Origin of the sequence: Massilia jejuensis (assembly GCF_042656795.1) — a bacterium.
Taxonomy (GTDB): domain Bacteria; phylum Pseudomonadota; class Gammaproteobacteria; order Burkholderiales; family Burkholderiaceae_D; genus Telluria; species Telluria jejuensis.
Genome location: NZ_JBHSMS010000079.1, coordinates 55,860 through 112,510 on the forward strand (window position 1 = coordinate 55,860; position 56,651 = coordinate 112,510).

The window sequence follows — 56,651 nt, forward strand, 5'->3', positions numbered from 1 at the left end:
AGCTGATCGAATTCTTCGCCACATTCCAAGCCTGTACGGTCGTGATGGAAGCCTGCGCCGGCGCCCATCACATGGCGCGCCTACTGGCTGGCTACGGCCATGAAGTCAAGCTAATCTCCCCCGCAATTCGTCCGTCCCTTCGTCAAGAGCAACAAGAACGACTTCATCGACGCCGAAGCCATCTGCGAGGCGGCATGCCGTCCGTCGATGCGTTTCGCCCGGCACGCACTCACATGATGTGCTGGCCGATCCACCACGCGATCGCCGCCATGAGGGCCGAGGCCGGAATCGTGAAGACCCAGGCCCAGACGATGCTGCCCGCTACCCCCCAGCGCACGGCCGAGGCCTTCTGCGACGCGCCCACGCCCACGATGGCGCCGGTGATGGTGTGCGTGGTCGAGACCGGGATGCCGAAGAAGCTGGCCAGCAGGAGCGTGAAGGCGCCGCCGGTTTCCGCGCAAAAGCCGCCCACGGGCTTGAGCTTGGTAATCTTCTGGCCCATCGTCTTGACGATGCGCCAGCCGCCGAACAGCGTGCCGAAGGCGATCGCCGCGTAGCAGGAAATGATGACCCAGGCCGGTGGCAGGGGATCGGCCGGATTGGTGTGACCGGCGGCGATCAGGAGCATCCAGATGATGCCCATCGTCTTTTGCGCGTCGTTGCCCCCATGGCCCAGCGAATAGCCGGCCGCCGACACCAGTTGCAGGCGCCGGAACCAGACATCGACCTTGCGCGGCGTCGATTTCACGAAGATCCAGGCCACCAGCAGCATGATCGTCGAACCGAGGATGAAGCCGAGCGTCGGCGCCAGGACGATGAAGATGACGGTCTTGATCAGGCCGGCGGAGATGAGCGCGCCGGTGCCCGCCTTGGCCACGGCTGCACCGACCAGGCCGCCGATCAGCGCATGCGAGGACGACGATGGGATACCGTAATACCAGGTGATGACGTTCCAGGTAATGGCGCCGACCAGGGCGCCGAAGATCACGTAATGGTCGACCACGGCCGGGTCGATGGTGCCCTTGCCGATCGTCTGCGCCACCTTCATGCTGACGACGAAAATGGCGATGAAGTTGAAGAAGGCCGCCATCGCGACCGCGCTATGCGGTTTCAGCACGCCCGTCGACACCACGGTGGCGATCGAATTGGCCGAGTCGTGGAAGCCGTTCATGAAGTCGAAGACGAGGGCGAGCAGCACCAACGCACCCAGCACGTAGATGCTGATGTTGAGAGTTTCCATGATTATTCTTGTTCTGCGCGCGCGTTAGGCGTTTTCGACGATGATGCCTTCGATGATGTTGGCGACATCCTCGCAGCGGTCGGTGACGGTCTCGAGGATTTCGTAGATCGCCTTCATCTTGATCAGGTTGCGTACGTCCGGCTCGTCGCGGAACAGCTTGCTCATGGCGGCGCGCATCACGTGGTCGGCGTCGGACTCGAGGCGGTCGATTTCTTCGCAGATGGCGACGATCTTCTCGGCATTGCCCATGTCGTGCAGCAGGCCGACGGCGGCCTGGACGCGCTCGCAGCAGGCCAGGCACAGCTCGGCCAGGCGTTTCGCTTCCGGCGTGACGGCATGCAGGTCGTACAGGGAAATGGTCTGGGCGGCGTCTTCCATCATGTCGAGGATGTCGTCCATGCGCGTGATGAGCTTATGGATGTCGTCGCGGTCGATCGGGGTGATGAACGTCTTGTGCAGCAGGTCGACGCAGGCATAGGTGATCTTGTCCGCCTGCTTTTCGATGGTCTCGACGGCATGGGTCCGGGTTTCCAGGTCGTCGAAGTTGGTCATCAGGCCAACCATCTCTTGCGCCCCCTTCACGCACAGCGCGGCGTGCTGGTTGAACAAATCAAAAAACTTGCCCTCGGTGGGCATCAGGCGTCCAAACATGAAAAGGTTCTCCGTTTTAAAACTCTTGGGACTGCGAGGGTCCGCCGCGGGCCTGCATGCGATGCAGGTGCCGGCGGCGCAATATCGGCTTAATCGCCTTGGTAGACGGCGAGGTTACCGCTGTAGTTGCCGAACTTGGTGTATTGGCCGATCCAGGTCAGGCGGATCGCGCCGATCGGACCGTTACGCTGTTTGCCAATGATGATTTCGGCGGTCCCCTTGTCGGGCGAGTCGGGGTTGTAGACCTCGTCGCGGTACAGGAAGATGATCACGTCCGCATCCTGCTCGATTGCGCCCGATTCGCGCAGGTCGGACATCACGGGACGCTTGTTCGGGCGCTGCTCCAGCGAGCGGTTCAGCTGCGAGAGCGCGATGACCGGGCAATGCAATTCCTTGGCCAGGCCCTTGAGCGAGCGCGAGATCTCGGAGATCTCGGCGGCGCGGTTGTCGCCCGGCTGGCTGCCCTGCATCAGCTGCAGGTAGTCGACGATAATAAGGCCGAGCTTGCCACATTGCCGGGCCAGGCGCCGCGCGCGCGCGCGCATCTCGATCGGGTTCAGCGCCGGCGTTTCGTCGATGTAGAGCTGGGCGTCGTTCATCTTCTGGATGGCGTGCGTCAGGCGCGGCCAATCCTCGTCGTTCAGGCGGCCGGTACGCAGGCGGTGCTGGTCGAGCTGGCCGACCGAACCGAGCATACGCATGGCCAGCTGGGTGCCGCCCATCTCCATCGAGAACACGGCCACCGGCAAGCCCGCCTCGATGGCGACGTTCTCGCCGATGTTGACCGAGAACGCGGTCTTGCCCATCGACGGACGGCCGGCGACGATGACGAGGTCGCCCGGCTGCAGGCCCGAGGTCATGCGGTCGAGGTCGATGAAGCCGGTCGGCACGCCCGTGATTTCGCCCTGGTTTTCGCGCGAATAGAGTTCGTCGATGCGCTCGACCACTTGCGTGAGCAGGGGCTGGATCGGATTCCAGCCTTGGGCGCCGCGGGCGCCGGACTCGGCAATGGCAAAGATCTTGGATTCGGCTTCGTCAAGCATTTGCTTGACTTCCTTGCCTTGCGGATTGAACGCATTGCCGGAAATTTCGTCGGCGACGGTAATCAGTTTGCGCAGGATGCCGCGGTCGCGCACGATCTCGGCATAGCGGCGGATGTTGGCGGCCGACGGCGTGTTCTGCGCCATGGCGTTCAGGTATTGCAGGCCGCCCACGTCCTCGGCCTTGCCGAGCGAGACCATGGCCTCGTAAACGGTGATCACGTCGGCCGGCTTGCCGCCGTTAATCAAGCGCACCATCTGTTCGAAGATGATGCGGTGGTCGTAGCGGTAAAAATCGTCCGCGTGCATGAAGTCGGCGATGCGGTCCCAGGCCGCATTGTCGCGCAGCAGGCCGCCGATGACGGACTGCTCTGCTTCGATGGAATGCGGGGGAATGCGCAGCGATTCGATCTGCGGATCTGCGGGGGTATTCATGGCGGGCATTATAACCCTTCGTGTCGAGCGGCTGAAACAATTGGAGAGTTTCTGGCCGTAAAAAAAGCCGGGCAAACCCGGCTTTTTCTGTAGTGCAACAAGCGTGACGACCGCTAGGATTTAGGCAGCTTCGCCAACGACGGCAACGGTGATTTCCACGACGACGTCGGTGTGCAGCGCGACGGCGACCGGGTGTTCGCCGGTGGTCTTGAGCGGACCGGTCGGCAGGCGCACCTGCGCTTTTTCGACTGCGAAACCTTGCTTGGTCAGGGCTTCGGCGATGTCGAAGTTACCGACCGAACCGAACAGACGACCGTCGACGCCGGCTTTCTGGGCGATGGTGATGGTCATGCCGTTCAGCTTTTCGCCCTGGGCTTGCGAGGCGCCCAGTTTTTCAGCGGCTGCTTTTTCCAGCTCGGCGCGCTTGACTTCGAACTCGGCGACCGCCGACGAAGTAGCACGACGGGCCATCTTTTGCGGGATCAGGAAGTTACGCGCGTAACCGTCCTTGACCTTGACCACGTCGCCCAGGTTGCCGACGTTAACAACTTTTTCCAAAAGGATAACTTGCATATTTTTCTCCAGGATGTTCTGAACTGTACGACGCGATCAAGCGTTGTGCAGGTCGGTGTACGGCAGCAGCGCGAGGTAGCGTGCGCGCTTGATCGCGGTGTCGACCTGGCGCTGGTAGTGCGCCTTGGTGCCGGTCAGACGTGCCGGCATGATCTTGCCGTTTTCCTGGACGAAGTCCTTCAGGGTGTCGACGTCTTTGTAATCGACCTGTTCCACGTTCGCGGCGGTGAAGCGGCAGAACTTCTTGCGCTTGAACAGCGGGTTTTGCTGTTTGCGCTTCTCTTTAAGCTTGGCTTTGTTTTTGTCGAACTTTTTACCGAATGCCATTTGAGGCTCCTGTATCTAAAAGGTGGCCGCTAACAATTTAAGCGGCGGCACTAAAATCAATGATGTGAAACACCAGGGCTTTACTGTTGCGACTCTTCCTGGCCAAAAATCCCGTGAACTGGTGCGCGGCGCCGAGCTCGGCACTGGCGAAGCGGCCCGAAATCTCGCCCGCGGCAAACGCGGCAATTTCGAACTCGACCAGCCGGTCCACCCCTGCCTCGACCTGTTGCGAACTGTGCATCAGGATTGCCGACACGACCGGCACCCCGGCGGGGGTATAGCGCAGTACGTCGCGTTCAGCGATGGTAGCGACGACTTGAAGCTGGTTCACTGCCCGTTCACGATTCCTGGCAAGAAAAAATCAGGCAGCAGCGGCGGCCGGAGCAGGAGCGGCGGCCTGGGCCGGGGCTTCCGCACGGTGGCTCTTGGCTGCGTCTTCGCGCTGGACCGACTTCATCATTGGCGATGGGGTCGTTTCAGCTTTCTTCATCTTCACGGTCAGGTGACGCAGCACGGCATCATTGAACTTGAATGCGGTTTCCAGCTCGACCAGGGTCTCGTTGTCGCACTCGATGTTCAGGCAGATGTAGTGTGCCTTCGGCAGCTTCTGGATCTGGTAAGCCATCTGGCGACGGCCCCAGTCTTCGACGCGATGGATGTTACCGCCGCGGCTCGTCACCGTGGTCTTGTAACGCTCGATCATCGCCGGGACTTGCTCGCTTTGGTCCGGGTGGACGATAAAAACGATTTCATAATGACGCATGCAACACTCCTTGAGGACGTTTAAACAAATGCCCACCTCGGCGTCAAGACGAGTGTGGGAAGGGAAAGCCGGCAATTATAGCGTGCTACGGCAGCCGGCGCAATGCATGGAGGCCGGGCGTCGGGCGTCGCCCGGCCGCGACACCTTGCTAACCAGAAATCGATAAAAAGTGTGGATTTTCCTTGCATTCGCCGAAATACTGTACAAAAATACAGTCTGAATCATCAACCATGCCAGACCCATGCTCAAGCTCACCGCAAGGCAAGAACAGATCCTCAACCTGATCAAGGAAGCGATCGACAATACCGGCTTCCCGCCGACCCGCGCCGAAATCGCCAGGGAACTGGGCTTCAAGTCGGCCAATGCAGCCGAGGAGCACCTGCAGGCGCTGGCGCGCAAGGGCGCGATCGAGATCGTCTCCGGCACCTCGCGCGGCATCCGCCTGATCGGCGCCTCCCTGCCGGCGCCGGCGCCCAGCATCCCGGCGGCGCTGCTCATGTCGCTGCCGCTGGTCGGCCGCGTCGCCGCGGGCTCGCCGATCCTGGCCCAGGAACACGTCGAGGCCACCTACAACGTCGACCCGGCCATGTTCGGCGCCCGTCCCGATTTCCTGCTGAAGGTACGCGGCTGGTCGATGCGCGACGCCGGCATCATGGATGGCGATTTTCTTGCGGTCAAGAAGGTCGACAGCGCCAAGAATGGCCAGATCGTGGTGGCCCGCATCGGCGAAGACGTGACCGTCAAGCGCTACCGCAAGACCGGAGAGCTCATCGAACTGCTGCCGGAAAACCCGGACTTCACCGTCATCCGCGTGGAACCGGGCGACGAGTTCGCGCTCGAAGGCTTGGCCGTGGGCCTGATGCGCAGCTGGCACTGAGACGCTGTCTTGGCAGGAAGGGGCATGTTGCTGACCATGCATGGCCAGCCATGCAAGGCCGGGCCACGCTGCTCCCTCGTCGAGCGCGTCGGCAACGGCGCATTCCTTGACCGGACAGCTCCTGCTCCGACAAATCCCCAGCCGTAAAAAAGGCCGCGCTCGCGGCCTTTTTTACGTCCCGGCCCGCTCAGTTGCGCGGCGGCGCGTAATTGGATTTGCGCGCTTCGATGTCGCGCGCGCGCTCTTCCGAGGGCGCCTTCCCGACGATGGCATTGTGCTCCTTCACGTAGGCTTCGGTGGCGCTGCGCCAGGCCGCCAGGTCGGCCAGCACCAGTTTCGAGCTCACCCGCGCTTCCTCGGCCAGGTTTTCCTGCACCTGGGCCAGGCGCGTGGCGGCGCGCGTGGTTTCGGCCTGGTTCATCAGCTTGGCGATGTCGGCGGGAATGCGCTTGACCAGGGGCGAGGCGGCATTCAGGTTCGTCACGTAGTCGTTGTAGCAGTTCTGCCAGCCGGTGACGCTGGCCGAGACGCGTTCGATGTCCGCGGCTTGCTTGGAGATGGTGGGAATGCGCGGCACCGCGCAGTTGAACTTGCCGCTTTTCAGGTCTTCGCCCTGGTATTGCTCGACCCAGTGCAGGATCTCGGCGCGGCGCGCGCTGCGCTGCTTGATCAGTTCGAGCGAGGCGACGGCGACCGCATTGCCCTTGGCCGCCGCCTTGCGGAACCAGGCCTCGGCCCGGGCTTCGTCGACGGCCCCGGCTTCGCCGTACAGGTACATCTCGCCCAGGCGCTGCTGCGCCTCGACATTGCCGGCATTGCCGAGCTTGGTGTATAGCTGGAGCGCTTCGGGATAGGATTTTTTCGCGAACAGCGCATGTGCGGCGGACAGCGGATCGGCGTGGGCTGCGCTCGCCGACAGCAGGCTCGCGACGAGAAGAAGACGCTTCATGGAAGGGCCAGGGGCGGGGGAAATAGGCATCATACCGCGAAGCCCCCGCTGCCTCAACCGCCTTGCCGGGGCGGTCAGTCCCCCAGCGCGGCGCGGAAATCTTCCAGCAAGTCGTCGCTGTCCTCGATGCCGACCGAGACCCGGATCAGCGACTCGGCGATGCCCATGCTGGCGCGGCGCTCGGCGCCCATCTCGAAGAAAATCGTATGGGCAACCGGAATGACCAGCGTGCGCGTGTCGCCCAGGTTACTCGCAGGAATCGCCAGTTGCAGGCGGTTCAGGTAATCGAAGGGGTCGATGTCCGCGCGCAGCTCGAAGCTCAGCAGCGAGCCGGCGGAGCGGAACAGTTCGCAGGTCAACCGGTGCTGCGGATGCGAGGCCAGGCCCGGATAGTGCACCGCGCAGACGCGTTCGTCGGCCTCGAGCATCCGCGCCAGTGCCAGCGCATTCGCGCTGGTGCGCTCCATGCGCAATGCCAGCGTCTCGGCGCCGACCGCGATGTGATGCGCCGCTTCCGGCCCGAGGGAGGCACCGAAGTCGCGCAGCGCCTTGGCGCGCAACTGGGCCATGCCCTGGGCGGCGGCCGGCTGCTTGCGGAAGTTGTCGGCGATGTGAGGGTAGGCGCTCCAGTCGAACAGGCCCGTATCGGTCAGCGCGCCGCCGAGGGCGATGCCGTGGCCGGCGATCGACTTGGTCAGCGAATTGACGACCAGGCCGGCGCCGACCGCCTTCGGACGGAACAGGTAGGGCGTGGTCATCGTGTTGTCGACCACGTACAGGATGCCGCGCTCGCGGCACAGCTGTCCGATGCGCGCCAGGTCGGCGACCTGGGTGCGCGGATTGGCGATCGTCTCGACAAAGACGAGGCGCGTGTTCGGGCGCAGGGCGGCCGCCACGTTGGCGGCATCGGTGGCATCGACGAAGTCGACGTCGACGCCCTGCCCCGCCACCGTTTGCCACAGGCTGTTGGTGTTCCCGAAGAGGAAACTCGACGACACGACATGGTCGCCCTCGCGCAGCAGCGCCTGGAACAGCGCGCCGATGGCGGCCATGCCGGTACCGAAGCACAGGCTGGCGACGCCGTCTTCCATCTTCGTGATCTTGTCTTCCAGCGCGGCCACCGTCGGATTGCCCTGGCGGCCGTAGCGGAAGCCCGGCTCCTTGCCCTGGAACACCGAGGCCAGCTGGCGCGCGTCGTCGTAGCCGAAGGCGACCGAGGTGTGGACAGGCTTGTGCAGCGAGCCCTGCTCGATCGCCTTGCGGCGATCGTTGTGCAGGATGGTGGTGGTGAAACCGTAGTGTTTTTGTTCGCTCATGGTGGCGGCGGGCTGGTTCGGCGGATTATGCGCGGCACATGATGCGCGGCGGCTCATTCGGCGGCGACGGGAGGGTTCAGGTTCAGCTGGGTCCTTACCTCGTCTTCGAGCTTGGGCTTGCCGCCATTATGGCGCGCCGACTCCAGCTGGTCGAGGTAGGCCGGGGTCACGTCGCCCGTCACATAGATGCCGTCGAAGCAGGACGCCTCGAAGTTCGTCAGCGCCGGGTTCACGTCCGAGATCGAGCGCTTGAGCGCGTCGATGTCCTGGTAGACCAGGCGGTCGGCGGTGATCTCGGCGCAGACTTCCTCGACCGTGCGCCCGTAGGCGATCAGCTCGTCGCGGGTCGGCATGTCGATGCCGTACACGTTCGGGAACAGCACCGGTGGCGCGGCCGAGGCGAAGAACACCTTGCGCGCGCCGGCCTCGCGCGCCATCTGCACGATCTCGCGGCTGGTCGTGCCGCGCACGATCGAATCGTCGACCAGCAGCACGTTCTTGCCCTTGAATTCGGAACCGATGGCGTTGAGTTTCTGGCGCACCGATTTCTTGCGCATTCCCTGTCCGGGCATGATGAAGGTGCGGCCGATGTAGCGGTTCTTGATGAAACCTTCGCGGTATTCGATGCCCAGTTTCAGCGCCAGCTGGATCGCCGCCGGGCGCGACGAATCCGGAATCGGCATCACCACGTCGATCTCGTCGACCGGGATCTCCTTGCGGATCTTGTCGGCCAGGTATTCGCCCATCTTCAGGCGCGTGGCGTAGACCGAGGCGCCGTCGATCACCGAGTCGGGACGCGCCAGGTAGACGTATTCGAAGGCGCAAGGATTGAGCGACGGGTTCTCGGCGCACTGGCGCGCGTGCAGCACGCTGTTCGTATCGATGAAGATGGCTTCGCCCGGCGCGATGTCGCGCACGAAGCGGAAACCGATGCCCTCGAGGGCGACCGATTCGCTCGCGACCATGTATTCGATGCCGCCCTCGCCTTCGCTCATGCCCAGGCACAGCGGACGGATGCCGTAGGGATCGCGGAAGGCCAGCAGGCCGTGGCCGGCGATCTGGGCGACGACGGCGTAGGCGCCGCGCACGCGGCGGTGCACCTGGCCGACCGCCTTGAAGACGGCATCGGCGCCCAGCGAATAGCCGTCGGCCGCTTCCTGGATCTCGTGCGCCAGCACATTGAGCAGCACCTCCGAGTCGGAACCGGTGTTGATGTGGCGGCGGTCGTTGTGGAACAGCGCTTCCTTCAGCTCGGCCTGATTGGTCAGGTTGCCGTTGTGCGCCAGCGTGATGCCGAATGGCGCGTTCACGTAGAAGGGCTGCGCCTCTTCCTCGCTGGACGAACCGGCGGTCGGGTAGCGGCAATGGCCGATCCCGGTATTGCCCTGGAGGGAACGCATGTTACGGGTGCGAAACACGTCGCGAACCAGGCCATTGGCCTTGTACATCGAGAACATGCTGCTGTGATTGGTTGCAATACCCGCAGCGTCCTGACCGCGGTGCTGTAACAGCAACAATGCGTCATACAACAACTGGTTGACGGGGGTTTGCGAGACGACGCCGACGATGCCACACATGGTGCGCTCCTAAAAACTGAATGCTGTTGCGGAAGATTTCAAAACGAAGATGTCAAAACGAATGCTTAAAATGTCAGGTGCTGCGCCAGCGCAGCAGGGAGAAAGGGCTTGACGGTGCGCGCTCCGGCCTCGGCCAGCGGGGACAGCAGCGCGTCTTTCCAGAATGCTTGCTGGGGAATGGCGGTCATGGAACACAATATGACGGCGGCCAGCACGATTACAATCCCGCGCGCCAGCCCGAACAGGCCGCCCAGGCCGCGGTCCGCCAGCGACAGGCCGGACGCTTCGATCAAGGCGCCGATGGCCAGCGACAACAGGCCCATCAGGATGCGCACGCCGAGGAACAGCGCGATGAAGGCCACGATCAGGCGCGCCGTGTCGCCGGGAATCATAGCCGGTAACAGGGGCGCTAGGCGCGCGCCATAGGCGTTGGCCACGACGAAGGCCACGATCCAGCCCGTCAGGGACAGGATTTCCTTCATTAAACCACGCATGGTGCTGATCACCACCGACGCCACCAGCACGAACAAGACGAGATAATCGAAAATCGTCACGGCAAGCGAACGCGGCCCACGCGCATCAGACCGGCACCAGGAAACCGGCCAGGCCCAGGCTGCCGAGCTTGGCCTTGGTCTTGTCGGCTTCCTCGCGGCTGCCGAATGGACCGACTTGCACCTTGATCAGGGCGCCGGACTTCTTCGTGAAGGAATTGATGCCGCCGGCGCGCAGGCGTGCCTGCAGTTCGTCGACCTTGTCCTGGGTCGCCAGCGCGGCGACCTGGACCACGAAACGCTGGTTCCCGGCGGCCCTGTCTTCGGCGCGCGGATGCGTCTCGGCCGACTTGGCGGCGGGTTTACCCTCGAGCAGCGCGAGCGCACGGGCCGCTTCGCTGTCCTTGGCACGTGCCGGGGCCGGCTTTTCCTCGGGCTTTTTCGCGGCCGGCTTGTCGGCAGCCTTGCGCTCGGTGTCCTTCGGCTCCGGCTTGCGTTCGGCGACCTTGGGTTCGGGCCTGGCGGCCTTGGGCTCGGGCTCGGGCCTGGACTCGGGCTTGGAAAGCGGCACGCGCGCGGCCGGCTCTTCGTCGAGCATTTTCAGCGGAGGCGCTTCGGCCGCTGGCGGCGCCGGCGTCGCCACGGACGGCGGCGCGATGATTTCCTCGTCCGCGTCGACGCTGTCGACGGCCGGCACCGGGCTGGCCGGCATCGGCAGCGCGGGCGCTTTTTCTTTCGCGGGAATCTGGATGGCGATGTCGCCGGCCAGCGGACGCGGTTCGGAATCGAGCAGCATCGGCAGGCCGACCGCGGCGGCCAGCGCCAGCGCGACCGCGCCTACCAGGCGGCGCCGTGCGCGCTTCTTTTCCGGCAGCATGGGGTCGCCGCCGCTGCGGCTGCGGCGCGAACCGCCCTGCCCGCTTTCGTTCGCCTGGTTCGCGTGACTGGCGCGCTTGGCGCGGGCCTGCCGGCCGAAGTCGTCATCGTCGCGGGAAAAACGGCCACTGTCCTGGGCGCTACCGTCTTGCTTGTTTTTACTAAGGAACGAGAACAAGCCCATGCGTCTGAATGTCAGTGAAGAGAGTTTTTACGGGCCGCCATCACGCCGGCGACGGTGTAGAACGAGCCAAAGACCACAATTCTATCATTCTCCTCGGCACGGCTCACCGCATTTGCGAAAGCGGCGGCCGGATCGGGGAAAGCGCTGACCGAAAAATCGGCCTCTTTCGCCCCTGCGGGCCGCAATGCGGCCACCCGTGCGGCCAGGGCGTCGCCCTTGGCCGAACGCGGCGACGGCAGGTCGGCCACGCACCAATGGTCGACCAGGCCGGCCATCGGCGCCAGCACGCCGGCGATGTCCTTGTCGTCCATGATGCCGAACACGGCATAGGTATAGCGGTGGAAGCCCATGTTGCCGAGGTTCTGGGCCAGCGTGCTCGAGGCATGCGGATTGTGGGCCACGTCGAGCACCGTGGTCGGACGCCCGGCCAGCACCTGGAAGCGGCCCGGCAGTTCGACCAGCGCCAGCCCGGTGCGCACTTCCTGCGCGCCGCAAGGCAATTGCATGCGCAGCGCCTCGAGGGCGGCCAGCGCGGCCGAGGCGTTGAGCAGCTGGTTGGCGCCGCGCAGGGCCGGATAGGCCAGCGAATTGCGGCGCTGGGTGCGCCCCCCGAAGCTCCACTGCTGCTGGTCGCCCTGGTAGTTGAAATCGCGCCCGATCAGCCACAGATCGGCGCCGATGTCGCCTGCATGCCGGATCAGCGATTGCGGCGCCAGCGGGTCGCTGCAGATCGCGGTCTTGCCGGGGCGGAAAATGCCGGCCTTTTCGAAGCCGATTTCCTCGCGCGTCTCGCCCAGCCAGGCCGCATGGTCGATGTCGATGCTGGTGACGATGGCCACGTCGGCGTCGATCACGTTCACCGCGTCCAGGCGCCCGCCCAGGCCCACTTCCAGGATCGCCACATCGACGCCGGCGGTCGAGATCAGGTGCATGATCGCCAGGGTCGTGAATTCGAAATAGGTCAGCGCCGTATCGCCGCGCCGGGACTCGACGAAGCCGAAGCTGTCGACCAGCATGGCGTCGCTCGCCATCCCGCCATTGATGCGGGCGCGTTCATTGAAGTCGAGGAAGTGCGGCTTGATGTAGAGGCCGACGCGGTAGCCGGCGTGCAGCAGGACCGATTCGAGCATGGCGCAGGTCGAGCCCTTGCCGTTGGTGCCGGCGACCATGATGACGGGACAGGCGAATTCCAGGTGCATGCGCTCCTTGACGGCGCGTACGCGGTCCAGGCCCATGTCGATATGGGTTTCGGCGTGGCGCGCTTCGAGCAGCGCCAGCCACGCGGGCAAGGTGGTGGGAAGCATGGACATGACGGTCAAGGTGCGTTGAAACGAAAACCGGCGACCTGGAGTGCAGATCGCCGGCCGGAATGCGTGCGGGAGCGAGGCTCCGGCCGGTTCAGGCGATGACTTCGGCCGGCTGGTTTTGCAGCAGGGCCAAGAGGCGCGCGATTTCTTCGCGCATCTTGCGGCGGTCGACGATCATGTCGACGGCGCCCTTTTGCACCAGGAACTCGGCGCGCTGGAAACCTTCCGGCAGCTTTTCGCGCACCGTGTTCTCGATCACGCGCGGGCCGGCAAAGCCGATCAGCGCTTTCGGTTCGGCGATCACGACGTCGCCCATGAAGGCGAACGAAGCGGAGACGCCGCCCATGGTCGGGTCGGTCAGCACGCTGATGAAAGGCAGTTTCTTTTCCGACAGCTTGGTCAGCATGGCGGTGGTTTTCGCCATTTGCAGCAGCGACAGCAAGCCTTCCTGCATGCGCGCGCCGCCGGTGGCGGTGATGCAGATGAACGGCACCTTCTGTTCCAGCGCCACCTGGGCGCCGCGCACGAAACGTTCGCCGACGACCGAGCCCATCGAGCCGCCCATGAATTCGAATTCGAAGCAGGCCACGACCACCGGCAGGCTCATGATCGAACCGCCCTGGACGATCAGCGCATCGGTCTCGCCGGTGGCGTCCATGGCGGCCTTCAGGCGGTCCGGATACTTCTTGCTGTCCTTGAACTTCAGGGTGTCGACCGGCAGCGCTTCCTGGCCGATTTCATAGCGCCCGCCCTCGTCGAGCAGGCCGTCGAGGCGCGCACGTGCGCGGATGCGCATGTGGTGGTCGCACTTCGGGCACACATGCAGGTTCGATTCCAGGTCGGCGCGGTAGAGCACGGCCTCGCACGACGGGCACTTGACCCACAGGCCCTCCGGCATGGTCTTGCGATTGGCGGCATCGGAGCGCTGGATTCGCGGGGGCAGCAGTTTTTCCAACCAACTCATGTTCTTCTCCTGTGCGGCATTTCTTAAGTTGGGCGTAGTGTAGCCGCTCGCGTCCGGCTTGTCGACCGCTTGCCAGCTTGGCAATGGTCCGTCCTGTCGAGCTCGTTCAGGACGGCCGCGCGGGCTGCGAACAGCTTACACCGATTGCGCCGCGGCGTGCGGACCGCGCCCGCAGGCCGTGTCCGCGCACGGGGCTTACCTGGCGTCGAGCGCGGCGCGGATATTGGCGCAAAAGGCGCGCACCGCCTCCGGCCCGCCCTCGCGCGGCGTGTTTTCCAGCTCCTGGATGATGCGGCTGCCGATCACGACCGCGTCGGCCACGGAGGCCACCGCCTTGGCCGTCGCGGCGTCGCGGATGCCGAAGCCCACGCCGATCGGCAGGCTGACGTGTTCGCGGATCGCGGCCACCCGGCGCGCCACGTCTTCGGTATCGATCGTGCCGGCGCCGGTCACGCCCTTGAGGGAGACGTAATAACTGAAGCCGCTGCCGTAGCGCGCCACCTGGCGGATGCGCTCCTGCGTCGACGTCGGCGCCAGCAGGAAGATCAGGTCGAGGCCATTGGCGCGCATGGCGTCGGCAAAGGCTTCGCATTCTTCCGGCGGGTAGTCGACGACGATGGCGCCGTCGGCGCCCGCTTCCTTCGCCAGGCGGATGAAGTTGTCGGGGCCGATGCGCTCGATCGGGTTGGCGTAGCCCATCAGGACCACCGGGGTGGCGCCGTCGGCCTTGCGGAACTCGCGCACGTAGTCGAAGACATCGGACAGGCCGATGCCGAATTTCAGGGCGCGCTCGCAGGCGCGCTGGATGACCGGGCCTTCGGCCATCGGGTCGGAAAACGGTACGCCCAGTTCCAGGACGTCGGCCCCGCCCGCGACCAGCGCGTGCATCAGGGGGACGGTCATCTCGGGGCCGGGGTCGCCGGCGGTGATGAAGGTGACGAGGCCGGTTTTGTTCTGTTCGCGCAGGGTGGCGAAGGTGTGTTCGATTCGGGACATGGTGATTTTTCGTTTCGGTTGTCGGTGGCGATCGGTGCTGCAACGGCCCATCGAACGCGTGGACGGGAAACCCCGTCCACGCGTTCACGGCACGCAGGCAAGGCGCGGCGCGGATTAACTGAAATCGAGCCCCATGCGCTGCGCCACCGTATGCATGTCCTTGTCCCCGCGCCCCGACAGGTTCACCAGGATCAGTTGGTCCTTCGGCAGCGTCGCCGCCAGCTTGAAGCCGTGGGCGATCGCGTGCGACGATTCCAGCGCCGGGATGATGCCCTCGATGCGGCAGCAGTCGTGGAAGGCCTGCAGCGCCTCGTCGTCCGTGACCGACACATACTGCGCGCGCGCCGAATCCTTCAGCCAGGCGTGCTCGGGGCCGACGCCCGGGTAGTCCAGCCCGGCCGAGACCGAGTGGGTCTCGATGATCTGGCCGTTCGCATCCTGCAGCAGATAGGTCCGGTTGCCGTGCAATACGCCGGGGAAGCCCAGCGTCAGCGAGGCCGAATGCTTGCCCGAATCGAGCCCTTCGCCGGCCGCCTCGACGCCGACCAGTTTCACGCCCGGCTCGTCGATATACGGGTAGAAAATGCCCATCGCGTTCGAGCCGCCGCCGATGCAGGCGAGCACGTAATCGGGCTGGCGCCCGGTCATTTCCGGCATCTGCACGCGGCATTCCTCGCCGATCACCGACTGGAAATCGCGCACCATCATCGGATACGGATGGGGTCCGGCGACGGTGCCGATGATGTAGAAGGTGTTCTCGATGTTGGTGACCCAGTCGCGCATCGCTTCGTTGAGCGCATCCTTCAGGGTCTTGCTGCCCGATTCGACCGGCACGACGGTCGCGCCCAGCAGCTTCATGCGGTAGACGTTCTGGGCCTGGCGCCTGACGTCCTCGCTGCCCATGTAGACCACGCATTCGAGGCCGAAGCGGGCGCAGATGGTGGCCGTGGCCACGCCATGCTGGCCGGCGCCGGTCTCGGCGATGATGCGCGGCTTGCCCATGCGCCGCGCCAGCAGGGCCTGGCCGATGACGTTGTTGATCTTGTGGGCGCCGGTATGGTTCAGGTCTTCGCGCTTGAAGAACACCTGGGCGCCGCCGGCCAGTTCCGACCAGCGCTTGGCATGGTAGACCGGCGACGGGCGGCCGACGAAATGGGCCAGCTCGTAGCGGAATTCCTCGAGGAATTCGGGGTCGTTCGAATAGCGCGCGTAGGCCTCGTTGAGCTCGGCCAGCGCGTGCGTCAGCGTCTCGGCAACGAAGGAACCGCCGTAGGGGCCGAAATGGCCGCGCGCGTCGGGGAATTGATAGTCGGTGGTCTGGAACAGGGCGTTCGGGCCGCGCTCAGCGCGTGCTTCCTGGCTCGCTTCCAGGGCTGCTTCGAGTACTTCTTTCATGGGTCTGCTCGCTTTCAATGGTGGCATCGGCTGCCCGCACCGCGGCGATGAAATCCGCGATCCTGCGGGCGTCCTTGATCCCCCTCGCTGCCTCGACACCGCTGCTGATGTCGACGGCCCAGGGGCGTACGCGCACGACCGCGCTAGTCGCGTTTTGAACGCTCAAGCCACCACTCAAAACGACCCGAGGCGCGAGCTCTTTTGGAATAAGAGACCAATCGAAGACCTTTCCAGCACCACCATAGGCGTCCACGTAGGTATCGAGCAGGAGGCCGGAAAACCAGGGACTGGCGGCGCGGTATGCGAGTTCGCATTCTAGCAGTTCACGCGGCGTCGTGTCCGGCTTGACCCGGTAGGCGTGGACGAAGGGGCGCTTGACCGCGTCGGCGATGCGCGCGCACGCGTCCACCGTTTCGTCGCCGTGGAACTGCAGCAGCGCGACCGGCCCGGCCTCGACCACCGCCCTGACCTCGTCGACGCCGGCGTTGACGAACAGCGCCACCGCGCTCACGTAAGGCGGCAAGCTGGCCGCCAGCGGCGCGAACTGCGCGGGCGAGACGTAGCGCGGGCTCTTCGGATAGAACACGAAGCCGAGCGCGTCGGCGCCGCTCGCCACGGCCGCGTGCGCGTCTTGCGCGCGCGTGATGCCGCAAATCTTGATTCGGGTACGGTGCATGGTGTCGATCTCACATCCAGGGCAAGGGGACCGCCTCCTGCGGCAGTCCCCAGCGTGGATCGTAATCGATTTTCGCGAAGTAGAGGCCGTCGGGCATGAAGGTCGGCGCGGCGGCGTCGCGGTCGCGCGCGGCGAGCACCTCTTTCATCCAGTCCGGCTCATGGCGCCCGAGGCCGACATAGACCAGCGCGCCGACCAGGTTGCGCACCATGTGGTGGAGAAAAGCGCTGGCGCGCACGGTGAAGACGATGACGTCGCCGCGCCGTTCGATCGTGATCTCCTGCATGTCCTTGACCGGCGTCCTGGCCTGGCAGCTGGCCGCGCGGAAGGAGGAAAAATCGTGCAGGCCGATCAGGTGGCGCGCCGCTTCGGCCATGCGCGCGGCGTCGAGCGGACGGAACACCCAGCCGGCGCGGCCGGCCAGCAGCGCCGACGGCTGGGCGTGGTTGTACAAGACATAATGGTAGGTGCGCGAACGCGCCGAGTAGCGCGCATGGAATTCCTGGCCGTCGAGCTCGGGCGCCACTTCGCTGGCCCAGCGCACCGCGATCGAATCGGGAAGGAAGGTGTTCGTGCCGCGCACCCAGCTCGCCATCGGCCGGTCCAGTTCAGTGTCGAAGTGGATCACCTGCTCGAGCGCATGCACGCCCGCGTCGGTGCGGCCGGCGCAGGTCGTGGCCAGCCGCGTGCGGGCGAATTGCTCGAGTGCGATCTCGAGGCTGTCCTGGATGGTGTGACGGCACGGCTGTTTCTGGTAGCCATTCCAGCCGGTGCCGACGTACTGGAGTCCGAGTGCGATTCGCTTCACGCGACCGGTTACGCCAGTTGTGCGCGCATGGCGCTGGCGCGGCTGGACTGTTCGACGTTGCCGCCCTTGATGACTTCGTCGAGCAGCTCGCGCGCGCCTTCCTTGTCGCCGATCTCCTGGTAGGCGACAGCGAGGTCGAGCTTGGTTTCCATTTCCATTTGCGCCGACGTCAGCTCGGCGCCGCCACCGGGCGCGGCCTCGGGCTCGGTCAGGGTGAAGTCGTTGGCCGGCAGGTCGAGGTCCAGGCCCGACATGTCGAAGCGCGGCACCGGGGTGCCCGGGGTCGGGATCGCCGGCAGCTCCGCCGGCGCGAACGGATCGTCCTGCGGCGCGGCCGCGGCGGCCGGCTGGCCGAAGTCCATCATGTCGAGATCGAAGAGCGGGTCTTTCTCGGCAGCCGCAGCCGCGGCCGGTTCGGGTACTTGCGGCGCCTCGTGCTGCGGCGCGGCGGCCGGCGTCGGCGCGGGATCGGGGGCGCCGGCATCGAAGACCGGCGTTTCGCGCGCCTCCACCGGCGTGGCCGGAGCGGTGCCGGCCAGGCCGAAGTCCATCGCGTCGAGGTCGAACAGCGGGTCCTTCAGGTCCGTGGCCGGCGCAGGGCCCGCGGCGGGCGCCTGCGGCAGCGGCGGCAGGTCGTTCAGTTCGAACTCGCGCGCCAGCTGGGCCATGTCGATGTCGGTATTCGGGCCGTTCCTGGACAGGTCGAGGACAAAGGCGTCGTCCTCGTCGGCGTTCGCGGCCGGCGCCGCGGCCGGCGGCGTATCGAAGTGCATGTCGAAGGCCAGGTCGTCCGGGCTGCCGCTGCCGGCGACGGCCGACGTGTCCGCTGCCGGGTCGAGCGGCGCGAACGGCTCCATCTGGAACTGCAGGTCGGGCACGGCGGTCGGGTCGTCGTGGACGGCGTTCATCGTGCCGCTGGCGGCGACCGGCTCGAAGGACAGGTCGCCCAGGTCGAAGTCGAGCAGGTTGTCATCGGCTTTCGCCGCCGGCTGGTAGGCCTCGGCCTGCGGCAGCGCGGTGGCCTCCTGGTTCAGGCCCAGGCTGCCCAGGTCGAAGCCGCCGTCGAGCGGCGCGCCGGTGACGGCGTCGACGGTCGACGCCGGCTCGATCACGTCCTGCGCTTCGCCACGGCCGCGGAAGGCTTGCTCGAGCTGTTGCGACAGCATGGTCTGCGGACCGCCGTCCTTGTCGGACGTGGCCGCGGCCAGGCCGGCGCCGGCCGCGACCGCGGCAGCGGCGCCGGCAAGCGCCGCGCCGCCGCCCGTGCCGGCGGCCTGGGCATACATCGGATTGGCCGGATCGAGCGTATGGCCGAGCGCGGCGGCCTGCGCCCACTCGTCGCCCTTGCCGCCGGTGAGGCTGTACAACTCGGTGGCCTGGGTCTCGAAGGCGCGCACGTCCTTGCGCGCCGCGTAGATCTCGAGCAGCTTCAGGCGCACCGGATGGCGGGACGGATCGTTGCGCAGCGCTTCCTTGAGGATGTCCTCGGCCTGGGTGTCGAAATTATAGGCCAGGTACAGTTCCGCTTCGGCCAGCGGATCGACTTCGTTGGTGTCGAGCTGGCTGGCCGATGGCGCGAAGCTCGAGTTGAACACGCTGTCGTGGGTATCGACGCTCTGGCCGCCGGTTTCGGCGAACATCGACTGCGCCGGCTGGGCCGCGCTGCCGAGGATGGTCGGGGGATTCGGCGCCGCCTGCGCGACCACTTTCCGCTTGCGGCGCTGCGACAGGCCGAGCCCGGCCAGCAGCAGCACGGCGGCGCCTGCGCCGAGATACAGGATGTTGTCCATGATCGTGTCGGCCAGGCTGGTTTCCTCCGGCGCTGCTGCCGCCGGGACCGGCTTGGGCGCGGTCTTGATCTTCGGCGCCGGCGCGGCCGGGCTGTCGGCCTGGGCCACGACGACCGGCGCCGCGGGCGCGGCCCCGCCCGCGGGCGTATCGGCGCGCTGGGTGGCGCTGGCGCCGGCCTGGCTCTTCACCGTGATCAGCTGCTCGAGGTCGTTGACGTTCCTTTCCAGCTCTTTCACGCGGGTCTGCGCGTCGGCCAGTTCCTTTTCCCTGGCCACTGCGTCCTCGGCGTTGGCGTTCGCGCCACCCGCGCCCGAACGGGCCGGCAAGGCCTTCGACAGGCGCAGCTGGTCGGCCGATTCGTTGGCGGCGGTCGGGCGCTCCTCGACCTTGGCCGTGATGCGCCCGGTCGCGCTCTGCCCTGCCTGCGCCTCGCGCGCCGGCGCGCTGGTGGCGACCTGGCCGGCCAGCTTGGCGCGGTAGGCGTTGAAGTCGGCCGCGTGGGCCACGACCGTGCCGTGGGCCTCGCCGGCATCGAGGCCGCGCAGGTTGTCGGCGCCCGGCACCGACAGGATCTGGCCCGACTTCAGGCGGTTCATGTTGTTGCCGATGAAGGCGTCGGGATTGGCGCGGTACAGCGCGACGAGCATCATGTCGAGCGAGACGTCGACCGGTTTCAGCTTGCCGGCGATGCGGCTGAGCGTGTCTCCCGCTTTCACGCGGTAGCGCGCGGCGGCGGCGCGCGCGGCCGGCTCGCCCGCGCCCTCTTCGGCGCGCGTGCGCTGGGCGCGCTCGGGCTGGGACGGCACGGGCCGTGCGGGACGCGCCGCCGGCGCCGGCGCAACTTGGGCCGGCTGCGTCGTGCGCAGTTCCGGCGGGTCGAGCAGGAAGGTGTATTCGCGCACCAGGCGTCCGTTATCCCAGGATAGTTCGAGCAGCAGGTCGACGAAGGTTTCGTTGAGCGGCTGCGGCGAGGTGATGCGCACGAACTGGCGCCCGCCGCGCTGCTCGACCGCGAAACGCAGCGACAGCAAGGCCGGATTGAAGGCGACGTTGGCGGCGCGGTAGGCGTCGGGACTGGCGAGCCTGGCGACCAGGTTCGACGCTTCGTCGCCCGAGACCGCGGTCAGTTCGATCTCGGCGCGCAGCGGCTGGCCGAGGGCCGAGAGGACGGTCAGCTTGCCCAGTCCCGCCGCGTTTGCCACCGATGTCAGAAGCACTGCACTTGCGACCGCTGCTGTAAGCGTTTTCAACGCGGACGACATGATCTGAGGGCGGCGGTTCAGTGGCATAGAATTGGACGATGCGAGAGGGTTGGCAGGAGGGAAAGGACGGTTTCCCGGAGGTCTCAACATATCATCATGCACTGGAGCATGCAAGCTCTGCGGGGCGTAGGCTTGCGATTCTGTGGGATGGATGCGCGATCGATGACGTTTCGATATCGTCTCGCGAGATAAAGATTATCGCCGCTCTAACAGGTCTGGTCGGATCGTCAAGACTCCATGCGGCCGGGGTCGCGGCGGGCAGGCGCGCCCGCCCCGCACGAACGCCGCGACGAGCGCGGCGTTCGCCTGCCTTACTTGTCCAGCACGATCCGCAGCATGCGCCGCAGCGGTTCGGCCGCACCCCACAGCAGCTGGTCGCCGACCGTGAACGCCGACAGGTATTCCGGCCCCATCGACATCTTGCGCAGGCGCCCCACCGGAATCGTCAGGCTGCCGGTGACCGCCGCCGGCGACAGGTCGCGCATCGACGCTTCCCGCGTGTTCGGCACCACCTTCACCCACTGGTTATGCGACGCGATGATGTCGTTGATCTCGTCGATCGGCACGTCCTTCGTCATCTTGATGGTCAGCGCCTGCGAGTGGCAGCGCATCGCGCCGATGCGCACGCACAGGCCGTCGACCGGAATCGCCCTGGCTGCGTCGCCCTTGCCGAAGCCTTCGCCGCGGCCGAGGATCTTGTTGGTCTCGGCACCGGCCTTCCATTCTTCCTTCGACTGGCCGTTGCCCAGGTCCTTGTCGATCCACGGGATCAGGTTGCCCGCCAGCGGCACGCCGAACTGCCTGGTCTCGTCGGCCGACAGGCCATGCTGGGTCGCCAGCACCGCGCGGTCGATCTCGAGGATGGCCGAGGCAGGATTGTCGAGCAGCGGCTTGACGGCGCCGTTGATGGTGCCAAATTGCGTGAGCAGCTCGCGCATGTGCTGCGCGCCGCCGCCGGACGCCGCCTGGTAGGTCATGGAGCTCATCCACTCCACCAGGCCCTGCTCGAACAGGCCGCCCAGGCCCATCAGCATGCAGGACACGGTGCAGTTGCCGCCGACGTAATTCTTCACGCCGCGCGCCATCGCGTTCTTGATGACGTCGAGGTTGACCGGGTCGAGCACGATGACGGCGTCGTCGTTCATGCGCAGGGTCGAGGCGGCGTCGATCCAGTAGCCGTTCCAGCCGCTTGCCCGCAACTGCGGGAAGACTTCGCTCGTGTAGTCGCCGCCCTGGCAGGAGATGACGATCTCGCATTTCGACAGCTCGGCGATGTCGTGCGCGCTCTTCAGGGTGGTTTCGTTCTTCGCCATGCCCGGTGCCGCGCCGCCCGCGTTCGAGGTGGTGAAGAACACCGGCTCGATGTGGTCGAAATCGCCCTCGTCCTGCATGCGCTGCATCAGGACCGAACCCACCATGCCGCGCCAACCTACCAAGCCAACCAGTTTCATTTTATTTCCCGTTCGTGTTGATTGTTCTATGCGAGCGCGCGCACCACCGCGTCGCCCATCTGTTCCGTACTCACGCGCTGCGTGCCGTCCTCGTGGATATCCGGCGTGCGCAAACCCTGCTGGAGAACGCGCTTCACCGCCGCCTCGATGCGGTCGGCCTGCTCGGCCTTGTCCAGCGAGTAGCGCAGCATCATCGCCGCCGACAGGATCGTCGCCAGCGGGTTGGCGATGCCCTTGCCGGCGATGTCCGGCGCCGAGCCGTGCGAGGGTTCGTACAGCCCCTTGTTGCTGGCGTCGAGCGAAGCCGAGGGCAGCATGCCGATCGAACCGGTCAGCATCGCGGCCGCATCCGACAGGATGTCGCCGAACATGTTGCCGGTGACGATGACGTCGAACTTCTTCGGCGCGCGCACCAGCTGCATCGCGGCGTTATCGACATACATGTGTTCGAGCGCGATATCCGGATATTCCCGGTGCACATCGGTGACGATGTCGCGCCAGAACTGGAAGGTCTCCAGCACGTTGGCCTTGTCGACGCTGGTGACGCGCTTGTCGCGCCTGGCCGCGGCCTGGAAGGCCACGTGCGCGATGCGGCGGATCTCGCCTTCGGCATAGCGCATCGTGTCGAAGCCTTCGCGCTGGCCCCTGAAGGGACCGTCGGGGCACTCGCGCACGCCGCGCGGCTTGCCGAAATAGATGTCGCCGGTCAGTTCGCGGATGATCAGGATATCCAGGCCCGATACCACTTCCGGCTTCAGGGTCGAGGCGCCGGCCAGTTCCGGATACAGGATCGCCGGCCGCAGGTTGGCGAACAGGCCGAGTTCCTTGCGCAGGCCGAGGATGGCCTGCTCGGGACGCAGCGCGCGCTCGAGCGTGTCGTACTGGTAGTCGCCGACGGCGCCGAACAGCACGGCGTCCGCTTGCCTGGCCAGTTTCAGGGTCGATTCGGGCAACGGATGGCCATGCGCGGCGAAGCCGGCGCCGCCCACTTCCGCGCGCTCCATCTCGAAGGCTTCGCCGAGGGCGTCGAGCACGCGCACGGCTTGCGCCATGATTTCAGGGCCGATGCCGTCGCCCGGCAGGATTGCGATTTTTTTTGACATATGCGCTCGTGTCAGATCACGTTGGCCAGCCAGGGCTGGCGTGCGAGGTGGCGTTCTTCGAAGGCGCGGATCTCGTCGGCGTGACGCAGGGTCAGGCCGATGTCGTCCAGGCCATTCAGCAGGCAGTATTTGCGGAAGTCGTCGATCTCGAATTCAAAGCCGATGCGGCCGTCGGCGCTGCGCAGCAGCTGCTGCTCCAGGTCGACGACCAGGCGAAAGCCGTTCGACGCCCTCACCTCGTTGAACAGCTGCTCGACCTGCGCCTCGGTCAGGACGACCGGCAGCAGGCCGCTCTTGTAGCAGTTGTTGAAGAAGATGTCGGCGAAACTGGACGCGACGATGGCGCGGAAACCATACTGCTGCAGGGCCCACGGCGCATGCTCGCGCGAGGAGCCGCAGCCGAAGTTCTTGCGCGTGAGCAGGATCGACGCGCCCTGGTAGCGCGGCTGGTTCAGCACGAAGTCCGGGTTCAGCGGCCGGCGCGTGTTGTCCTGGCCCGGCTCGCCGTGGTCGAGATAGCGCCACTCGTCGAACAGGTTCGGACCGAAGCCGGTGCGCCTGATCGACTTCAGGAACTGCTTCGGGATGATGGCGTCGGTATCGACGTTGGCGCGGTCGAGCGGCGCGACCAGTCCTTCGTGTACGGTGAATTTGTCCATGTCCTGTTCCCGGATGCGATGCCTGCTGTTCACCTGCCGCCGGCGCCGGTGACGACCTGGCCGACCTTCTGCACGTCGCGGCCGATGCCGGAAATCGTGTTGCAGCCAGCCAGCACGAGAGCGAGGGAAACCAGGGAGAGCGTGAATACTTTTTTCATGATGGTCCTGATGGGTTCGGTATGGTGGTGTTCAGAGCGCGCGGACGTCGACGAAGTGGCCGGCGATGCCCGCCGCCGCGGCCATGGCCGGCGAGACCAGGTGGGTGCGCCCGCCCTGCCCCTGCCGTCCCTCGAAATTGCGGTTCGAAGTCGAGGCGCAGCGCTCGCCCGGTTCCAGGCGGTCGGCATTCATGGCCAGGCACATCGAGCAGCCCGGCTCGCGCCACTCGAATCCGGCGGCCTTGAAGATCTTGTCGAGCCCTTCGCGTTCGGCCTGTTCCTTCACCAGGCCGGAACCCGGCACGACCATCGCCAGCTTGACGTTCGAGGCGCGCTGGCGCCCGCGCACGACGCTGGCCGCGGCGCGCAGGTCCTCGATGCGCGAATTGGTGCAGGAACCGATGAAGACCTTGTCGATGCGGATGTCTTCGATGCGGGTATTGGGCTGCAAGGCCATGTAGACCAGCGCCTTTTCGATGGCGTCGCGGCGCACGGCGTCCTTTTCCTGGTCGGGATCGGGCACGCGGCCGTCGATCGAGGTCACCATCTCGGGCGACGTGCCCCAGGTGACCTGGGGCCGGATCTGCGCCGCGTCGAAGGTGACGACCATGTCGAACCTGGCGCCCGGATCGGTGTGCAGCGTGCGCCAGTACGAGACGGCCTGCTCCCACTGCGGCCCGGACGGCGAGTACGGGCGCCCCTTCACGTAGTCGATCGTGGTGTCGTCGACCGCCACCATGCCGGCGCGCGCGCCCGCTTCGATCGCCATGTTACAGACCGTCATGCGTCCTTCCATCGACAGCGCGCGGATGGTCGAGCCGCCGAACTCGATGGCGTAGCCGGTGCCGCCGGCAGTACCGATGCGGCCGATCACGGCCAGCACGATGTCCTTGGCCGTCACGCCCAGCGGCAGCGCGCCGTCGACCTGCACCAGCATCGATTTCGATTTTTTCGCCAGCAGCGTCTGCGTGGCCAGCACATGCTCGACTTCCGAGGTGCCGATGCCGTGCGCGAGGCAGCCGAAGGCGCCGTGGGTGGACGTGTGCGAATCGCCGCAGACCACCGTCATGCCCGGCAGGGTGGCGCCCTGCTCCGGCCCGATCACGTGGACGATGCCCTGGCGCTTGTCGTTCATGTTGAAATAGGTCAGCCCGAAGCTCTTCGCGTTGGCATCGAGGGTCTCCACCTGCAGGCGCGAGGTGGGATCGGCGATGCCTTCGCGGCGGTCGGTGGTGGGCACGTTGTGGTCGGCCACGGCCAGGTTGGCCGAGGTACGCCACAGGCCGCGCCCGGCTTCGCGCAAGCCCTCGAAGGCTTGCGGGCTGGTCACTTCGTGCACCAGGTGGCGATCGATATACAGCACCGTCGTGCCGTCGGCATCGGCGCGCACCACGTGCGATTCCCAGAGTTTGTCGTAGAGCGTCTTTAACATGGTGTGTCCAGTCGAACCGGGCCGTCTAGATGGGGGATTTTGATTATGCCATAGTTGTGCACTGCGGCAGAAGTGGCGCCATTTTGCAATTTTATGCTAATTAAATAGCTTGCGTGCAAACAATATATGGATATTATTTCTAAAATGCAAATAAAAAAAGCCTGCGCAAGGGCTGGGCAGGCTTTTATTGCAAGAGCATGGTTCGCCCTTTTTCACGCGGTCAGGGCATTCAAGCCGCCATGCGCACCGTACTGCGGCAACCGTCCATCAGGAAGGACAGGCCGACGACCAGCACCAGCTCCCCCTCGGCCGAGCGCGCGGTGCCGGTGACGCCTTCCACCGTCAGCGCCGTCATCGGCTTGATCACCAGGTCCGCCGTGCCGTCGACCGCTTCCACGGCCAGGATATACGGCTGCGGCGCGTTGATGACGATGCCGACGCGCTCCACGGCTTCCTCGTAGCCGAGCGAGCCGGCCAGCGAGCGCACCGGCAGCGGGCGGCCCTGGTCTTTCAGCACCGGGGCACCGCCGACCATCGAGAACGTTTCCGGCAGTTCGACCACGCGCTCGACCACCGCCATCGGCAGCGCCAGCGAGGCGCCCGAGGTGGAAACGAGCATCGTCGGCACGATCGACAGTTCGATCGGCAGGCGGATCGCGAACTTGGTGCCGTGGCCGAGCGAGGAATCGATGCGGATCGCGCCGCGGTTCTTTTCCACCGCCGTCTTGACCACGTCCATGCCCACGCCGCGCCCCGAGACCGAGGAGGCGACTTCCTTGGTCGAGAAGCCAGGCAGGAACACGAGCTGGTAGGCGTCTTCGTCGCTCTGGGCGCCGTTTTCGCCGATCAGGCCCTTGTCGATGGCCTTGCGACGCAGCTTGATCGGGTCCATGCCCTTGCCGTCGTCCTGCAGCACGATCATGACGCTGTTGGCTTCCTGCCAGGCCTTGAGCAGGATGAAGGCCTTGGCCGGCTTGCCGGCGGCGACCCGCTCCTGCGGCGACTCGACGCCGTGGTCGAGGGCATTGCGCAGCATGTGCACCAGCGGATCGTACAGGCTGTCGACGACGACGCGGTCGACTTCGGTCTCGGCCCCTTCGATGGTCAGCTCGACATCCTTGCCGAGGTCTTTGGCCAGCTCGCGCACCAGGCGCGGGAATTTCTGGAACAGGCGCCCGACCGGCTGCATGCGGGTGGCCAGCGTGGCGCGCTGCAGTTCGGCCGAATAGCGGGAAGCCCGTTCCAGCGTTTCGGTCAGCGTGGCCATCAGGGTGGCGGCCTGTCCTTCGAACTTGAACTGCGACAGGCGCTCGAGCAGCACCGAGGCCTGGTTGGCGGCCTGCACCGATTCGCCGGCCACTTCCAGCAGCGCGTCGAGCTTGACGGCATCGATACGGATGCTTTCGTCCTTGGCCGGCGCGCTGGCGGCGGCCTTGGCTTCGTTGCGGCGATCGACGCCGTCCCAGCCGGCCTTGGCGGCCGGTGCGGCGGCCGTTTCGGCCTGCACGGCCGGGGCCGCTTGCGCGGCTTCCACGGCGGCGACCGGCGCGGCCGGCGCGATGGCGGCGCCGGCCGGGACCACGGCGTTGTACATCGCGGCCCAGTCGAGTCCGTCGTCGCCGGCGGCCGCGGCCGCGACCGGCGCGGCGGCAAGCGGCGCCGCGGCGGGCGCGGCGACCGGATCAGGCGCCGCCGGCGCGGCTTGTTCCTTGCCCTCGATCGCATCGGTCAGGATGCGCTCGAGGTCTTGCGGCATCGGCGCGAGCTGTTCCGGCGTGGCGCCGTTGTTCAGGTCGTTCAACTGGTCGGCGACGAAGCCCGAGGCTTGCAGCGCCGCCTCGATCGACAGCGGCGTGACCGGCGCGGCGCCGGTGCGCAATGCGTCGAACAGGTTTTCGGTCAGGTGGCAGGCCGCGACCAGCGCAGGCAAACCCATGAAACCGGCACCGCCCTTGATCGTGTGGAACGAGCGGAACACCGCGTTCAGCGTTTCCTTGTTCTGCGGATCGCGTTCGAGGCGCAGCAGGTGCTCTTCAACATTGACTGCCAGATCCATCGCCTCGACGACGAAGTCCTTGAGCATATCGTCCATTAGAATCCCAGATCGGCAAGAAGGTCGTCGACATTATCCTGGTCCATCGCCGCTTCCGGCACGGAGGGGCCCGACATCAGTTGCACTGGCGCAGCTTCCTTTTCGGCCAGCTTGGCGCGCGTTTCCGGCGGCGCATTGTCGCGCAGCACCTGGGCCAGCTCGTTTTCGACGGTCTTGGTGATCGAGACCACTTTCTTGATCAGCTGGCCGGTGATGTCCTGGAAGTCCTGCGCCATCATGATTTCCAGCAGCCGTGCTTTCTCGGCTTCGGTCGCGCTCGAGACGGCTTGCGCGAACTGGCGCGAGTCGCCGGCCAGGACCTTGAACTCGTCCAGGCTCAGCTTGCCCGCGAACAGGGCGTCCCAGCGGCTCGACATGTCCTGGGCCTGGCTGGACAGCTTGTCCTGCGCCGGCATGCCTTCATCCAGGGTATTCAAGACCTTGTTGGCGGCCTGTTCGGTCAGCGTGGCCACGTACTCCAGGCGGTCCTGGGCATCGTTGATCTGCGAGGAAGCCTCGGTCAGCGCGCGGTCGTAGCCGAGTTCGCGCAGCGAGTCGTGCAGCAGGCGCACGATGCCGCCGAGGCGCTCATACATGTTCTTGTCGCCCTCGGGGCCGTCGGCGGCGGACGCCGGCGCGGCGCCGGCGACGGCAGCCTGGCCGGCGCCGCCGGCGGGCGGGTTCGAAGCGACCTGGTCGAACAAGGCTTCCAGGTCGTCTTCGGCGGCGGCGGCGGGAGCCGGCGCGGCCGCTACGGCGGAAGCGGCGGCCGGGGCCGGCGCGCTGGCGCGCTGGGCTGCCACTTCCTCGAATAAGGCGTCGAAATCGTCGGCGGCGTCGGTCATAATCCCTGCTTCTCCATAAGATGAATGTGTTGCAATTGCGTGCTTCGGTCCGGTGGGTGCGGACTTCCGCGCGCGTCGATGCAGTCGCTGGAAGCCCCAGATTTCAGTGAGCGAGTTTAGCAGCGTAGTTGCCGTAGGTAAATCTCGGAGAAAGCATTACGATAAAATGGACAAGGAAACTTAATTCCGCGACAATAAAAACGTGTCGTTCCTGACCATTTTCGCAAGTCAGTGTTGTTTTGTGGTCGCGTCGATTGTGCACCGTTTTTCGAAGCGTTTCGGCGGAGGCGAGCTCATCTTTGTGCAAAGTCAACAGGTTGTGCTTTCGCAAGTCCGGAACATCAAGTAGCAGCCACAATAGCGTGGCTTCTGGGAGGGGCTCATCATGTACCGGAAAATCCTGATTACCACCGACGGCTCGGCCGTGTCCCAGCACACGGCCTGCGCCGGCGTCAAGTTCGCACAGCAGATGGGAGCCGAAGTGCTGGCCCTGTTCGTGGCGCCGGAATACCAGTACCCCGTGTATGTCGAAATCATCCCGCCTTCGTATCCGAGCGAGCCGGAGTACATCGCGCAGATGCGCCGTACCGGCGAGGACTACATGGGCAAGATCATGCGCGCCTGCGAACAAGCCGGCCTCAAGCACAGCTGCATGACGGCGTTTTCGGACGCCACCGCCCTCAAGATCGTCGACGTCGCCGAACAGCAATTCTGCGACCTGATTTTCATGGGTTCGCACGGGCGCAGCGGCTGGGGCCAGCTCCTGCTGGGCAGCGTCACGAATAAAGTGTTGTCGCATACGACCAAGCCGGTGCTGGTACACCGGCTGATCACCGAGCCGGCCACGAGCTGAGGCCGACGCCGGCATGCCGCGATGCGGCATGCATACTATATAGAGCAGCCACGGTGCGCCGCGGCGCGGGGGGAAACAGGCATGATACGCATCGTCATTGCAGATGATCACACGATCATGCGCGAGGGGCTCAAGCGCATCCTGGACGGCGCCCTCGATGTCGAGATCGTGGGCGAGGCCACCAACGGCTTCGAAGTGCTGTCGCTGGTGCGCCAGGGCGGTTTCGATTTGCTCCTGCTCGACCTGTCGATGCCGGGACGCAGCGGCGTCGACCTGATCCGCCAGGTGCGCAGCGAGGCCCCCAAGCTGTCGATTCTCATCCTGACCATGCACGAGGAGGAACAATACGCGGTGCGCGCGATCCGCGCCGGCGCCCAGGGCTACCTGACCAAGGAAAGCGCGGGCACCCAGCTGGTCGGCGCGATTCGCAAGGTGGCCTCGGGGCGGCCGTACATCAGTCCGGAAGTGGCCGAACAGCTGGCGCTGAACATCATGGCGCCGAACGAGCAATTGTTGCACAAGCAGTTGTCGGACCGCGAGTTCGAGGTATTTTCGCTACTCGTCGGCGGGAAGTCGATCACCGAGATCGCCAATAACCTGCACCTGTCGGTCAAGACGGTCAGCACCCACAAGACGCGCATCATGCAGAAGATGGGCATGACCTCATTATCGGAAATGGTGCAATACGCCGTCGCGCACCGCCTGCTGGCGCCAATGAAGGCTTGAGTTTTTCGCCCCCCGGCAGGACGCCGGCCCCCCGCGGCCGGCGAAAATCGTTTGACAGCGCCACCGGGTCATTTGTGCCTTGCCCGCCACGCCCCCCTTGACACATCGGCGCGATGCGCCTAAATCATTATCTTGGGCTTTTCTCGCGACGCCCCGTGTCAGTAAGAATATTCCTACACTGCTAGCTCCTCTCCTACCTACACATTCAGCCATTGCTGATACCAATGCCGAACTCGTGTTGGCATACTGAATCCAGCGTATCGACTTGCTTGCGATCTAATTTCTCTCCGTAAGCCAGGCCTCCCGCTTGATAAATCCTATTGAATCACCCGGTTGCGGCACCCAGATACAAGCTGCGCCAGAAGATTTCTTCACTGGAGATGAGCATGCAGTCCCAGCAAACGCCAGAACAACGCAACGCCTCATCGACCATGCATTCCACGCCAATGGAAGCCGGTCGCCAACGCCAGGGCCGTTTGTGGTCCAACCTGAAAGAAGTCTGCGACCTGCTCCATATCCCGGCCGCCGTCTCGATCAATTCCGAAGAATTATTGTTCCAGCACGTGCAATTCAAGACCGGCCAGCGCGTCCATACCATCGGCCAGGCGTTCGACACGCTGTACATCGTCAACTCCGGCTTCCTGAAGACGGTGCTGATCGACGAGTTCGGCAACGAACAGGTGCTGAGCTTCCCGATGAAGGGCGACATGCTCGGCGTCGACGGTATCCACACCCGCCATTACGCTTCCGAAGCCGTGGCACTGTCCGACTGCGACCTGATTCTGCTGCCCTTCAAGAAACTGACCGCACTGGGTCGCGTGCACATGGAGCTGGAAAACCTGATGTACGGCGTCATGAGCCGCGAACTGGTGCGCGAGCAGGCCATGATCGGCATGCTCGGCGCCCTTTCCGCCGAGGCACGCGTGGCCCGCTTCCTGGTCTCGCTGGCCGACCGGTTCGCCGCCATGGGCTACTCGAGCAAGCTGTTCAACTTGCGCATGACGCGCCACGAGATCGGCAGCTACCTGGGCCTGACGCTGGAAACGGTGAGCCGCACGCTGTCGGCCTTCAATGAAATCGGCCTGATCACGGTCGACCAGCGCACCATCGGCATCAAGGACCCGGAAGCGCTGAAAACCCTGCGCCGCCTGCCACCCTCGCGCTCGCGCACCAAGGCTGCCGGCGCCAAGCAGAAGGCCGAACTCGATGCGGCGGGGGACGACCAGGTGCTGGCCACGGCCTGATCCGCTCCGACGCCGGACGCTGGCGAAGAAAGACGGCTCCGACATGGCGGTTTCTTCAAGAGACCGACATGTCGGAACCGTTTTTTTGTGATGGCGTTACAGGCCTGACAGGAAACCCGCCCCCGGCCAAGCCGGCCATCGACCTGCCTTATTGGTCCCGCGACAGCACGCCGTTATTCACCCGCACCGCCTCGCCGGCCCGGAAGCCCGGATCGTTCTCGTACTGCAGCGTCTGCGTGGCGCCATTGCCGGTGTAGCGCACCACGACTTCGTAGCGCTGGGTCTGGCGCTGGTTGCGTTCGATGCTGCGTCCGGCCATTGCGCCGCCCACGGCGCCTGCCACTGTCGCCGCCTGGCGGCCGCTGCCGCTGCCGACCTGGTTGCCGAGCAGGCCGCCGACCACGGCCCCGCCCAGGGTGCCGAGATAATTGCCGCCGCCGCTCACCTCCACCACGTTCACCGCTTCCACGGTTGCGCAGTTGGTGCAGTAGCGGGCCGTTTGCGGGGCGGCGGTGGCGACCGGCGCGGCCACCGGACGCGGCGCGGCGGCCAGCAGCGGACGGCCCAGCACCTGCGTCGTGTAGCGGCCGTTCGAGCGGATCGTCGCCGTCACGCGGCTATCCGGCGCGATGCGGTCGTCGCGGCGGATCGTATAGTCGGCCGAATACTCGCCCGGACGCACTTCCGGCAGGAAGAACACGCCGCGCGCGCCGACCATCGTCAGCTCGACGCGCGCGCCCGGCGTGCCGAATACCGTGAAGCCGAGGTCGCTGCCGGGCGAGAGCTCTTCGCTGCCGCGCACTTCGAAGCGTTCGATGCGCGGCACCGCGGCCAGGTCGCCGCGGCGATTCGCGCGCGGGGCGCCGGTGCGCACCACGGATTCGCTGAGCACGTCGGTGGCGACGCGGTTGCCCACACGCAGGTTGGCGGTGACGGCACTGGCGTTCGTGATGCGGTCGCGGGTGCCGATGGTGTAGGTGCCGACATACTGGCCCGGTTCGGTTTCGGTCATGTTCAGGTTGCGCGTGGCGCCGTCGATGCGCAGCGTCGCGCTGCCGCCAGGCGTGCCGTAGAGGTCGAAATGCAGTTCGACGCCGGGCGCCAGGCGCCGCACTTCCTCGACATTGAAACCGCGGATGCGTGGATCGGCGCGGTTGTCGCGTTCATACTGCTGGGCATGGGCCACCGCCGGCACCAGCGTCAGGGAGCACAGCGGCAACAGCGCGGTGAGGGTCACGCACAGGGTCTTGCGAAGTTTCATGGTGTGTCTCCTAGGTGGGGCCGAACAGTCGTTCTCAGCATACGGACGAGGGTACGCTTATGCCCGAAAGGAAACAGTGCGCTAGCGAACGCTGTGCACGGCCTCGCCTGATGTAACGAAAATCGCGTCGCCCGCCTCGCGCGTGACCACGTGGCCGCCCGTGAAGGAACCGAAGGAAGGCAGGATCATCCGATGGCTGCCGACGACGAAACAGGGCAGGCGCAGCGCGTCGAAACGGGTCGCCAGCACCCAGGCCGGATGCACGTGCCCGGCCATCACATACGCGCCGGTGTCGAGATCGGGATGGTGGCAGAAGGAAAACGGTCCCACCGCATGCGGCTCGTCGACCAGCTCGATGCCGAGTACCGCCGCCGGGTCGCCCGCATGCTTGTCGTGGTTGCCGCGCACCAGGGTCAGGCGCAGGTCGCGCCGGGTCTCGCGCCAGGCCAGCATGGCCCGCTGGGTGCTCGACGCATGGGCCGCGCGCGCGTGCAGGAAGTCACCCAGGAACATCACATGGCGCGCCCCGTGCGCCTGGATCAGCGCGTCCAGCCCGAGCAGGTTCTCGGTCGTGGTCCCGCGCGGCACCGGCACGCCGAGCGCGCGGAAGGAAGCGGCCTTGCCGAAATGGATGTCGGCGATGATCAGCATCTCCCGTGCCGGCCAGTACACGGCCTTTTCGGGCAAGAGCAGCAGACGCTCGCCCGCCACGTCGACGGCATTGACACTCATACGGCGGCAGCTTTCTCCAGTTCGCGCACCATGCGCGCCACGCGGTCGTTGAGCTTTTCGGTGCTCACCTTTTCGCGGAAGCGCTCGACCATCAGTGCGAATCCGAAGGGCGTGGCGCGTTGCACGACACGATACGCCACTTTGCGCGCATGCAGTTCGGCGAGCGTATCGCGCAGGCGGGTCAATTCCAGTTCCTGCTCGAGCACTTCGCGCTGCGCCTGCGTGAGCAGCAGGTTGCCGGCATCGTGCTTGCGGAAGACTTCGAAGAACAGGGAGGACGAAGCCTGCACCTGGCGGTTCGATTTCGGCTGCCCCGGATAGCCCTGGAACACCAGCCCGGCAATGCGCGCCACTTCGCGAAAGCGCTGCTGCGACAACTGGGTCGCGTTCAGGCTGTCGAGCACGTCCTCCAGCAGGTGCTCGGTATCGAACAGGCCGACCTCGCGCCCGGTCGCGCCCTCGAACTCGCGCTCCCAGGCCACCGGCTCCGGCGCCATCAGCTCGAAACCGTAATCGTTGACCGCAATCGAAAACGTGATCGGCTGGCGGCGCCCGATGCGGTAGGCGATCAACGACGCCAGGCCCATGTGCACCGAACGTCCCGCGAACGGATAGACGAACAGGTGCCAGCCCTCGCGGCTCTTCATCGATTCGAGCACCAGGGTGTCGAGCGTGGGCAGCGCGGACCATTTTTCCTGGATCTCGAGCAGGGGCCGGATCGCCTGCATCTCCGGTCCTTCGAAGCGCCCCGCGGCGGCCTGGCGCAGCTGTTCGAGCGCCGCGTGCGCCAGTTCCGAGGACATCGGCATCTTCGCTCCCTGCCAGCGCGCGATCGCGCCGCGCTTGCCCGTGGCGCGCTTGACGAAGGCCGTCATCTCGTGCACCCGGATGAATTCGAGGATGCGCCCGCCGAACAGGAAATGGTCGCCCGGCTTCAGGCGCGAAATGAACGACTCTTCCATGCTGCCGATGCGCCCGCCGCTCATGTACTTCACTTGAATGGAGGCGTCCGAGACGATGGTGCCGATGCCCATCCGGTGCCGCCGGCCGATGGCGGTATCGGGGACGCGGTAGACGCCCTCCTCGTCCGGCAGCACGCGCCGGTATTCCGGATAGACGGTCAGGCTCTGGCCGCCGCGTGCGACGAAGTCGAGCGCCCATTGCCACTCTTCCACGGTCAGGTGCCGGTAGGACCAGGCGCGCCTGACTTCCTCGTACAACTGCTCGGAGCGAAAGCCGCCGCCCAGGGCGACGGTCACCATGTGCTGCACCAGCACGTCGAAGGGTTTGTTGGGCACGTAGCGCCCCTCGATGCGGCGCGCGGCGACGGCCACCTTGGCGCCGGCCGCCTCCAGGATTTCCATGCTGTTGGTCGGCACCAGGGTCACGCGCGAGACCCGCCCCGGCGCATGGCCGCTGCGGCCCGCGCGTTGCAGCAGGCGCGCGATGCCCTTGGCGCTGCCGACCTGCAGCACGCGCTCGACCGGCAGGAAGTCCACGCCGAGATCGAGGCTGGCGGTACAGATCACCGCCTTCAGTTCGCCCTTCTTGAGGCCCATCTCGACCCAGTCGCGCACCTCGCGCGCGAGCGAGCCGTGGTGCAGCGCAATCACGCCGGCCCAGTCGGGCCGTGCCTCCAGGATGTTCTGGTACCAGATCTCGGACTGCGAGCGCGTGTTGGTAAACACCAGCGTGGCATCGTAATGCTCGATCTCGTCGATGACGGGTTGGAGCATCTGCAGGCCCAGGTGTCCGCCCCAGGGAAAGCGCGCCACGTCGCGCGGAATCAGGGAGTCGACGACGATCTGTTTCCTGGTATCGCCCTCGACCAGCACGCCCCGGTCGTCGCCCGTGCCGGCGCCCAGCAGCACCTGGCGCGCCAGGTCCAGGTCGCCCATCGTCGCCGACACGCCCCAGACCACGAGAGCCGGGCGCCAGTGGCGCAGGCGTGCCAGCGCCAGTTGCACCTGCACGCCGCGCTTGCTGCCCATCAGTTCATGCCACTCGTCGATGATGATCATGTCGAGATGCTTGAACTGCTCGGCCGCGGCCGCGTGGCTGAGCAGGAGCGACAGGCTTTCCGGCGTCGTGATCAGGGCCGATGGCCAGCTGCGCGACTGGCGCGCACGCTCGGCCGACCCGGTGTCGCCGGTGCGCGCGCCGACCGTCCAGCCGGGCGCGAGCGCGGCGGCCGATTCCTCCAGCGCGCGCTGGGTGTCCGCGGCCAGCGCCCGCATCGGCGTGATCCACAGCACCCGCAGGCCGCTCATGCGCCCTTTGGCCTGGGCGCCGCGCTGCAGCGCCGCCAGCCAGACGGCATAGGTTTTACCGGCGCCGGTATTCGCGTGCAGCAGCCCGGACCGGCCGGCAAGCGCGGCCTTCCACACCTCTTTCTGGAACGGGAAGGCTTTCCAGCCGCGCGAGGCGAACCATTGCCCGACGGCCTTTTGCGTGGGCCCGCTCATGCACCTGCTGCGGCCAGCAGGCCCTTGAGCGTGTCGAGGGTGTCGGCATCGTCCACGGTCTTGTCGTCGCGCCGGCGCAGGATGCGCGGGAAGCGCACGGCGATGCCCGCCTTGTGGCGCGAGGACAGCGCGATGCCTTCGAAGCCGATCTCGAACACCATGGTCGGCTTCACCGAACGCACCGGACCGAATTTTTCCACGGTCGTCTTGCGGATTGCATTGTCGACCTGGGCGATCTCGGCATCGGTCAGGCCCGAGTAGGCTTTCGCGAAGGGGACCAGCTTGCGCTCGCCATGGCCTTCGTCGTCGTCCCAGACGGCAAACGTATAGTCGGTATAGAGCGAGGCGCGCCGGCCATGGCCCGCCTGCGCATAGATCAGCACCGCATCGATCGAATACGGGTCGACCTTCCACTTCCACCAGGTGCCGACATCCTTGGTGCGGCCCACCCCGTAGCGGGCGCTCCTGGCCTTGACCATCATGCCCTCGACGCCGCGGTTGCGCGACTCGGCGCGCAAGGTGGCCAGCGTCTCCCAGCTCTCGGCATGGATCAGCGGCGACATCTTCAGCTGCGGCTGGTCGCAGGCGGCAACCTGGGTCTCGAGCAGCGCGCGCCGCTCGTGCTGGGGCAGCGCGCGCAGGTCGACGCCGTCGAGTTCGAGCAGGTCGTAGCAGACCAGCACCGCCGGCAGTTCGGCCAGCAGCTTGGCCGACAAGGTCTTGCGGCCGATGCGGCGCTGCAGTTCGGCGAACGGGGCCGGCGCCTCGTTCGCATGGTTCCAGACCAGGACCTCGCCGTCGACCACGGTGCCTTCGGGCAGGCGCACGCTGCACAGCTCGGGGAAGCGCTCGCTGATCAGGTCCTCGCCGCGCGACCACAGGTAATTGAGCGCCCCGCGCCGCACCAGCTGGGCGCGGATGCCATCGTATTTCCACTCCACCTGCCAGTCCTTCAAGTCGCCCAGCGCGGCCGGGTCGCCCTGCAGCTGATGCGCGAGGAAGAAGGGATAGGGCTGGCCGCCGCGCAGCTTGTGTTCGTCATCGGAGGGCGCGGCGATCAACTGCAGGAACTTGGCCGCGGTCGGGCGCACGCTGCCGTCGGTCCAGCCCATCAGGCGCTGGGCCACCAGCTTGCTGTCGACTGCCGCGATGGCCGCCAGCGCGCGCGTGACCAGCAGTTTCGACACGCCCACGCGAAAACCGCCACCGATCAGCTTGCCGAAGAGGAAGCGCTCGGGCGTGTCGAGCTCGTTCCAGTAAGTGAACAGGGCTTCGCGGACGAGGGCCGGGTCGGCGCCGCGCAAGGGACCGATCCGTTCGGTCATCCATTCGGCCAGCCCGACGTCGCTGCGCCGCGCCGGCGGCGGCAGGATATGGGCGATGGTTTCGGCCAGGTCGCCGACGGCGTGGTAGGACTCGTCGAACAGCCACTCGTCGAGCACCGCGTATTCGATCGCGAACTGGCGCAGCAGCTTGGTCGGCACCGCCTGGCGCGGCTTGCCGCCGGCCAGGAAGTACACGGCCCAGGCGGCGTTCTCGGGCGCTGCGCTGGAAAAATAGGCTTGCAGGGCTTCGAGCTTGCGGTTGGTGGCGGTGGTCTCGTCGAGTTCGGCGAACAGGCGGGCGAATTCACGCACGGTGGTCCTCCCCTGCCGCCTCGTTCGTCTCTTTTTCCACGACGGCCGCCTCCGCGCTTTGGGCCGGCTGCGGCGCGATGCCGACATCGTCGTCGTCGTCGCCGTACTCGGTGTCGAAGCCGGCCGCGTCCAGGCCCTGCTGGCACAGCCAGCGCACCATGACGGGAATCGAGCCGTGGGTGACGATGATGCGCTGGGCGCCGGTGGCGGCGATCGCGCTCATCAGGCCAGGCCAGTCGGCATGGTCCGACAGCACGAAGCCGCGGTCGACGCCGCGCCGGCGGCGCGCGCCGCGCAGCTGCATCCAGCCGCTGGCGAAGGCGTCGCTGTAGTCGCCGAAGCGCTTCATCCAGGCCGAGCCCGATGCCGAGGGGGGCGCCACGACGATCGCCCGCTTGAGCCCGGCCTTGTCGATGTCGCTCACCGTCAGCGTCGGCGGCAGCGCGATCCCTCCCTCGCGGTACACGCGGTTCAGGGGCTCGACCGCGCCATGGCAGACGATCGGCCCGATCGAAGGATCGAGGCCGGACAGGATGCGCTGGGCCTTGCCGAAGGAATAGCCGAAGATCACGCTGCAGCGTCCCTCGTCGGCGTTCTTCCTCCACCAGCGGTTGATGTCGTCGAAAATGGATTGTTCGGGGTCCCAGCGGTAGATCGGCAGGCCGAAGGTGGATTCGGTGATGAAGGTATCGCAGCGCACCGGCTCGAAGGGCGCGCAGGTCTTGTCGGGCTCGATCTTGTAGTCGCCGGAAGCGACCCAGACTTCGCCCCCGTACTCCATCCGCACCTGGGCCGACCCGAGCACGTGGCCGGCCGGATGCAGCGAGATGGTTACGCCCTCGTGCACCACGGTCGCGCCGTATGCGAGCCCGTCGACCGAAATGTCGCCCAGGCGCGAGCGCAACACGTGCACGCCGCTGGCGGCGGTCAGGTATTTGCCATGGCCATAGCGCGCATGGTCGCCATGGGCGTGCGTGATCACGGCGCGCTCCACCGGACGCCAGGGATCGATATAAAACCCGCCAGGGACGCAAAAGAGTCCCTCCTTGCGTACGACTACCATATCTCCCATGAGGTCCTTGTCCGGTCAGGCGATTTTGACGAAGTCTGCCATAAAGCTTTTGTGCTCGCCGTCCGGGAAGTCGATGCCGATCTGCTCGCCCGCCACCGCGACGACGACGCCGGCGCCGTACTTCGGCACCGTCACCTGCATGCCGATCTCGAACAGCGGACCGGCCGCCTCGGGCTCCGGCGCATGGTCGAACTCATCGTCGCGGATCTCGATGTCGTCCAGGTTCATCGAGGGCGGATTCTTGCAGTTATCGCAGTGGCAGCATTTCTCGAAGCCTTCGACTTCGTCGTGAAAATAGTCGAGCATCAGCTTCCAGCGGCAAAAGCCGCTCACCGCATAGCCGACCATCTTTTCCAGCGCCTCGCGGTCGTGGTCCTGCTTTTGCACATAGACCGCGGCCAGCGCCTCGAAGTGGGCGGCCTTCGGTTCCATGGCGGTGACGACGAATTCGAGCTTGCGGTTCTGGCGCACCAGCTTGGCGTCTTTCAGCAGTTTCAGGCACACCTTGATCTTCGCCTCGTTCAGGTCGGCCAGCTTTTCCTCGATGCCCTCGGTGGTGACGACGCCCGTCTCCGCCAGTTCGCAGGCGGCGACATAGACCGAGCGGATCTCGGCCGCGTCCGGGTAGTGCTTGACGAGGAAGAACTGCTGCAAGCGCTTGTCGTCCTGCAGGAACAGCAGCGTGCACTGGGCGTCCTTGCCGTCGCGCCCTGCCCGCCCCGACTCCTGGTAATAGGATTCGAGGTTGGCCGGAATCTGCAGGTGGATCACGAAGCGCGTATCGCTCTTGTCGATGCCCATGCCGAAGGCGTTGGTCGCGACCATGACGCGCCGCTCGCCGTGCATGAACAGGTCCTGGTTGGCCTTGCGCTCGGCGCTGGGCAGCTTGCCGTGGTAGAGCGTCACCGATTCGCCGGCTTCTTCAAGGATGCGGTGCATCTCTTCGGCCGCCTTGACGGTGGCCGCGTAGACGATGCCGACGCCCTCGCTCTGCGCCACCAGGCGGCGCGCCTCGTCGTATTTTTGCTCGATATTGGTCACCTGCAGCACGCTGTAGTGCAGGTTGGGGCGGTAGATGCCGGTATTGATGACGTTCATGCGCGGCCGGTTCAGCTGGCGGCCGATGTCCTCCATGACCTCGTCGGTGGCGGTGGCCGTCAGCGCCAGCACGGTCGGCTGGCCGAGCGCGGCAATGGCGGCCGCCATCTCGATATAGGCCGGGCGGAAATCGTGGCCCCATTGGGAAATGCAATGGGCTTCGTCGATGGCGACCAGCGCCACCGTCGTTTGCTTGAGCACTGCGAGGAACTCGGGAGACGCCAGGCGCTCGGGCGTGCAGAACACGATCTGGCATTCGCCGGCGGCCAGGGCATCGAGCGCCGCATGTTCGTCCGCCGCGTTCAGGCTGCTGTTGAGCTGGCAGGCGCGCACGCCCAGTTCCTCGAGCTTGCCGAGCTGGTCCTTCATCAAGGAAATCAGGGGGGAAACGACGACCGTCAAGCCCTGGAGTAAATGCGCGGGAATCTGGTAACAGAGCGACTTGCCGCCACCGGTCGGCATGATCGCCAGCGTGTCCTTGCCGTCCAGGACGCTGTCGATGACCCGCTGCTGGCCGTCGCGCAGGTGTTCTATACCGAACACCGAGTGCAGCAATTTTTTGATGGAATGGCGGCGTACGGCAAGCAGGCCATTGTTAAGGAGTCGGGTGTCGTGTCGGGTCATGCAATAAATATAATTTGCACACGCCTACGCAGCTATAGGAGCACATGCAAGAGCCGCGTAGGAGCGGGTCCCTGGCACCCCTCCTTCGGCTGAGACAGCTACGCAAGGCCTTTTCCTACAAGGCGGCGGATTTTCCGCCGATGCCGCGCGATGCGGCCTGGCCTCAGAATGGCACCATACCAAGCGAAAACATAGCCAACACAATTACGTGAACCGGAGAAACATCATGATGCGTTCGATCCCTACCGCCCTGACCGCACTTCAAATCGCCCTCGCCGGCGCCGCCGCGTGGCTGGTCTACACCACGAACACCTTGCAAGGCGCGGCGGTGCTGATGTTTCATTAAACGGATTCCGCCCCAGGCATGGCCTGGGTTCGTCGACATGGTGATGTCGTGATGTAATCATTTTCGCAAAACATTTCACCCATCGGCGCACGATAACGCAAGGCAACAGTTATAGACCGGTGCTCCCTTCAGCACCGGCAATTGATGAGAAGACAGCGCCATTCGCAGGCAGCGAGTGGCGCTTTTTGTTTGTCGAAGACCATCGTCGCAGCGCGGTGCCCGACCCAAAAAAAACGCCATGCCGGCGGGTGCCGGCATGGCGTCATCGGTGCGATGCCCGCCCCGCGGTGCGGGGCGCGGGATTCAGGCCGCCTTGGCCTGCATGTCCACCGCATCCGTCTCTTCCGTCGGCAAACGCATCATGTAGTCGAAGGCTGCCAGCGAGGCCTTGGCGCCTTCGCCCACGGCGATCACGATCTGCTTGAACGGCACGGTGGTGACGTCGCCGGCGGCGAATACACCCGGCAGCGAGGTTTCGCCGCGCGCATCGACTTCGATTTCGCCGTGCGGCGACAATTCCAGGGTGCCCTTGAGCCATTCGGCGTTCGGAATCAGGCCGATCTGCACGAAGACGCCCGCCAGTTCCACCGTCTTGACCGCGCCGCTGGCACGGTCCTTGTAGGTCAGGCCCGTGACTTTCTTGCCGTCGCCCAGGATTTCCGTCGTCTGTGCACCCTTGATCACGTCCACGTTCTTCAAGCTGTAGAGCTTGCGCTGCAAGACCGCGTCGGCACGCAATTCGTTGCCGAACTCGATCAGCGTGACATGCTCGACGATGCCGGCCAGGTCGATCGCCGCTTCGACGCCCGAGTTGCCGCCGCCGATCACCGACACGCGCTTGCCCTTGAACAGCGGACCGTCGCAGTGCGGGCAATAAGCCACGCCGTGGTTCTTGTATTCCTTTTCGCCCGGCACGTTGATTTCGCGCCAGCGGGCGCCGGTCGCCAGGATCACCGACTTCGACTTCAACAGAGCGCCGTCGGCGGTCTGCACTTCGAACAGGGACCCCACGCGCTCGAGTTTCGCGGCGCGCTGCAGGTTCATGATGTCGACTTCGTACTGCTTGACGTGCTCTTCGAGTGCGACGGCAAAGCGCGGGCCGTCGGTTTCCTTCATCGAGACGAAATTCTCGATCGCCAGCGTGTCGAGCACCTGGCCGCCGAAGCGGTCGGCGACGACGCCGGTACGGATGCCTTTACGGGCGGCATAGATGGCCGCGGCCGCGCCGGCGGGACCGCCACCGACGATCAGCACGTCGAAGGGCTCTTTTTTCGACAGCTCGGCGGCCTTGCGCTTGCCGGCGCCGGTGTCGAGCTTGGACAGGATCTCTTCGACGCTCATCCGGCCCTGGCCGAAGTGTTCGCCGTTAAGGAACATCATCGGCACGGCCATGATCTGGCGCGCCTCGACTTCGCTCTTGAACAGGCCGCCGTCGATGGTGGTGACCTTGATGCGCGGGTTGATGACCGACATCGAGTTCAGCGCCTGCACGACTTCCGGGCAGTTATGGCAGGACAGCGAGATGAAGGCCTCGAAGACGTAATCGCCGTCCAGGTTCTTGATCTGTTCGATGACGGCGTCGTCGAACTTGATCGGGTGCCCGCCCACTTGCAGCAGGGCGAGTACCAGGGAAGTGAATTCGTGGCCGAGCGGAATGCCGGCGAAACGCACGCCGATGTCGGTGCCGACGCGGTTGATGGCAAACGAGGGGGCGCGGACCGTGTCGTCCTGGCTCTCGACGTACGAAATCCTGGTGCTCAACGAGGTAATTTCCCGGAGCAGCTCTTCCATTTCGCGCGCTTTCGACGAGCCGTCGAGCGATGCAACGATCTCAATCGGCTGCACCACTTTTTCCAAATAGGCTTGTAATTGCTTTTTGAGGGTTGCTTCGAGCATGGTTCTTCCTTTTATTCGTGAAATGTAGATGCCGGCCGGCAGGCGCGCCGGCATCCGTACTGCCTGCTGCCCTGCTGCCTGCTTAGATCTTGCCGACCAGGTCCAGCGACGGGGTCAGCGTGTCGGCGCCTTCGGTCCACTTGGCCGGGCAGACTTCGCCTGGGTGGGCGGCGACGTACTGTGCAGCCTTGACCTTGCGCATCAGTTCCGATGCGTCGCGGCCGATGCCGTTGTCGTGCACTTCCATCACCTTGATCTGGCCTTCAGGGTTGAGGAGGAAGGTACCGCGCAGGGCCATGCCTTCTTCTTCGATCATCACCTGGAAGTTGCGGGCCAGGATGCCAGTCGGGTCGCCGATCAGCGGGTAGTTGACCTTCTTGATCGCGTCCGACGTGTCGTGCCATGCCTTGTGAGCGAAGTGGCTGTCGGTCGACACGCCGTAGACCTTGACGCCCATCTTTTCGAATTCCGGCTGGAATTCAGCCAGGTCTTCCAGTTCGGTCGGGCAGACGAAGGTGAAATCGGCCGGGTAGAACATCAGGATGGACCAGGTGCCTTTGAACTGCTCTTCAGTCAGGTCGATGAACTTGCCGGCGTGGTAGGCGGTTGCTTTGAATGGCTTGATCTCGGTATTGATAAGGGACATGGAAGCTCCTGTTGTGTGTCTAAAGTTGATAAACGCAAGTGTAAATCCCTTGCGAAAACTTGTAAAATTAATTGATCAGATTAGATCGATTGATTTCTACTATCGCGAGAAGGAAACGCTCCCTGCCGTGGTGGTCAGGGCGGTCGATCTCGCAAAGGCCTGCCAGTGTGGGGCAAACCCCTCCTCTTTGCAACCGCCGCTCCCTTTGCGGTTTATGTCTGTTTCCGTACCGAAGGTTTGCATGTCCCCGCCTAAGCTTGGATCATGCAGGCAAAATTGCCTGGCCGATTAGCGCAGTCCACGGAAAACACCATGCTTACCCCCGCCAGCACCCAGGCCACGACCGCCGCCCCCGCGCCGGGTCCCGAAACGAAACGCCCGCGCGCCGCGCCCCTGTCGCTCGAAGCATGGCGCCAGTTCGTCAATGTCGCCAAACCCTACTGGCTGGAAGACCAGAAGAAACAGGCCTGGAGCCTGCTGCTGCTGCTGATCGTGCTGATGCTGGTCGAAACCAAGTTCGCCGTCATGCTCAACAACCAGGCCGGCGAGATGACCTCGGCGCTGGCCGGCAAGGACCGCGACCGCTTCTGGACCGCGGTGCGCGCCTGCCTGTTCGTGCTGGCCTTCGCGGTGCCGGTCTACGCTTTCTATTACTACATGCGCGACCTGTTCGCCAACCAGTGGCGGCGCTGGCTCACCAGCCGTTTCCTCGACAGCTACCTGCAGGGGCGCAAATACTACGAGCTCTGCGGCGACAGCGAAATCGACAATCCGGACCAGCGCATCGCCGAAGACATCAACACGTTTACCGGCCGCTCGATCCACTTCCTGCTGATCTTCCTGGGCTCGATCATGCAGCTGGTGGCCTTTTCCACCGTGCTGTGGTCGATTTCGCACCTGCTGGTCGGCGTCCTGGCGGCGTATGCGCTGATCGGCACCTTCATCGCCTTGTACGTGTTCGGCAACCCGCTGATCAAGCTGAACTTCTGGCAACTGCGACGCGAGGCCGATTTCCGCTTCAGCCTGATGCGCCTGCGCGAGAACGCCGAGTCGATCGCCTTCTACCGTGGCGAAGCCCAGGAACGGGCACACATCGACCACAAGTTCGACAAGGTGATCCGCAACTTCGCCAGCCTGATCAGGAAGCAGCGCTCGCTCAACCTGTTCCAGCGCACCTTCAGCCAGCTCACGCTGGTGCTGCCGGGCGTGATCCTGGCCGACAGCGTCCTGTCGGGCCAGCTGGAAGTGGGCCGGGCGATCCAGGCGGCCGGCGCCTTCACCGCCGTGCTGGCCGCCGTGGGCGTCATCGTCGACAACTTCGAGAGCCTGAGCCGCTTCGTGGCCGGCATCGGCCGCCTGCAGGCCCTGTCCAACCTGGTGCTGCCCGACGCGGCGCCCGCGGCGCACGCCGCCGCCCCTTCCGGGACGCACCCGCGCATCGAACGCCGTCCCGGCGAGCACCTCGCGCTCGACGCCCTGACCCTGCATCCGCCACGATCCGACCGGGTGCTCATCAAGGAGCTGAGCCTGGTCCTGAAGCCCGGCGACGCGCTGCTCATCACCGGCGACAGCGGCTGCGGCAAGAGCTCGCTGCTGCGCGCGATCGCGGGCTTGTGGCAGACCGGCAGCGGCGTGATCCACCATCCGCCGCTGGAACACTTCTTTTTCCTGCCGCAACAGCCCTACCTGCAGTCCGGCACCCTGCGCAGCCAGCTGATCTACCCGAGCGCCGCGTCGGGCTTGAGCGACGAGCAGCTGCTGGCGATCCTGGAAGACGTGCACCTGCCGCAGCTGGCCGAACGGGTAGGCGGCCTGGACGCCGTGCAGGACTGGGACAAGCTGCTGTCGGTGGGCGAGCAGCAGCGCCTGGCCTTCGGCCGCGTGCTGGTGCATCGGCCCAGCATCGTCATCCTCGACGAAGCCACCAGCGCGCTCGACAGCGGCAACGAAGCCCTGCTCTACGCGCGCCTGCGCGACAGCGGCACCACCCTGGTCAGCATCGCGCACCGCGCCGCGGTGCTGCGCCACCACACGCATGTGCTGCAATTGATGGGGGAAGGTGCGTGGGCCGTGCACGAGGCGAGCGGCTTTGAATTCGACGGGCCGGCAGCGCCGCCGCGCGCCGCCGTCACGCCGGCGGCGGTAGCGCCGCATGCGATGGCGGCCGCCGGCTGACCCCGACGCAGGCGCGCCGGCTCAGGCCGATTCGGCGGCGCAGGCCGTCGGCACGTCGCACGGCAGCGCCAGGCTGAAGGTCGAGCCCTGCCCGGGGATACTGGTCACGCTCAGTTCGCCGCCGTGGGCGCCGGCCAGCTGGCGCGAAATGTAGAGGCCCAGGCCCAGGCCCTTCGGCTCGCCGTTGCGCGCGCCGCGCTCGAAAGGCTGGAAGATGCGTTCGATGTCTTCCGGCGAAATGCCCTTGCCCTGGTCGACGACGTCGATGCGGGCGCACTTGCCCTCCACGTTCACCCGCACCTCGACGTTGCAGCCGCCGCCGTAGCGCAACGCGTTCGTCAGCAGATTCACCACTACCTGCTCGATGCGGAACTCGTCCCAGCAGCCGGTCACCGGCGCATGGGACGCGAGCGTAATGGCGCAGCCGCTGGCGGCCGCCTGCAGCGACAGGTCGTTCACGACGCGCTCAAGCATGCCCATCAGTTCGACCGGGGCCGGCCGCACCGACAGGGTGCCGTTGCGCATGCGCGTCACGTCCAGCATGTCGTCGATCAGGCGGATCATGGCCTTGATCTGGCGCTCGTCGCGCATGATCATCGCGCCCATCTGCTCGCCGGCGAAGGCTTGCAGGTTGCCGCGCTTGAGGTGCAGCGTGCGCATCTGCGTCTCCAGGAACAGCGTGTTCAGGGGCGTGCGCAGCTCGTGGGCGACGAGCGACATGAACTCGTCGCGCATGCGCAGGGAGCGCTGCAGTTCGGCCTGGGTCGCGTTCAGTTCCCGCAGCAGGGTTTCCTGCTCGCGCCGGCTCTTTTCCAGCGCTTCCATCTGGCGCCGCGTCTCGCGGCGCTGCTGGTCGAGCGCGACGAAAACGTTGACCTTGCCGCGCACCGCGTCCGGATCGAGCGGCTTGTACAGGAAATCGACGGCGCCGGTCTCGTAGCCCTTGAAGGCATAGTTCAATTCGCGCCCGGCAGCCGAGACGAAGACGATCGGAATGTTGCGGGTGCGTTCGGTGCCGCGCATCAGCTCGGCCAGTTCGAAGCCGTCCATGCCCGGCATCTGCACGTCGAGGATGGCGAGCGCGAACTCGTGGTCGAGCAGGAGCGCCAGCGCTTCGTCGCCCGACTGGGCGTGGAACACGAGGCGCTGCTCGTCGCGGATCAGGGCGTCGAGGGCGCGCAGGTTGTCGGGAAGATCGTCGACAATGAGTAGTTTGCTTGGTTCTTGTAGGCTCATGTTGTCTCCAGCTGTGGCAGCAGCGCGCGGATCGCGGCCAGCGGCAGGACCAGATGCGGCTGGCACAGGCGGATCGCGCCTCGCGGCATGGTCGCGGCCTGCGCCTCGTTCGGATCCTGCACGACCGTCAGGCCGCCGCGCTGTTTGATCCTTTGCATGCCTTCGGCGCCATCGAGGTTCGCGCCGGTCAGCAAGATGCCGGCCAGCGCCGCGCCATAGGCGTCGGCGGCCGACTCCAGCAGCACATCGATGGCCGGCGGCGCATAGTGCACCGGCGGCTCGCAGCTGATGGAAAAGACGCGATCGCGTTCGATCGACAGATGGTAGCGCGCGCCGGCGAAATACACCGTACCGCCTTCGACCGGCGCCTTGTCGACCGCTTCGCGCACGGGCAGCGGCAGGCGCGCGGCGAACAGCTCGGCCAGGCGGCTGTCGCGGTCGGCCGGTACATGCAGGATGCACACGGTGGCCGGACCGAAGCCGGGCGGCAGCGCCGGCAGCAGTTCGACCAGCGCATCGACCCCGCCGGCCGAGGCGCCGATAACGATCGCCTCGATCCTGCGGCCCGCCAGCGCAGCCGCCAGCGCCTCCCGGGAAGCGTTCATGGCGCCGCCTTGCGGAAGATGCGCTCGCGTTTGGCGACCGGCTCGAAACGCTGGGCGTGGCTCGAGAAATCGATGCTTTCCTTGCTGCCCAGGGCAAGGAAGCCGCGGTGGCAGAGCGACTCGTGGAACAGGCCCAGGACTCGGTCCTGCAGGCGCCGGTTGAAGTAGATCATGACGTTGCGGCAGCTGATGAAATGCGTTTCCGAGAACACGCTGTCGGTCGCCAGGCTGTGGTCGGCGAAGGTCACGTTCTCGAGCAGGGCGCGGTCGAACAGCGCGCCGCCGTAGGCGGCCGTGTAGTAATCGGAAAACGCGCTCTTGCCGCCCGCCTTCTGGTAATTCTCGGTGTACAGGCGCATCCGGTCGAGCGCAAAGACGCCGCGCCGCGCCGCTTCGAGCGAGGCCGGATTGATGTCGGTCGCGTAGATGATGCTGCGCTCGAGCAGGCCTTCCTCGTGCAGCAGGATGGCCAGCGAATAGACTTCCTCGCCCGTGCTGCAGCCCGCCACCCAGAGCTTGAGCGACGGGTAGGTCGACAGGTGCGGCACGACCTGGGCGCGGATGGCCGCATGGTACTCGGGGTCGCGGAACATTTCCGTGACGGGAATCGTCAAGTATTGCAGCAGCCTGGTGAAGGCTTCGCTCTGGTGCAGCACCCTGGCCTGCAGCTCGGAGACGGTGGCGCACTCCATTTCGCGCATGGCGACGAGCACCCGGCGCTTTTGCGAGGCGCCCGTGTAGTCGCGAAAGTCGTAGTTGTACTTGAGGTAGACCGCCTCGACCAGCATCCGCACTTCGATGTCGATGTCGTCCGCTGGATGCTTCATGCGCCCGCCTTCACACACGCTCCATCGTCGGCATCCAGACCCGCAGGAGCGAGTACAGGCGCGCCAGGTCGATCGGCTTGGCCAGGTAGTCGTTGGCGCCGGCGGCCAGGCATTGTTCCTGGTCGTCCTTCATGGCCTTGGCGGTGATGGCGATGATCGGCAGGCGGTTGAAGCGGCCGTCGGCGCGGATGCGGCGCGTCGCTTCGAGGCCATCCATGCCCGGCATCATCACGTCCATCAACACCAGGTCGACGCCCGGCACTTCGTCCAGCTTGGCGAGCGCCTCGAAGCCGTTCCTGCCCATTTCGACGTTGGCGCCGCGCTGCTCGAGCGCGGCGGTCAGGGCGAAGACGTTGCGCACGTCGTCGTCGACGAGCAGGATGGTGCGGCCCTCGAAGACGCGGTCGCGCCCGCGCACGGTCCTGAGCATGTGCTGGCGTTCGGTCGAGAGCTGCGATTCGACCTTGTGCAGGAACAGCGTCACTTCGTCGAGCAGGCGCTCGGGCGAGCGCGCGCCCTTGATGATGATCGAGCGCGAGTATTTCATCAGTTCGGCTTCCTCGTCGCGCGTCAGATTGCGGCCCGTGTAGACGATCACCGGCGGGAAGGAAACCAGTTCTTCGTGCGACATCTGCTCCAGCAATTCCTTGCCCTGCATGTCGGGCAATTTGAGGTCGATGATCATGCAGTCGAAGATCTCGGTGCGCAGCAAGGCCAGCGCTTCCTCGCCCGAGCCGACGGCATCGATCCTGACGTCCGCGTCGGCGATCAGGCTGACCACGCTTTCGCGCTGGCGCTCGTCGTCCTCGACCAGCAGCACGCGCTTGATCTGCTGCGCACTCTTTTGCTGCAGCTTGCGGAATACGGCTTCGAGCTGCTCGCGGCTGGTCGGCTTCAAGGCATAGCCGATCGCGCCCAGGTGCAGCGCCTCGCCGGCGTTGTCCATGCTCGAGACCACGTGCACCGGGATGTGGCGCGTGGCCGGATTGTCTTTCAACTGCTGGAGCACCGACAGGCCCGAACTGTCCGGCAGGCGGATGTCGAGCAGGATCGCGTCCGGGCCCTGGGCCGCGGCCAGTTCCAGGCCTTCGCCGGCGGTCAGCGCCACCAGGCAGCGGTAGTCGAGGTCGTGCGCGAGGTCGAACAGGATGCGCGCGAAGTCCGGCTCGTCCTCGATCACGAGCACCGTGCGCGCGCCATGCGCTTGCTGCGCGCGGTCGTCCGGGAACGAGGATCGGGCCGGCGCTTCCTCGATCGCTTCGACCGGCGCCGCGACCGGCGCGGGCACGGGCCGGGCTGCGCGCACCGCCGGCGCCGCCGCGCGCGGCGCCGGCGGTGCGGCCGACACCATGCCGTTCCTCGGCATGCTCAAGGTGAAGGTACTGCCCTCGCCGGGGATACTCGACACGACCAGGGTGCCGCCCAGCAAACTGGTGAGGTCGCGCGAGATCGACAGGCCCAGCCCGGTACCGCCGAAGCGGCGGTTGGCGGTGCCGTCGGCCTGGTGGAAGGCCTCGAAGATGCGTTCCTGCTGGTCCGGCGCAATGCCGATGCCCGAATCGACGACGGTGAACTGGACCCAGCCCTCGTCGGTGGCGCTGACCGTCAGGTCGACCTCGCCCCGCTCGGTAAATTTCACCGCGTTCGACAGCAGGTTCCTCAGCACCTGCTCCAGGCGCTGGCGGTCGGTGTGCAGGGTCGGCGGCACGTTCGGCTCGACCTTGACGGTGAAGCGCAGGTCCTTCTGCTTGGCCAGCGGCTCGAAGGTGCGGCCCAGCCCTTCCACCGTACGGCGGATCGGCAAGTCTTCCGGCAACAGTTCCAGCTTGCCGGCCTCGACCTTCGAGATGTCGAGGATGTCATTGATCAGGTGCAGCAGGTCGTTGCCAGCCGAATAAATCGTCTGGGCGAATCGCACTTGCTCGGTGTTCAGGTTGCCCGGCACGTTGTCGGCCAGCAGCTTGGCCAGGATTAGCGAGCTGTTCAGGGGCGTGCGCAGCTCGTGCGACATGTTGGCCAAGAATTCGGACTTGTAGCGGCTGGCGCGTTCCAGGTCCAGGGCGCGGGCGCGCAGCTGCTCCTGGGCTTCGCTCAGGGCCGCATTCTTCATGTCCAGGCTCAATGCCTGCTCGGCGAGCTGGTCGTTGGTCTGCTCCAGTTCGGCCTGCTGGTTTTCCAGGCTGGTTTGCGATTCTTCCAGCGCGCGCGACTGCTCTTCGAGTTCCTCGTTGGCAGTGCGCAGCTCTTCCTGCTGCACTTGCAGTTCTTCGTTCAGGGCCTGGCTTTCCGACAGCGCATCCTGCAGGCGCTGGCGGTACACGACCGCGCCGATCGAGGCGCCGATGGCGTCGCCGACGAGCTTGAGGAATTCGATGTCGCGCTCGCGCACCGGATGCAAAAAGCCGATCTCGAGGACGCCTTTGACCTTGCCGAAAGTGCTGTACGGCGCGATCACGATTTCGCGCGGCGCCGCTTCGCCCAGGCTGGAGCCCACCTTGATGTAGTCGGCCGGTAATTCCTTGACCCGCAGCAGGCGGTTTTCGTTGGCGGCCTGGCTGGCAAGCGAGGCGCCCGGCGCGATGATCTTCGCGCGTTCTTCCTCGTTCGAGAAGCCATAGGCGCCGATGCGGCGCAGTACTCCCTCTTCTTCCCGGAAATACATGGCCGCGACCGTGCCGCCCAGATAGCGCACCACATGGTCGAGCACGGCCTGGGCCAGGGTTTCGAGCGAATTGAGGCCGGCGCTCTTCGACGCCAGCTCGGTCTGGCCGCTGCGCAGCCAGCTCAGGTGGCGCAGCTCGGCGTTGTGGTCGTTCTCGTGCTTAAGGACTTCGCCATAGCTGGTCGACAGGCGCAGCAGTTCGCGCCGTCCGAAGGCGGCCAGCAGGCCGCCGACGACCAGGGTAAACACCAGGAAGGAACCGACCGACCAGGCGGTCACCGCGCGCGCCTCTTCGCTGCGCTTGGCGAGCAGCTCGCGTTCGGTCGCGACGAAACCGTTGAACTGGCTGCGCACTTCGTCCGTCAGATTCTTGCCGCGGCCGCTGAGGATGGTTTGCAGGACGTCCCGCCTGGCGCGCCGCGCCTCGATCACCTCGCTGGCGAACTTGAGCCACTCCTGGTGCGCGGCGCGCGCCCGCTGCAGGCGGTCGGTCTGCGCCGGGTGGTCCGCCACCAGGCGCTGCAGGGCGTCGAGTTCGACGCCGGCCTTGGGCTTGGACACCGTGTATGGACTGAGGAAAGTTTCGTCGCCGGAGATCACGTAGCCGCGCATGCCCGCTTCCATGTCAGCCACGAGCTTGCTCACCTCGTTGGCCTTGCCGATGACTTCCTGCGAGTGCTCGACCCAGTTCAGCACACTGACCAGGTAGGCGACGATCGCCACGAAGACAGCCGCGCTGAGCACCGACAGGCCGAGCGGAAGGGCGACGTTGCGCGTCAGGATGCGACGGAACTGGGCGTTATCGAGCGAGGTGCCGGTCATGTATTGCGATTATCGTAAGAAAAAAGTTCTTAAGTGTAACGCAAACGACATGATGCCGGCGCTTCAACCGTGCGCCGCCGAGGGCAAGCGCGGCCGGCCGTCGATCGTATTTACGCCGGCAGCCAGGGCCGCAGATAGGGCGCGCTGCGGCTGCCGGCGGCGCGCGCCACCCGTTCCGGCGGACCGGCCGCGACCACGGTGCCGCCTTCGTCGCCCGCGCCGGGACCGACATCGATCACCCAGTCGCAGGCGGCGACGACCCGCATCGTGTGCTCCACCACGACCACGGTGTTGCCGGCTTCGACCAGGCGTTCGAGCTGGAGGACCAGGCGGTCGACGTCGGACGGGTGCAGGCCGGTGGTCGGTTCGTCCAGCACATACAGGGTGTTGCCGCGCCCGGTGCGCTGCAGTTCGGTCGCCAGCTTGATGCGCTGCGCCTCGCCGCCCGACAGTTCGGTGGCGGGCTGGCCCAGGCGCAGGTAGCCCAGGCCGACTTCGCGCAGCACTTCCAGCGAACGCGCGACCAGGGCTTCGCCCGCGAAGAAGTCAAACGCTGCGTCGACCGTCATGCCGAGGACGTCGGCGATGTTGCGGTCTTGATAGGTCACTTCCAGCGTCTTGGCGTTGTAGCGCGCTCCGGCGCAGACCGGGCATGGCGCATAGACGCTGGGCAGGAAGAGCAGCTCGACCATGACCGAACCTTCGCCGGCGCAATTCTCGCAGCGGCCCTTGGCGACGTTGAACGAGAAACGCCCGGCGTCGTACTTGCGCGCCCTGGCCATTCTGGTGGCGGCGAACAGCTTGCGCACCTGGTCGAACAGGCCGGTATAGGTGGCCAGGTTCGAACGCGGCGTGCGGCCGATCGGCTTCTGGTCGACCCGTACCATGCGCCGGATCGTTTCCATGCCCGACACGATGCGCCCTTCCAGCGGCAGCGCCGTTTCCTGTTCCAGGTCGTCGGTTTCCTCCACTTGCCCGGCCGGCGCGCCCTGCCCCAGCTCGCGCGCCACCAGCTCGACCAGCACCTGGCTGACCAGGCTCGATTTGCCGGAACCGGACACGCCGCAGACGGCGCTCAAGACCCCGAGCGGAAATTCGGCCGCCAGCTGGTTCAAGTTGTTGCGGGTAACGCCTTCCAGGCGCAGCCAGCCGGCCGGGGCGCGCCGTGTGCGCGCCCGGATCGGCGTGTCGTCGAACAGGTAGCGCCGCGTCTGCGAGGCGTCGACCCGTTCCAGGCCCTGCGGCGGGCCGCTGTACAACACCTCGCCGCCCTGTTCGCCGGCGGCCGGTCCCACGTCGACGATCCAGTCGGCGCAGCGGATCACGTCCAGCGCATGCTCGACCACGAACAGCGAATTGCCCGAGGCTTTCAGCTGCGCGAGCGCGGCGAGCAGCGCTTCGGTATCGGCCGGATGCAGGCCGGCCGAGGGCTCGTCGAGCACGTAGACGACGCCGAACAGGTTCGAGCGCACCTGGGTGGCCAGGCGCAGGCGCTGCAGCTCGCCGGGACTGAGTGTCGGCGTGCTGCGTTCCAGCGCAAGATAGCCCAGGCCCAGCGCCAGCAGCACGTCCAGGCGCGCGACCAGGTCTTCGGCGATGCGCTGGGTGACGATGAGCTGCTCCGGATGCAACCTGGCGCGCCCCTTGTCCGCGGCCGCCTTGCCGCTGGCATAGGGTGCGAGCAGGTCGTGCAGGCGCGCCAGCGGCAGGCGCGAGATATCGGCGATGTCGATGCCGCCAAAGGTCACGGACAAGGCTTCCTGGCGCAGGCGCTTGCCGCGGCACAGCGGACACTCCTTGCTGACCATGTAGCGCGCCACGCGCTTTTTCATCGCGGCGCTTTCGGTGGTGGCGAATGTCTGCAGCACATAGCGGCGCGCGCCGCTGAACGTGCCCTGGTAGCTCGGCGTGTCCTTGCGCTTCAAGGCGCGCCGGGTTTCCTCGGGCGTGAGGCCGGCGTAGACCGGCACGGTCGGCGTCTCGTCGGTGTAGAGGATCCAGTCGCGGTCCTTTTTCGGCAAATCGCGCCAGGGCGTGTCGACGTCGTAGCCGAGGGTGACGAGGATATCGCGCAGGTTCTGGCCATGCCAGGCCGGCGGCCAGGCGGCGACGGCGCGCTCGCGGATGGTGAGCGAATCGTCCGGCACCAGCGACTGTTCGGTCACGGCATACACGCGGCCCAGGCCCGAGCATTCCGGGCAGGCGCCTTCGGGCGTGTTCGGCGAAAATGATTCGGCGTAGAGCAGCTCCTGCCCGGCCGGATAGTCGCCGGCGCGCGAATACAGCATGCGCAGCGAATTCGACAAGGTGCTGACGCTGCCGACCGAGGAGCGCGTGGTGGGCGAGCCGCGCTGCTGCTGCAGGGCGACCGCCGGCGGCAGGCCGTCGATCTCGTCGACTTCCGGCACCGGCATCTGGTGGAACAGGCGGCGCGCGTAGGGCGAGACCGATTCCAGGTAGCGCCGCTGGGCTTCGGCGTAGAGGGTGCCGAAGGCGAGCGAGGATTTACCGGAACCGGACACGCCGGTAAACACCACCAGCGCGTCGCGCGGGATGTCGAGGCTGACGTTCTTCAGGTTGTGTTCGCGCGCGCCGCGCACCCGCACATAGCCGGGGCGGCCCGCGCCGGCGCCATTGCCGGCCTGTCCACCCGTCTCGTTGTTGCCTTCCGCTTTGCGTCGCATCGCCGCTTCCACTCTTTGCTATCGATGCCCGCATTACATCGCGCCTGGTGGAAGGCGACAGTGCGGTGACACACCGAGGCCTGCAGCGGACCGGTCGATCCTGGGCACATGTGACGTGGTGAGCATCGGTGGGCGGGTTCACGGCGGCGCCGGGCGCGCCAGCGCCGCCAGGGCCGCCACCACGTCCCCCACCCCGGCGTCGCCCGCGAACTTCCCCGCCACCGCCCCGCACCGCCCGCGCAAGCCGTCGTCGTCGAGCAGCGCCTCCAGCCCCGTGACCAGCCGCCGCGTGTTGAGCCGCGTGGCCGGCAGCGACAAGCCCACCCCGAGCGCCTCGACCCGCGCCCCGTTATCGAACTGGTCGTGCGCGAGCGGCACCACCAGCTGCGCCGTGCCCGCGTGCAGCGCTTCGGCCGTCGTACCGATGCCGCCGTGATGCACCAGCACCGCCACCCGCGGCAGCAAGGCGCGCAGCGGCACGTATTCCTGCCACAGGATATGGCGCGGCAGTGTCGCGGGGAGCTGGTCGCGGTGCGGCGTCAGCAATACCGCCCGCTCGCCCAAAAGACGCGACGCCTCGATCGCATGCGCGAAGTAGGCCCGCGCCTGGCGATTCCCGGTGCCGGGCGTGAACACCAGCGGCCGCCCGCCCTGCCCCAGGAAATGCGCCAGCTCGCGCGACAAGCCTGCGTCCGGAGCCGGATCGAACAGCGGAAAACCGCTGCGCACCAGCGGCCGCGGCCAGTCCGGCTGGGTCGGTGCGAACCATTCCGGGAATAGCGCGATGGAGAGGTCGGCAATCGCGCCGATGCCGTCGATGAGGGAACCCATCGGCGCCAGTCCCGCTGCGCGCCGCGCCGCGTTCACGCCGGGCAGCGCGACCGGATCGATGAAGCGTGCCCCGAGCGTACGCCAGAGACGGCGGCGCACACCGTGCGGCACCCAGCGCGGCACGCGCCAGGGCCCGAGCAGCAGCGGATCGTGGACGGTGGGCAGGTTCGAGGGCGCAAGGAAAGCGGCGGCGATGCGCAAGCCTGGACGCGCGGCGCGGCACAAGTCCGCTTCCGGCAAGGCCAGCGGATGCACCAGCATGGTGCAGTTTTCATCGCGCGGCAAGGCGGCCATGAAGGCAGGCACCGCTGCCATGGCCGGCCGCGTCGCTTCCCAGACGACGCCGAAGCCGCGCGTCGGGTGCCACAGCTCGGGATGGTCGAGCACGGCCGGGTCGGCCGGCAAGCCATGGAAAGGCAGGCCGGCCGCCCGCACGAAGGGTTCGTGCTGGACCGGACCGAGAAAGCTGAGCCGGTGCCCCGCCTCGCGCAGCGCCAGGGCAAGGCGCAGCAAGGGAAACAGGTCGCCGGCCGAGCCGATCGTGATCAGTACGAAGTGCGAGGACCCGGGCCCTTCTTCCATGCTGCGCGTGCCCATCAACCGTGCGCGGGCTGGCGCGCATAGCTCACGGTGAGGATTTCCCAGCGGTGGTTGTCGGGTTGGTCCCAATAGATATTGCGCCCGCCATGCGCGGTCCCGATCTGTCCATCGTTCGGGCCGCGCACGTCGCCGCGCCAGCCGATGCCGGCCGCCTCCAGCCGGCGAACGATCGCATCGAATTCGGCATCGCTTACCCGGAAGCAGAAGTGCTCGACCGACAAGGCCTCGTCGGTTGTCAGGAAATCGAAGGTCAGGCCCGGGTTGACGTAGACGGCCGAAAACATGCCGAGCGCCGTCTCGTCCCAGGGCACGTCGAGCAGGGAGGCAAGCAGGCGCGCCGATGCGACACGGTCGCGCGCGGGTACGATCACGTGGTCCAGTTCGATCATTTCTCCCTCCTTCGAGCCTGTTTATGCGCCCGGGCGCGCCGAGGCGCGGCGCGCCCGGGCCGGTGTCACGGCAGCAGCTTGCCTTCGATCGAATCGTCGAGCGTCTTGCCGATCGCCGCGCCGATGAGCATCTTGGCGCCGGCCACGACCTGGCCATGCTTGTTGTCCCAGTAATAGCCTTCGCGCGGCACGACCTGGATGACGGAAATGCGCGGATCGTCCTGGCCCTCGGTGAACCAGGTCTTCAGGATCGGCTTCCACAATTGCTTGATCTTGGCCTTGTCCTGCGAGACGGTGGCGATGCCGTCGAGCTCCATGAAGCCGGCGTGGGCACTGCGCTGGAAGAACAGCTTGACGGCCGGATCGTGCGCCAGTTCCGCATTCGTGTGGCTGTCGGTGGCGCTCAGGAACCACAGGTGGCCGGCATCGTCGGCCTGCTGCACGCTCATCGGACGCACGCCGCGGCTCTGTCCGGTGCCGCCGCTAGTGCAGAAGAAACACGTTTCCACCTCTTCGGCCATCTCGCTGATCCGTTTGCGGGCCTCGAGGCCGGTCAGGTCGCGGTGGTTTTCTTCTGGCTGGTTACGGTTGATCGAATCCATGTCGGCTGTCCTGTAAAGTTAGCAATGGAATCACAGTACGGCAAATTCGTTCCGGGAACTGTGGTCGGTTTCACGCTCGCCGCATCGGGGCCGGGACAAAGACAGGTCAGCCGCCTTGCGCACGCGCGCGCGGCCAGGCCGGCAAGCCGTCGAGCGTGTTCATCCAGCTCAACCGTTCGGCGGCGAAGGTCGGGTCGCGCGGCGGCACGGCTTCCGAACCGAAATGGCACAGGATCAGGATAGGCCAAGCCGGGTGGCGCTTCAAGCGCCGCACGGGCCGGGAAGCGCCACTGGCCAGGACGCGTGCGTACAGGCAGCCGGAGAAGGCCGACTTCGGCTTACAGGAAGCGGTCCAGGATCTTCCGGCTGTGCTTGTCGAT

General features: G+C 66.0%; 49 protein-coding genes and 1 pseudogene (2 of these 50 cut by a window edge). 6 read left to right on the forward strand and 44 right to left on the reverse strand.

Going from position 1 to position 56,651, the window contains the following annotated elements:
- Positions 1-216 (forward strand): annotated as a pseudogene (locus tag ACFPOU_RS21960) (IS110 family transposase) (its annotated part extends 109 nt beyond the left edge of the window); the annotation flags it as partial.
- A 13-nt stretch (positions 217-229) separates the two neighbouring features.
- On the opposite strand, the gene ACFPOU_RS21965 reads toward ACFPOU_RS21960, so the two are convergent.
- The 7 genes from ACFPOU_RS21965 to rpsF all read right to left on the reverse strand — a co-directional run bounded on the left by ACFPOU_RS21965 (position 230) and on the right by rpsF (position 5,029).
- Positions 230-1,240 carry an inorganic phosphate transporter gene (locus ACFPOU_RS21965; protein ID WP_379726578.1) on the reverse strand — a complete coding sequence of 337 codons (1,011 nt, stop codon included), beginning with the start codon at positions 1,238-1,240 and terminating at the stop codon, positions 230-232.
- A gap of 24 nt (positions 1,241-1,264) precedes the next feature.
- A complete protein-coding gene (locus ACFPOU_RS21970; RefSeq protein WP_379726581.1) occupies positions 1,265-1,891 on the reverse strand; it encodes a DUF47 domain-containing protein in 627 nt (208 codons plus the stop codon).
- Positions 1,892-1,980: 89 nt separating this feature from the next.
- The gene (locus ACFPOU_RS21975) at positions 1,981-3,366 is read right to left on the reverse strand and encodes a replicative DNA helicase (RefSeq protein WP_379726584.1); all 1,386 of its coding nucleotides are present in this window, start codon (positions 3,364-3,366) and stop codon (positions 1,981-1,983) included.
- A 120-nt stretch (positions 3,367-3,486) separates the two neighbouring features.
- Positions 3,487-3,939: a 50S ribosomal protein L9 gene (rplI, locus tag ACFPOU_RS21980; protein WP_379726587.1), complete on the reverse strand. Its 453-nt coding sequence runs from the start codon at positions 3,937-3,939 to the stop codon at positions 3,487-3,489.
- 36 nt (positions 3,940-3,975) lie between these two features.
- The gene (rpsR, locus tag ACFPOU_RS21985; RefSeq protein WP_379726590.1) at positions 3,976-4,266 is read right to left on the reverse strand and encodes a 30S ribosomal protein S18; all 291 of its coding nucleotides are present in this window, start codon (positions 4,264-4,266) and stop codon (positions 3,976-3,978) included.
- 37 nt (positions 4,267-4,303) lie between these two features.
- Complete coding sequence (gene priB, locus ACFPOU_RS21990; RefSeq protein WP_379726593.1) at positions 4,304-4,597, reverse strand: primosomal replication protein N; 294 nt, start codon at positions 4,595-4,597, stop codon at positions 4,304-4,306.
- Positions 4,598-4,627: 30 nt separating this feature from the next.
- Positions 4,628-5,029 carry a 30S ribosomal protein S6 gene (gene rpsF, locus ACFPOU_RS21995; RefSeq protein ID WP_379726596.1) on the reverse strand — a complete coding sequence of 134 codons (402 nt, stop codon included), beginning with the start codon at positions 5,027-5,029 and terminating at the stop codon, positions 4,628-4,630.
- 241 nt (positions 5,030-5,270) lie between these two features.
- Between rpsF and lexA the strand changes: the two genes are divergently transcribed.
- Positions 5,271-5,906 (forward strand): transcriptional repressor LexA, encoded by a 636-nt coding sequence (gene lexA, locus ACFPOU_RS22000; RefSeq protein ID WP_379726599.1) that lies wholly within the window; start codon positions 5,271-5,273, stop codon positions 5,904-5,906.
- A gap of 187 nt (positions 5,907-6,093) precedes the next feature.
- On the opposite strand, the gene ACFPOU_RS22005 is transcribed toward lexA, so the two are convergent.
- The 19 genes from ACFPOU_RS22005 to ACFPOU_RS22095 all read right to left on the reverse strand — a co-directional run bounded on the left by ACFPOU_RS22005 (position 6,094) and on the right by ACFPOU_RS22095 (position 28,238).
- Complete coding sequence (locus ACFPOU_RS22005; protein WP_379726602.1) at positions 6,094-6,855, reverse strand: tetratricopeptide repeat protein; 762 nt, start codon at positions 6,853-6,855, stop codon at positions 6,094-6,096.
- Between the two features lie 74 nt (positions 6,856-6,929).
- Complete coding sequence (locus ACFPOU_RS22010; RefSeq protein WP_379726605.1) at positions 6,930-8,171, reverse strand: cystathionine gamma-synthase family protein; 1,242 nt, start codon at positions 8,169-8,171, stop codon at positions 6,930-6,932.
- A 53-nt stretch (positions 8,172-8,224) separates the two neighbouring features.
- The gene (purF, locus tag ACFPOU_RS22015; protein WP_379726607.1) at positions 8,225-9,748 is read right to left on the reverse strand and encodes an amidophosphoribosyltransferase; all 1,524 of its coding nucleotides are present in this window, start codon (positions 9,746-9,748) and stop codon (positions 8,225-8,227) included.
- Between the two features lie 65 nt (positions 9,749-9,813).
- Positions 9,814-10,302, reverse strand: coding sequence for a CvpA family protein (locus ACFPOU_RS22020; RefSeq protein WP_379726610.1), 489 nt, complete (start codon positions 10,300-10,302; stop codon positions 9,814-9,816).
- A 25-nt stretch (positions 10,303-10,327) separates the two neighbouring features.
- Positions 10,328-11,299, reverse strand: coding sequence for an SPOR domain-containing protein (locus tag ACFPOU_RS22025; RefSeq protein WP_379726613.1), 972 nt, complete (start codon positions 11,297-11,299; stop codon positions 10,328-10,330).
- Between the two features lie 11 nt (positions 11,300-11,310).
- Positions 11,311-12,609 (reverse strand): bifunctional tetrahydrofolate synthase/dihydrofolate synthase, encoded by a 1,299-nt coding sequence (folC, locus tag ACFPOU_RS22030; RefSeq protein WP_379726616.1) that lies wholly within the window; start codon positions 12,607-12,609, stop codon positions 11,311-11,313.
- Positions 12,610-12,697: 88 nt separating this feature from the next.
- The gene (accD, locus tag ACFPOU_RS22035; protein WP_379726619.1) at positions 12,698-13,570 is read right to left on the reverse strand and encodes an acetyl-CoA carboxylase, carboxyltransferase subunit beta; all 873 of its coding nucleotides are present in this window, start codon (positions 13,568-13,570) and stop codon (positions 12,698-12,700) included.
- A gap of 195 nt (positions 13,571-13,765) precedes the next feature.
- Entirely contained in the window at positions 13,766-14,566 is an 801-nt protein-coding gene (gene trpA / locus ACFPOU_RS22040; RefSeq protein ID WP_379726622.1) for a tryptophan synthase subunit alpha, read from the reverse strand.
- A 114-nt stretch (positions 14,567-14,680) separates the two neighbouring features.
- Complete coding sequence (trpB, locus tag ACFPOU_RS22045; protein WP_379726625.1) at positions 14,681-15,961, reverse strand: tryptophan synthase subunit beta; 1,281 nt, start codon at positions 15,959-15,961, stop codon at positions 14,681-14,683.
- Positions 15,909-16,637 carry a phosphoribosylanthranilate isomerase gene (locus ACFPOU_RS22050; RefSeq protein ID WP_379726628.1) on the reverse strand — a complete coding sequence of 243 codons (729 nt, stop codon included), beginning with the start codon at positions 16,635-16,637 and terminating at the stop codon, positions 15,909-15,911. The genes trpB and ACFPOU_RS22050 overlap by 53 nt, the downstream gene beginning before the upstream one ends.
- A 10-nt stretch (positions 16,638-16,647) precedes the next feature.
- Complete coding sequence (gene truA, locus ACFPOU_RS22055) at positions 16,648-17,445, reverse strand: tRNA pseudouridine(38-40) synthase TruA (protein ID WP_379726631.1); 798 nt, start codon at positions 17,443-17,445, stop codon at positions 16,648-16,650.
- Between the two features lie 8 nt (positions 17,446-17,453).
- Positions 17,454-20,453, reverse strand: coding sequence for a motility hub landmark protein FimV (locus ACFPOU_RS22060; protein ID WP_379726634.1), 3,000 nt, complete (start codon positions 20,451-20,453; stop codon positions 17,454-17,456).
- 356 nt (positions 20,454-20,809) lie between these two features.
- A complete protein-coding gene (gene asd, locus ACFPOU_RS22065) occupies positions 20,810-21,949 on the reverse strand; it encodes an aspartate-semialdehyde dehydrogenase (protein WP_379726637.1) in 1,140 nt (379 codons plus the stop codon).
- 26 nt (positions 21,950-21,975) lie between these two features.
- On the reverse strand, positions 21,976-23,052 hold the full coding sequence (leuB, locus tag ACFPOU_RS22070; RefSeq protein WP_379726640.1) for a 3-isopropylmalate dehydrogenase: 1,077 nt from the start codon (positions 23,050-23,052) through the stop codon (positions 21,976-21,978).
- An 11-nt stretch (positions 23,053-23,063) separates the two neighbouring features.
- Positions 23,064-23,711: a 3-isopropylmalate dehydratase small subunit gene (leuD, locus tag ACFPOU_RS22075; RefSeq protein ID WP_379726643.1), complete on the reverse strand. Its 648-nt coding sequence runs from the start codon at positions 23,709-23,711 to the stop codon at positions 23,064-23,066.
- A gap of 29 nt (positions 23,712-23,740) precedes the next feature.
- A complete protein-coding gene (locus ACFPOU_RS22080; protein WP_379726645.1) occupies positions 23,741-23,869 on the reverse strand; it encodes a hypothetical protein in 129 nt (42 codons plus the stop codon).
- Between the two features lie 31 nt (positions 23,870-23,900).
- Entirely contained in the window at positions 23,901-25,301 is a 1,401-nt protein-coding gene (gene leuC, locus ACFPOU_RS22085; RefSeq protein WP_379726648.1) for a 3-isopropylmalate dehydratase large subunit, read from the reverse strand.
- Positions 25,302-25,530: 229 nt separating this feature from the next.
- Positions 25,531-27,393 carry a chemotaxis protein CheA gene (locus ACFPOU_RS22090; protein WP_379726651.1) on the reverse strand — a complete coding sequence of 621 codons (1,863 nt, stop codon included), beginning with the start codon at positions 27,391-27,393 and terminating at the stop codon, positions 25,531-25,533.
- Positions 27,393-28,238, reverse strand: coding sequence for a protein phosphatase CheZ (locus tag ACFPOU_RS22095; RefSeq protein ID WP_379726654.1), 846 nt, complete (start codon positions 28,236-28,238; stop codon positions 27,393-27,395). Before ACFPOU_RS22095 ends, ACFPOU_RS22090 begins: the two co-directional genes overlap by 1 nt.
- A 385-nt stretch (positions 28,239-28,623) precedes the next feature.
- Here ACFPOU_RS22095 and ACFPOU_RS22100 point away from each other — a divergent pair, with 385 nt between their 5' ends.
- The 3 genes from ACFPOU_RS22100 to ACFPOU_RS22110 all read left to right on the forward strand — a co-directional run bounded on the left by ACFPOU_RS22100 (position 28,624) and on the right by ACFPOU_RS22110 (position 31,061).
- Positions 28,624-29,091 (forward strand): universal stress protein, encoded by a 468-nt coding sequence (locus ACFPOU_RS22100; RefSeq protein WP_379726657.1) that lies wholly within the window; start codon positions 28,624-28,626, stop codon positions 29,089-29,091.
- An 81-nt stretch (positions 29,092-29,172) separates the two neighbouring features.
- Positions 29,173-29,817: a response regulator gene (locus ACFPOU_RS22105; RefSeq protein ID WP_379726660.1), complete on the forward strand. Its 645-nt coding sequence runs from the start codon at positions 29,173-29,175 to the stop codon at positions 29,815-29,817.
- Between the two features lie 446 nt (positions 29,818-30,263).
- The gene (locus tag ACFPOU_RS22110; protein WP_056332926.1) at positions 30,264-31,061 is read left to right on the forward strand and encodes a Crp/Fnr family transcriptional regulator; all 798 of its coding nucleotides are present in this window, start codon (positions 30,264-30,266) and stop codon (positions 31,059-31,061) included.
- Positions 31,062-31,209: 148 nt separating this feature from the next.
- Here the strand turns inward: ACFPOU_RS22110 and ACFPOU_RS22115 are convergent, their stop codons facing one another.
- The 8 genes from ACFPOU_RS22115 to ahpC form a co-directional block, all read right to left on the reverse strand.
- On the reverse strand, positions 31,210-32,322 hold the full coding sequence (locus tag ACFPOU_RS22115) for a glycine zipper 2TM domain-containing protein (RefSeq protein ID WP_379726663.1): 1,113 nt from the start codon (positions 32,320-32,322) through the stop codon (positions 31,210-31,212).
- 81 nt (positions 32,323-32,403) lie between these two features.
- Positions 32,404-33,054: a ligase-associated DNA damage response endonuclease PdeM gene (gene pdeM, locus ACFPOU_RS22120; RefSeq protein ID WP_379726666.1), complete on the reverse strand. Its 651-nt coding sequence runs from the start codon at positions 33,052-33,054 to the stop codon at positions 32,404-32,406.
- Positions 33,051-35,519, reverse strand: a complete 2,469-nt coding sequence (locus ACFPOU_RS22125; RefSeq protein ID WP_379726669.1) for a ligase-associated DNA damage response DEXH box helicase — start codon at positions 35,517-35,519, stop codon at positions 33,051-33,053. Before ACFPOU_RS22125 ends, pdeM begins: the two co-directional genes overlap by 4 nt.
- On the reverse strand, positions 35,516-37,156 hold the full coding sequence (locus tag ACFPOU_RS22130) for an ATP-dependent DNA ligase (RefSeq protein ID WP_379726672.1): 1,641 nt from the start codon (positions 37,154-37,156) through the stop codon (positions 35,516-35,518). The genes ACFPOU_RS22125 and ACFPOU_RS22130 overlap by 4 nt, the downstream gene beginning before the upstream one ends.
- The gene (locus ACFPOU_RS22135) at positions 37,149-38,228 is read right to left on the reverse strand and encodes a ligase-associated DNA damage response exonuclease (RefSeq protein ID WP_379726675.1); all 1,080 of its coding nucleotides are present in this window, start codon (positions 38,226-38,228) and stop codon (positions 37,149-37,151) included. The genes ACFPOU_RS22130 and ACFPOU_RS22135 overlap by 8 nt, the downstream gene beginning before the upstream one ends.
- A gap of 15 nt (positions 38,229-38,243) precedes the next feature.
- On the reverse strand, positions 38,244-39,950 hold the full coding sequence (locus ACFPOU_RS22140) for a RecQ family ATP-dependent DNA helicase (RefSeq protein ID WP_379726678.1): 1,707 nt from the start codon (positions 39,948-39,950) through the stop codon (positions 38,244-38,246).
- Between the two features lie 649 nt (positions 39,951-40,599).
- Positions 40,600-42,192 (reverse strand): alkyl hydroperoxide reductase subunit F, encoded by a 1,593-nt coding sequence (gene ahpF, locus ACFPOU_RS22145; RefSeq protein ID WP_379726681.1) that lies wholly within the window; start codon positions 42,190-42,192, stop codon positions 40,600-40,602.
- Between the two features lie 82 nt (positions 42,193-42,274).
- Positions 42,275-42,838 carry an alkyl hydroperoxide reductase subunit C gene (gene ahpC, locus ACFPOU_RS22150; protein ID WP_379726684.1) on the reverse strand — a complete coding sequence of 188 codons (564 nt, stop codon included), beginning with the start codon at positions 42,836-42,838 and terminating at the stop codon, positions 42,275-42,277.
- 312 nt (positions 42,839-43,150) lie between these two features.
- On the opposite strand from ahpC, the gene ACFPOU_RS22155 reads away from it, so the two are divergent.
- Entirely contained in the window at positions 43,151-45,013 is a 1,863-nt protein-coding gene (locus ACFPOU_RS22155) for an ABC transporter ATP-binding protein/permease (protein WP_379726687.1), read from the forward strand.
- Positions 45,014-45,034: 21 nt separating this feature from the next.
- Here ACFPOU_RS22155 and ACFPOU_RS22160 read toward each other — a convergent pair whose 3' ends face one another.
- The 10 genes from ACFPOU_RS22160 to ACFPOU_RS22205 form a co-directional block, all read right to left on the reverse strand.
- Positions 45,035-46,249, reverse strand: a complete 1,215-nt coding sequence (locus ACFPOU_RS22160) for a hybrid sensor histidine kinase/response regulator (RefSeq protein WP_379726690.1) — start codon at positions 46,247-46,249, stop codon at positions 45,035-45,037.
- Positions 46,246-46,854: a chemotaxis protein CheB gene (locus ACFPOU_RS22165; RefSeq protein WP_379726693.1), complete on the reverse strand. Its 609-nt coding sequence runs from the start codon at positions 46,852-46,854 to the stop codon at positions 46,246-46,248. Before ACFPOU_RS22165 ends, ACFPOU_RS22160 begins: the two co-directional genes overlap by 4 nt.
- On the reverse strand, positions 46,851-47,681 hold the full coding sequence (locus ACFPOU_RS22170) for a CheR family methyltransferase (RefSeq protein ID WP_379726696.1): 831 nt from the start codon (positions 47,679-47,681) through the stop codon (positions 46,851-46,853). The genes ACFPOU_RS22165 and ACFPOU_RS22170 overlap by 4 nt, the downstream gene beginning before the upstream one ends.
- A gap of 10 nt (positions 47,682-47,691) precedes the next feature.
- Positions 47,692-51,165, reverse strand: coding sequence for a response regulator (locus ACFPOU_RS22175; RefSeq protein ID WP_379726699.1), 3,474 nt, complete (start codon positions 51,163-51,165; stop codon positions 47,692-47,694).
- Positions 51,166-51,275: 110 nt separating this feature from the next.
- Positions 51,276-53,849 (reverse strand): ATP-binding cassette domain-containing protein, encoded by a 2,574-nt coding sequence (locus ACFPOU_RS22180; protein ID WP_379726702.1) that lies wholly within the window; start codon positions 53,847-53,849, stop codon positions 51,276-51,278.
- A 138-nt stretch (positions 53,850-53,987) separates the two neighbouring features.
- Positions 53,988-55,262 carry a nucleotide disphospho-sugar-binding domain-containing protein gene (locus tag ACFPOU_RS22185; protein WP_379726705.1) on the reverse strand — a complete coding sequence of 425 codons (1,275 nt, stop codon included), beginning with the start codon at positions 55,260-55,262 and terminating at the stop codon, positions 53,988-53,990.
- Between the two features lie 14 nt (positions 55,263-55,276).
- Positions 55,277-55,669, reverse strand: a complete 393-nt coding sequence (locus ACFPOU_RS22190; protein WP_379726708.1) for a VOC family protein — start codon at positions 55,667-55,669, stop codon at positions 55,277-55,279.
- 65 nt (positions 55,670-55,734) lie between these two features.
- Positions 55,735-56,271 carry a pyridoxamine 5'-phosphate oxidase family protein gene (locus ACFPOU_RS22195; RefSeq protein WP_379726711.1) on the reverse strand — a complete coding sequence of 179 codons (537 nt, stop codon included), beginning with the start codon at positions 56,269-56,271 and terminating at the stop codon, positions 55,735-55,737.
- A gap of 106 nt (positions 56,272-56,377) precedes the next feature.
- On the reverse strand, positions 56,378-56,536 hold the full coding sequence (locus tag ACFPOU_RS22200; RefSeq protein ID WP_379726713.1) for a hypothetical protein: 159 nt from the start codon (positions 56,534-56,536) through the stop codon (positions 56,378-56,380).
- Positions 56,537-56,609: 73 nt separating this feature from the next.
- Positions 56,610-56,651, reverse strand: the 3' portion of a protein-coding gene (locus tag ACFPOU_RS22205) for a cyanophycin metabolism-associated DUF1854 family protein (protein ID WP_379726716.1). It continues 426 nt past the right edge of the window; 42 of the gene's 468 nt are visible here — the last part of the coding sequence; its start codon lies off the right edge, out of view; the stop codon is at positions 56,610-56,612.

What these genes read in the sequence shown, in the direction of transcription:
- ahpC (WP_379726684.1), bottom strand. Translation starts at nt 42,838, where the DNA reads ATGTCCCTTATCAATACCGAGATCAAGCCATTCAAAGCAACCGCCTAC.
- ACFPOU_RS22135 (WP_379726675.1), bottom strand. Translation starts at nt 38,228, where the DNA reads ATGGGAGATATGGTAGTCGTACGCAAGGAGGGACTCTTTTGCGTCCCT.
- ACFPOU_RS22110 (WP_056332926.1), top strand. Translation starts at nt 30,264, where the DNA reads ATGGAAGCCGGTCGCCAACGCCAGGGCCGTTTGTGGTCCAACCTGAAA.
- ACFPOU_RS22185 (WP_379726705.1), bottom strand. Translation starts at nt 55,262, where the DNA reads ATGGAAGAAGGGCCCGGGTCCTCGCACTTCGTACTGATCACGATCGGC.
- ACFPOU_RS22180 (WP_379726702.1), bottom strand. Translation starts at nt 53,849, where the DNA reads ATGCGACGCAAAGCGGAAGGCAACAACGAGACGGGTGGACAGGCCGGC.
- accD (WP_379726619.1), bottom strand. Translation starts at nt 13,570, where the DNA reads ATGAGTTGGTTGGAAAAACTGCTGCCCCCGCGAATCCAGCGCTCCGAT.
- ACFPOU_RS22105 (WP_379726660.1), top strand. Translation starts at nt 29,173, where the DNA reads ATGATACGCATCGTCATTGCAGATGATCACACGATCATGCGCGAGGGG.
- ACFPOU_RS21965 (WP_379726578.1), bottom strand. Translation starts at nt 1,240, where the DNA reads ATGGAAACTCTCAACATCAGCATCTACGTGCTGGGTGCGTTGGTGCTG.
- lexA (WP_379726599.1), top strand. Translation starts at nt 5,271, where the DNA reads ATGCTCAAGCTCACCGCAAGGCAAGAACAGATCCTCAACCTGATCAAG.
- ACFPOU_RS21970 (WP_379726581.1), bottom strand. Translation starts at nt 1,891, where the DNA reads ATGTTTGGACGCCTGATGCCCACCGAGGGCAAGTTTTTTGATTTGTTC.
- ACFPOU_RS21975 (WP_379726584.1), bottom strand. Translation starts at nt 3,366, where the DNA reads ATGAATACCCCCGCAGATCCGCAGATCGAATCGCTGCGCATTCCCCCG.
- leuC (WP_379726648.1), bottom strand. Translation starts at nt 25,301, where the DNA reads ATGTTAAAGACGCTCTACGACAAACTCTGGGAATCGCACGTGGTGCGC.
- rplI (WP_379726587.1), bottom strand. Translation starts at nt 3,939, where the DNA reads ATGCAAGTTATCCTTTTGGAAAAAGTTGTTAACGTCGGCAACCTGGGC.
- ACFPOU_RS22010 (WP_379726605.1), bottom strand. Translation starts at nt 8,171, where the DNA reads ATGAGCGAACAAAAACACTACGGTTTCACCACCACCATCCTGCACAAC.
- pdeM (WP_379726666.1), bottom strand. Translation starts at nt 33,054, where the DNA reads ATGAGTGTCAATGCCGTCGACGTGGCGGGCGAGCGTCTGCTGCTCTTG.
- ACFPOU_RS22195 (WP_379726711.1), bottom strand. Translation starts at nt 56,271, where the DNA reads ATGGATTCGATCAACCGTAACCAGCCAGAAGAAAACCACCGCGACCTG.
- trpB (WP_379726625.1), bottom strand. Translation starts at nt 15,961, where the DNA reads ATGAAAGAAGTACTCGAAGCAGCCCTGGAAGCGAGCCAGGAAGCACGC.
- purF (WP_379726607.1), bottom strand. Translation starts at nt 9,748, where the DNA reads ATGTGTGGCATCGTCGGCGTCGTCTCGCAAACCCCCGTCAACCAGTTG.
- ACFPOU_RS22005 (WP_379726602.1), bottom strand. Translation starts at nt 6,855, where the DNA reads ATGAAGCGTCTTCTTCTCGTCGCGAGCCTGCTGTCGGCGAGCGCAGCC.
- leuB (WP_379726640.1), bottom strand. Translation starts at nt 23,052, where the DNA reads ATGTCAAAAAAAATCGCAATCCTGCCGGGCGACGGCATCGGCCCTGAA.
- rpsR (WP_379726590.1), bottom strand. Translation starts at nt 4,266, where the DNA reads ATGGCATTCGGTAAAAAGTTCGACAAAAACAAAGCCAAGCTTAAAGAG.
- ACFPOU_RS22025 (WP_379726613.1), bottom strand. Translation starts at nt 11,299, where the DNA reads ATGGGCTTGTTCTCGTTCCTTAGTAAAAACAAGCAAGACGGTAGCGCC.
- ACFPOU_RS22090 (WP_379726651.1), bottom strand. Translation starts at nt 27,393, where the DNA reads ATGGACGATATGCTCAAGGACTTCGTCGTCGAGGCGATGGATCTGGCA.
- trpA (WP_379726622.1), bottom strand. Translation starts at nt 14,566, where the DNA reads ATGTCCCGAATCGAACACACCTTCGCCACCCTGCGCGAACAGAACAAA.
- asd (WP_379726637.1), bottom strand. Translation starts at nt 21,949, where the DNA reads ATGAAACTGGTTGGCTTGGTAGGTTGGCGCGGCATGGTGGGTTCGGTC.
- ACFPOU_RS22140 (WP_379726678.1), bottom strand. Translation starts at nt 39,950, where the DNA reads ATGACCCGACACGACACCCGACTCCTTAACAATGGCCTGCTTGCCGTA.
- ACFPOU_RS22080 (WP_379726645.1), bottom strand. Translation starts at nt 23,869, where the DNA reads ATGAAAAAAGTATTCACGCTCTCCCTGGTTTCCCTCGCTCTCGTGCTG.
- ACFPOU_RS22095 (WP_379726654.1), bottom strand. Translation starts at nt 28,238, where the DNA reads ATGACCGACGCCGCCGACGATTTCGACGCCTTATTCGAGGAAGTGGCA.
- folC (WP_379726616.1), bottom strand. Translation starts at nt 12,609, where the DNA reads ATGTCCATGCTTCCCACCACCTTGCCCGCGTGGCTGGCGCTGCTCGAA.
- ACFPOU_RS22165 (WP_379726693.1), bottom strand. Translation starts at nt 46,854, where the DNA reads ATGAACGCTTCCCGGGAGGCGCTGGCGGCTGCGCTGGCGGGCCGCAGG.
- ahpF (WP_379726681.1), bottom strand. Translation starts at nt 42,192, where the DNA reads ATGCTCGAAGCAACCCTCAAAAAGCAATTACAAGCCTATTTGGAAAAA.
- ACFPOU_RS22170 (WP_379726696.1), bottom strand. Translation starts at nt 47,681, where the DNA reads ATGAAGCATCCAGCGGACGACATCGACATCGAAGTGCGGATGCTGGTC.
- ACFPOU_RS22050 (WP_379726628.1), bottom strand. Translation starts at nt 16,637, where the DNA reads ATGCACCGTACCCGAATCAAGATTTGCGGCATCACGCGCGCGCAAGAC.
- ACFPOU_RS22175 (WP_379726699.1), bottom strand. Translation starts at nt 51,165, where the DNA reads ATGACCGGCACCTCGCTCGATAACGCCCAGTTCCGTCGCATCCTGACG.
- ACFPOU_RS22125 (WP_379726669.1), bottom strand. Translation starts at nt 35,519, where the DNA reads ATGAGCGGGCCCACGCAAAAGGCCGTCGGGCAATGGTTCGCCTCGCGC.
- ACFPOU_RS22100 (WP_379726657.1), top strand. Translation starts at nt 28,624, where the DNA reads ATGTACCGGAAAATCCTGATTACCACCGACGGCTCGGCCGTGTCCCAG.
- leuD (WP_379726643.1), bottom strand. Translation starts at nt 23,711, where the DNA reads ATGGACAAATTCACCGTACACGAAGGACTGGTCGCGCCGCTCGACCGC.
- ACFPOU_RS22155 (WP_379726687.1), top strand. Translation starts at nt 43,151, where the DNA reads ATGCTTACCCCCGCCAGCACCCAGGCCACGACCGCCGCCCCCGCGCCG.
- ACFPOU_RS22115 (WP_379726663.1), bottom strand. Translation starts at nt 32,322, where the DNA reads ATGAAACTTCGCAAGACCCTGTGCGTGACCCTCACCGCGCTGTTGCCG.
- ACFPOU_RS22160 (WP_379726690.1), bottom strand. Translation starts at nt 46,249, where the DNA reads ATGAGCCTACAAGAACCAAGCAAACTACTCATTGTCGACGATCTTCCC.
- rpsF (WP_379726596.1), bottom strand. Translation starts at nt 5,029, where the DNA reads ATGCGTCATTATGAAATCGTTTTTATCGTCCACCCGGACCAAAGCGAG.
- ACFPOU_RS22190 (WP_379726708.1), bottom strand. Translation starts at nt 55,669, where the DNA reads ATGATCGAACTGGACCACGTGATCGTACCCGCGCGCGACCGTGTCGCA.